The following is a 57,671-nucleotide window of genomic DNA, read 5'->3' on the forward strand; positions in this document are numbered from 1 at the left end:
AGTGCCGGGTCGTAGGGTGGTCGCGCTATGACGAAGCCCTCACTCCCCGAACTCCTGCACGCCGCCGTCACCGCCGTCGGCGGCACGGAGCGTCCCGGCCAGGTGACCATGGCCGAAGCCGTCGCCGAGGCGATCGACGACAACGCCCATCTGCTGGTCCAGGCCGGCACCGGCACCGGAAAGTCGCTGGGCTATCTGGTGCCCGCGCTCGCGCAGGGGGAGCGGGTGGTGGTGGCGACGGCCACCCTGGCCCTGCAGCGCCAGCTGGTGGAGCGGGACCTGCCGCGCACGGTGGAGTCGCTGCATCCGCTGCTGCGCCGCCGCCCGGAGTTCGCGATGCTCAAGGGCCGCTCCAACTACCTGTGCCTGCACCGGCTGCACGAGGGCGTGCCGCAGGACGAGGAGGAGGGCCTCTTCGACCAGTTCGAGGCGGCCGCGCCCACCAGCAAGCTGGGCCAGGACCTGCTGCGCCTGCGTGACTGGTCCGACGAGACGGAGACCGGCGACCGGGACGACCTCACGCCGGGCGTGTCCGACCGGGCCTGGTCCCAGGTGTCGGTGTCGTCGCGGGAGTGCCTGGGCGCCACGAAGTGCGCCTACGGCGCCGAGTGCTTCGCCGAGACGGCCCGCGAGCGCGCCAAGCTGGCCGAGGTCGTCGTCACCAACCACGCCCTGCTCGCGATCGACGCCATCGAGGGCGCGCCGGTGCTTCCGCCGCACGAGGTGCTGATCGTCGACGAGGCCCACGAGCTGGTCTCCCGGGTCACCGGAGTCGCCACGGGGGAGCTCACCCCAGGACAGGTCAACCGCGCGGTGCGGCGCGCCGCGAAGCTCGTCAACGAGAAGGCCGCCGACCAGCTCCAGACCGCCGCCGAAGGGTTCGAACGGCTGATGGAGCTGGCCCTTCCGGGCCGGCTGGAGGAGATCCCGGAGGACCTCGGCTACGCGCTCATGGCGCTGCGCGACGCCTGCCGCACCGTCATCTCCGCCATCGGCAGCACCCGCGACAAGTCCGTCCAGGACGAGGACGCGGTCCGCAAACAGGCGCTGGCCTCCGTGGAGAGCGTCCACGACGTGGCGGAGCGGATCACGAACGGCTCCGAGTGGGACGTCGTCTGGTACGAGCGGCACGACCGCTTCGGCGCGTCCCTGCGCGTCGCACCCATGTCCGTCTCGGGTCTGCTGCGGGAGAAGCTCTTCACCGACCGTTCCGTGATCCTGACGTCCGCGACGCTGAAGCTGGGCGGCGACTTCAACGGCGTGGGAGCGTCCCTGGGGCTCGGTCCCGAGGGCGCCGAAGGCGATGACCTCCCCCAGTGGAAGGGCGTCGACGTCGGTTCGCCGTTCGACTACCCCCGACAGGGCATCCTCTACGTCGCGAAGCATCTGGCGCGCCCGGCCCGTGACGGTGACCGCGGGGACATGCTGGACGAGCTCACCGAGCTGATCCAGGCGGCGGGAGGCCGCACCCTGGGGCTGTTCTCCTCGATGCGGGCGGCCCAGCTCGCCGCCGAGGAGCTGCGCTCCCGCATCCCGGAGTTCCCGATCCTCCTCCAGGGTGAGGAGACGCTCGGCGAACTGATCAAGAACTTCGCGGCCGACCCGAAGACCTGCCTCTTCGGCACGCTGTCGCTGTGGCAGGGGGTCGACGTACCGGGGCCGAGCTGTCAGCTCGTGGTCATGGACAAGATTCCCTTCCCGCGCCCGGACGACCCCTTGATGAGCGCCCGCCAGAAGGCCGTGGAGGAAGCCGGTGGCAACGGCTTCATGGCGGTCGCCGCCACCCACGCGGCGCTGCTGATGGCGCAGGGCGCCGGCCGTCTCGTACGCGCCTCGGGCGACCGGGGTGTGGTGGCCGTGCTGGACCAGCGGCTGGCCACTGCCCGGTACGGCAGCTATCTGAAGGCGTCGCTGCCCGACTTCTGGTACACCACGGACCGCAACCAGGTCAGGAAGTCGCTGGCCGCGATCGACGCGGCGGCGCAAGGGGCGGAGGCCGGGACGGCGGCGCAGTGAGGGAGGTGGCGTGCCGCGGCACGCCACCGGCCGGCGGCAGCAGCCGGGCCCGTCCGGACAGCACAGGACCCCGGAACCGGCGCAGGGGTCCCGGGGCCCGGTCAGGGGGCGGGGCGGCGCTCCGGGCCGGTCCCGCGCCGTGTTCAGACGCGCCGCAGAACGGCCACCACCTTGCCCAGAATGGTCGCGTCGTCACCCGGGATGGGCTCGTAGGCCGCGTTGTGCGGGAGCAGCCAGACATGGCCGTCCTCCCGCTTGAAGCGCTTGACGGTCGCCTCGCCGTCGAGCATGGCCGCGACGATGTCCCCGTTCTCGGCGACCGGCTGGCGGCGGACCGTCACCCAGTCGCCGTCACAGATCGCGGCCTCGATCATGGAGTCACCCACGACCTTCAGCACGAACAGCTCACCGTCACCGACGAGCTGCCGGGGCAGAGGGAAGACGTCCTCGACGGACTCCTCGGCGAGGATCGGGCCACCGGCGGCGATACGGCCGACCAGCGGTACGTAGGACGCGGCCGGCTTGCCGGCGGTGTCCGTGGGCTGCACGGAGGCGGCCTGGTCGGAGCCCCGCACCTCGTAGGCGCGCGGGCGGTGCGGGTCGCGGCGCAGGAAACCCTTGCGCTCCAGGGCCATCAGCTGGTGGGCCACGGAGGAGGTGCTGGAGAGACCGACCGCCTGGCCGATCTCGCGCATCGACGGCGGGTAGCCGCGACGCTGCACCGAGTCCCTGATGACCTCGATCACCCGGCGCTGGCGGTCGGTGAGTCCTGAGCTGTCCGCCCGGATGCCGGGAGGTCGGCCCGGCAGGGAGCGCTTGTGCCCCTCGGGATTCGTGGCTTCGTTCATCGCGTGCACCGGCTCGATCCGGCCCTGGGGGCGGTCCTGGGCAGTGATGGCGGCACTGTCTGCGGTGGTGGTCACGTCGGCCCCTCTCGATGGTCTCCCTGCAGCACAACGGTAGTTGCTTTCGAAAGGTTGCGCCAAACACACGTTCGAGTGAAAAATCGCGAATTGCTGTACATGATCTCTTGTCGAGGTGTATTGGTCGCCCCGCTTCCTGCCGGACAAACGGGCCAATCGTTGTACCCTTCACCGCCGGGGCGATGACCTCGCGGCGGTGGCCCTCAGTCTGCCATCGGGCGCCCCGTGGGGCGTGAAGCGGCCCCCGCTCTCTCCGGGAGTCGCACACCTCCTCCCCGCCTCCGGCGCGGCGGCCCCCTCGTCGCGCGGCGTCCGGCGTGTCCTGCCCGCCCCGACGTGCGCGACACGCGTGCATGGTGTGGATGTATGAGCCAATCCCCACATCTAGTGGTTGGATTGCAGCAGTAGCCCAGAAGTTGTGGTCCCCCGGGTCTTCGGGTCCTCCGCGATCGCCTATGCTGGTGCTGCTTCGTGAGGCCCGAGAGGCCTCGCGAGGCCATCGAGTCTGCTGTGAGGAGGGTTGGGAGTTCATGCACTGCCCCTTCTGCAGGCACCCCGACAGCCGTGTCGTCGACAGCCGTACGACCGACGACGGCACGTCGATCCGCAGGCGCCGCCAGTGTCCGGACTGCTCCCGTCGTTTCACGACCGTGGAGACGTGTTCGCTCATGGTGGTCAAGCGGTCCGGAGTCACCGAACCCTTCAGCCGCACCAAGGTCATCAACGGTGTGCGCAAGGCGTGCCAGGGGCGGCCCGTCACCGAGGACGCCCTCGCCCAGCTCGGGCAGCGTGTCGAGGAGGCGGTGCGGGCCACCGGAAGTGCCGAGCTGACCACCCACGACGTGGGACTGGCCATCCTCGGCCCGTTGCAGGAACTCGACCTCGTCGCCTACCTGCGGTTCGCGTCCGTCTACCGGGCGTTCGACTCGCTGGAGGACTTCGAGGCCGCGATCGCGGAACTCAGGCGGGCGGAGCGGCCCGCCGCGGGCGACGGGGACGGCGAGGGAGCCGCCCCGGGAGGCCGGGAAGACGACAGCGGGTCCGGCGGGACCGTCCAGGTCCCCGAACCCGCTCCCGCCGCCGACTGACCGGCGGGCCGGCTCCGCGCGGCAGACGCGGGGACCGGCCGGGCGGCGGCGATGAGAAGACCTGTTGCGGGCAGACGAGCATGCGCCCGCAGCACCAGACAGAACACCGTGCCACGGGAACAAACGGGGCACTTCAGGGCGTTTTTGCCCGTACAGGGAGGCGGCATGACAGAGACGGCGAGCGGTCCGGCACGGAGTTCCCGAGCCAAGAGCAACAAGGCCGGCAAGGGACTGCGTGTCGAGCGCATCCACACCACTCCCGGAGTCCACCCGTACGACGAGGTGGCCTGGGAGCGCCGTGACGTCGTCATGACCAACTGGCGCGACGGCTCGGTCAACTTCGAGCAGCGCGGCGTCGAGTTCCCCGACTTCTGGTCGGTGAACGCGGTCAACATCGTCACCAGCAAGTACTTCCGGGGCGCCGTGGGCACCCCGCAGCGCGAGACCGGCCTCAAGCAGCTGATCGACCGCATCGTGAAGACGTACCGGAAGGCCGGTGAGGACCACAAGTACTTCGCCTCGCCCGCCGACGCCGAGATCTTCGAGCACGAGCTGGCGTACGCCCTCCTGCACCAGATCTTCAGCTTCAACAGCCCCGTGTGGTTCAACGTGGGCACGCCCCAGCCGCAGCAGGTCTCCGCCTGCTTCATCCTGTCCGTCGACGACTCCATGGAGTCGATCCTCGACTGGTACAAGGAAGAGGGCATGATCTTCAAGGGCGGCTCCGGCGCCGGCCTGAACCTCTCCCGGATCCGCTCCTCCAAGGAGCTGCTGTCCTCCGGCGGCAACGCCTCCGGCCCGGTCTCCTTCATGCGCGGAGCCGACGCCTCCGCCGGAACGATCAAGTCCGGTGGCGCCACCCGCCGCGCGGCCAAGATGGTCGTCCTCGACGTGGACCACCCGGACATCGAGGACTTCATCGAGACCAAGGTCAAGGAAGAGGAGAAGATCCGCGTCCTGCGCGACGCGGGCTTCGACATGGACCTGGGCGGCGACGACATCGCCTCCGTCCAGTACCAGAACGCCAACAACTCGGTCCGCGTCAACGACGAGTTCATGCAGGCGGTCGAGCAGGGCGGCAAGTTCGGCCTGCGCGCCCGGATGACCGGCGAGGTCATCGAGGAGGTCGACGCCAAGGCGCTCTTCCGCAAGCTCGCCGAGGCCGCCTGGGCCTGCGCCGACCCGGGCATCCAGTACGACGGCGTCATCAACAACTGGCACACCTGCCCCGAGTCCGGCCGGATCACCGCGTCGAACCCGTGCAGCGAGTACATGCACCTGGACAACACGTCCTGCAACCTGGCCTCGCTGAACCTGATGAAGTTCCTCAAGGACGACGGCCAGGGCAACCAGTCGTTCGAGACCGAGCGCTTCCAGAAGGTCGTCGAGCTGGTCATCACCGCGATGGACATCTCGATCTGCTTCGCGGACTTCCCGACCCGGAAGATCGGCGAGAACACCCGCGCCTTCCGCCAGCTCGGCATCGGCTACGCCAACCTCGGCGCCCTGCTGATGGCGACCGGCCACGCCTACGACTCCGACGGCGGCCGCGCCCTCGCCGGCGCCATCACCTCCCTGATGACGGGCACGGCGTACCGCCGCTCCGCCGAACTCGCCGCGATCGTCGGCCCGTACGACGGCTACGCCCGCAACGCCGACGCCCACCAGCGCGTCATGAAGCAGCACGCCGACGCCAACGGCACGGCCGTGCGCATGGACGACCTGGACACCCCGGTGTGGGCCGCCGCCACCGAGGCCTGGCAGGACGTGGTCCGCGTCGGCGAGAAGAACGGCTTCCGCAACGCCCAGGCGTCCGTGCTCGCCCCGACCGGCACCATCGGTCTGGCGATGTCCTGCGACACCACCGGTGTCGAGCCCGACCTGGCGCTGGTGAAGTTCAAGAAGCTGGTCGGCGGCGGCTCGATGCAGATCGTCAACGGCACCGTCCCACAGGCCCTGCGCCGCCTGGGCTACCAGGAGGAGCAGATCGAGGCGATCGTCGCCCACATCGCCGAGAACGGCAATGTGATCGACGCCCCCGGTCTCAAGCAGGAGCACTACGAGGTGTTCGACTGCGCCATGGGCGAGCGCGCCATCTCCCCGATGGGCCACGTCCGCATGATGGCCGCGATCCAGCCCTGGATCTCCGGCGCCATCTCCAAGACGGTCAACATGCCGGAGACGGCGACCGTCGAGGAGGTCGAGGAGATCTACTTCGAGGCCTGGAAGCTCGGCGTCAAGGCGCTCGCCATCTACCGCGACAACTGCAAGGTCGGCCAGCCGCTCTCCGCGAAGACCAAGGAGAAGGAGAAGGCCGAGGTCACCGAGAAGGCCGAGGAGACGATCCGGGCCGCGGTCGAGAAGGTCGTCGAGTACCGTCCGGTCCGCAAGCGCCTCCCGAAGGGCCGCCCCGGCATCACCACCTCCTTCACGGTCGGCGGCGCCGAGGGCTACATGACCGCCAACTCCTACCCGGACGACGGTCTCGGCGAGGTCTTCCTGAAGATGTCGAAGCAGGGTTCCACGCTCGCGGGCATGATGGACGCCTTCTCCATCGCCGTCTCGGTGGGCCTCCAGTACGGCGTGCCGCTGGAGACGTACGTCTCGAAGTTCACCAACATGCGCTTCGAGCCGGCCGGCATGACGGACGACCCGGACGTGCGGATGGCGCAGTCGATCGTCGACTACATCTTCCGCCGTCTGGCGCTGGACTTCCTGCCCTTCGAGACGCGCTCCGCGCTCGGCATCCACTCCGCCGAGGAGCGTCAGCGTCACCTGGAGACCGGTTCGTACGAGCCGTCCGACGACGAGCTCGACGTCGAGGGCCTGGCCCAGTCGGCGCCGCGCGCCCAGGAGCTGAAGGCGGTGGCCACGCCGAAGGCCGAGGCCGAGGCGGCCAAGCCGGCCCCGAAGCAGGCCCACACCAGCGCCGAGCTGGTCGAGATGCAGCTGGGCATCCAGGCGGACGCCCCGCTGTGCTTCTCCTGCGGTACGAAGATGCAGCGCGCCGGTTCCTGCTACATCTGCGAGGGCTGCGGCTCGACCAGCGGTTGCAGCTGACGCGGCCGGCACACCCGGGCGCTGCCCGGGTGTGAGGAACGGCTGAGGGCGGTGGTGCCGGTGTTCCGGCGCCACCGCCCTCGGTGTTCTCGCGGGTCAGGCCCGGCGCGACGTCCCCATCGCACGGGTGAAGTCCGCCGGATCGCCCTCGAACCCCTGGACACCGGGGCGGAACTCCCAGGCTCCCGACCCGTCCCGGACGAACTCCGCGACCGTCGCCGCCGTGGCCCCGAGGACACCGCCGAAGTCGTCCTCGGCCAGCACGGTGTAGCCCTCGCGGACGCGCAGACCGGGGTTGCCCACCCCGGAGAACGTCCGCCGCCCCTGGTGCTGTTGTATGACGACGCCGACCACCACGCGCGCGTACCGCTGGTCGAGCCGGTCCAGCTCCAGCGTCATGACCTCGTCGTAGCCGAAGCCCTGGCCGTCCTTGCTGTCCCGGTTGAGCGTGATGGTGCCGTCGGGGGAACGACTGTCGAAGTGCACCACGTAGGCGGGGGCGTCGTGCGTCTCGCCCGCCGGGTAGGGCGCGGCGACGAGATCCAGGTCGGTGGAGGGCTGCCCCGACGGACTCGGGTCCCACCTCAGCGCGATCTCGACCTTGCGGATGCCCTTGTTGAGGCCGTTCACCAGTCTTCCCCTTCCCCGTGACCGTCCTGCCCGCTCACCCCGATTGCCGGGCGTTCCCGGCGGGTTGTCCATCCTGCCACGCGTGTGGCGGCGGACGGCGGTAAGCAGTCACTCCGAGGGTGACCGGCGCCACGCTCCCTGGCCTTACGATGGCGCGGTGCTGGTCAAGTGGATTCGCTGCACCGTGGTGGACCGCCGCGGGTTCGAGCGGGGGCAGCGGAAGTGGGCGGGGCTTCTGGGGGAGCCGGGGTTTCGCGGGCAGGGCGGAGGCTGGAGCCGGGGGCGGCCGGACGTGGCGCACATCTTCTCCTTCTGGGAGAGCCGTGCCTTCTACGACTCGTTCATGGCCCGTTCCCACGACCGGCTCGCCTCGGCCCAGTCGGGCACGTTCAAGGACGCCCAGGTCAGGCTCTTCGACCACCGCTTCGACGTGAAGACCGGCTTCGAACCGCGTTTCACGGACGCCGACCTGCTCAGGGTGGCGCTGTGCCGCGTGCACGAGGAGCGGTCGGAGCACTTCGTGCTGATGCAGGAGAAGGTCTGGAACCCGGCCATGGCCGGCTCGCCCGGCATGGTCCGGGGGTTGTTCGGAGAGGCGCCCGGGCACGAGTTCCTGGTGCTGTCGATGTGGCGGTCGGCCGCCGAGCACGGCAAGTACCGCACCGAGCGGGTGGAGCGCCTCGCCCTGCGGGCGCAGACGGAGGCCGACGTCGCGGCCCTCGCGGGGGACATCGTGGAGATGGAGTCGGCCTGGACGGTCTGATCTCCGGACGCGGAACGGTGCGTACCGGTGTGACGCGGGGTGTGGGACATGTGTGACCTACGCCGTATGGGGCCCGCACGGGTGCTCGTCCGGCCGTCACCCGATCTAGGGTTTTGGCATGGCACGACCACGGCGCATCGTCCTTGTCCGACACGGCGAATCAACGGGCAATGTTGATGACTCCGTCTATGAGCGCGAACCCGATCACGCCCTGGCCCTGACCGGACGGGGCAGGCTGCAGGCGGAGGAGACGGGTGAGCGGTTGCGGGAACTCTTCGGCCGTGAGCGCGTCAGCGTCTACGTCTCCCCCTACCGCCGCACGCACCAGACGCTGAGCGCCTTCCGGCTCGACCCGGGTCGGATACGCGTGCGGGAGGAGCCGAGGCTGCGCGAGCAGGACTGGGGCAACTGGCAGGACCGTGAGGACGTGCGTCTGCAGAAGGCCTACCGGGACGCCTACGGGCACTTCTTCTACCGGTTCGCCCAGGGGGAGTCCGGAGCCGACGTCTACGACCGGGTCGGCGGCTTCCTGGAGAGCCTGTTCCGCAGCTTCGAGGCCCCCGACCACCCCCCGAACGTCCTGATCGTCACCCACGGTCTGGCCATGCGGCTGTTCTGCATGCGGTGGTTCCACTGGACCGTGGCGGAGTTCGAGTCGCTGTCGAACCCGGGGAACGCCGAGATGCGCGTGCTCGTTCTGGGGGAGAACGGCAAGTACACCCTCGACCGGCCCTTCGGGCGCTGGCGGGATCCGGAACCCTACGGGATCACCGGATAGACAGAGGGTCACCGGATAGAGTGGCAGGGCGATGACCGCTGATTCCTCTCCCGCCGGGCGCCTGGACCGCGCCCTGGCCAGCCTGCGCGGCGTCTCCGTGGGGGACGCGCTCGGCTCCCAGTTCTTCGTGCCGGTGAACTATCCGCTGCTCAAGCGTCGCGAACTGCCCCCGGCACCCTGGCAGTGGACGGACGACACGGAGATGGCGTGCTCCGTCGTCTCCGTCCTGGCCACGCACCACCGGATCAACCAGGACGCCCTCGCACGGTCCTTCGCCACGCATCACGACTTCGACCGGGGCTACGGGCCCGCGGTCAACCGACTGCTGCGGCTGGTCCGCGAGGGTGGCGACTGGCGGGAACTCGCCGCCGCGCTCTTCAACGGGCAGGGGTCGTGGGGCAACGGCGCCGCGATGCGGATCGCGCCGTTGGGCGCCTGGTACGCGGACGACCCGGAACAGGCCACCCATCAGGCCGAGATCTCCGCCTACCCCACGCACCAGCACCGTGAGGCCGTGGTCGGTGCCATGGCCGTCGCGGCGGCGGCCGCGCTGGTCGCCGCGCCCGGCGGGCCGCCCGGCTCGGAAGCCCTCCTCGACGGGGTGATCGCGCTGGTGCCCGCAAGGAGCGCGGTCGGCGCCGGGCTGCGCCGGGCCCGGGACATGCTCGACTACGCGGACGCGGCCACTGTCGCGGCCGTGCTCGGCTGCGGACGGCGTACGACGGCGCATGACACCGTGCCCTTCGCGCTCTGGTCGGCGGCCCGGTCCCTGGGTGACTACGAGCGGGCGTTCTGGACGACCGCCCAGGTGGGCGGGGACGTCGACACGACCTGTGCGATCGTGGGCGGCGTGGTCGCCGCCGAGGAGGCGGGGGCACCGCCCGCCGAGTGGGCCGACCGGGTCGAGTCCCTGCCGGACTGGATGCGGACCGCGGTCTGAGGACGAGGGCTGAACGCTGCCCCGTCCGGGGCGGGGTTCAGAACTCTCCGTGCGCGCCGGGAACTCTCCGTGACCGGTCGTCCGTTGTCGAGACATCCGCTGCGTGAGGCATGGGGCCTGACACGTGTGGATGAGTCCGTCGTGCGGGAACGGGGGAGGAGCCGTGGTGCTGATCGTGAAGGCGTTGCTCGGGGTTCTGCTCGCCCTGATGGGGGCGGGCCGGCCAGGCCCTCGCCCGCCGGGTCCGAAGACATCGGCCGGCGAGCCGCCGGGCCGGACCCGTGATGTTCCCTTCTCGGCCCATGCCCGGTCCGGCCGAGCCGGACAGCGCCTTCAGGCCGCTCTTGCGGACCCGGATGACGAACCACGCGGTGACCAGGGGGAGTACGGGCATCGCGGCAGCCGGGACGAAGGCGGTGGAGATGCCCTCGGTGAGCACCTCGTGGCCCCAGGGGTCGGGCAGTTGCTGCGTCTGGGCGAACTCCGTCTGCTGCGCCGTCCCTTCCGCGAGGAGGCCCGGGATCCGCATCTCCGCCTCGTCCCTGCCGGCCGTGCCGAACACCGTCGTCAGGAGGGCCGGTCCGGAGACCGCGGTGAGCGTCACGAAGTTCAGTCCCGTGCCGAAGCCGAAGATCGGCATGGGGCCGAGGATGCCGCCGCCATACGAGCTGTCGGAGCTGATCGGCGTCTGCCGGGCCGAGCCCGACCGCGGCGAAGATGCCGAGCGGCAGCAGGCCACCGAAGGGCAGGGTGCAGGCGCTGATCACCCAGGCGAGGCCGGTGGTGCCGAACTCGAGAGCGTTCTGGATGTGCGGCCCGCCGGAACGGCCTGACGATGGAGGACGTCCAAGGAGGATCCGGTCGCGGACGCGCTGCGGGCCGGACTGCCGCAGTTCGGCGAGGCGCCGGACCTGGGCGGCGTGCGCGAGGATCTGTCGGACCTGTGCCTGAGGTGCGCGACGCGGTGTTCTCCCAGCCGGGATGCGCTCTGCGATCGGTGATTCACGAATGTGACACGATCCGGGGCGAGCGCTTCCATGCCGTCGTCTTCGAAGGGGTCGTGGGGCCCACCGTCAAGATGCTGCGCGCCGTGATCGAGCGTGGAACAGGGCGGAGAGAGGTGCGTGCCGACGCGGTGAACGGATATGTCCTCGACGTCGTCCAGGTGAGGACGGTGTATCGCTCGAAGGTGTGCGGAAGCGAATGGCCGGACGTCGATCCGGAGGAGATGATCGACCGGTTGATGGTCCCGCTGCCGCGGTCGGCCGGCTCCTGACCGCGGTTTCCCCGAGCCGTCGGCGCCGCTCGGGGGCCGGGGTGTCGCGGGCCGCCGCGGGCGGCGTACGCTAGGGGCGCCATGCCGTACGAACCACCTACTCACACCGTCGAGCGCTCTCTGCGCGCCACGACCGGGGCGAAGATCGTTGCAGGTGTCGACGAGGTGGGGCGCGGCGCGTGGGCCGGTCCTGTCACCGTCTGCGCGGCGGTCACCGGACTGCGCCGGCCCCCGGGGGGCCTCACCGACTCCAAGCTCCTCACCGTCAGGCGGCGCACCGAGCTCGCCGAGACGCTGCGGAGCTGGGTGACCTCGTACGCCCTGGGACACGCCTCCCCCGAGGAGATCGACGCCCTGGGGATGACGGCCGCGCTGCGGCTGGCGGCGGTGCGTGCGCTGGAGGGGCTGCCGGTCCGGCCGGACGCGGTGATCCTCGACGGCAAGCACGACTATCTCGGCACGCCCTGGAAGGTCCGTACGGTCATCAAGGGCGACCAGTCGTGCGTGGCCGTCGCGGCGGCCTCGGTGATCGCCAAGGTTCAGCGCGACAAAATGATGGCCGAACTGGGCATCGACCATGCAGACTTCGGTTTTGCGGACAACGCCGGGTATCCGTCGCCCGTGCACAAGGCCGCACTGGAGGTCCGGGGGCCCACCCCGTACCACCGGTTGTCGTGGGCGTATCTTGATGCGCTGCCCCAGTGGCGGCACCTCAAGAAGGTCCGCAGCGTGACGGAAGGGCGCGTTCCGGAAATCGAGGGTCAGCTCGGCTTCGACTTCTGACGAACCGCTCGCACTCATGTGCCACCCGGCGGCGCGAGCCGTACCAACGTTTGATAAAAATCAACCCATGCCTCTCATTCCCGAGGAGCCTCAGATTCACGAGAGTGCCCAGGGTCCCCGCACCGCGCCGACCCCCCGCCCCGTACCCGGTCCCCGCCCCGCGGCTCCGTCGCGTCCCGGTCGTCCCGGCCCGCCGAGGCCCGCGCCGCCGGTGCAGCGCGCGTCGCGCGACGCGGCCAAGCCCGTTCCCCCGGGCCCGCCCGCGCCCGCGGCGGCCACCCCGCAGCTCCAGTTGATCCCGGCCTCGGCCCAGGGGGCGCTCGACGCCGCCGAAGAGGCCGTGGACCTGCTGCTGGACTCGGGCCGCGCCCCCGGCGACGTGCTGGTGATCACCACCGGTGACCCGCACCCGTGGGCCACCCACGAACTGTCCTTCGGCGAAGCCTCCTACTGGGCCCAGCACGACGCCGGTGACGACGTCTTCTACACGGACGCCAAGGCCGCCGAGCGCGCCGGTGCGCGCCCCGTCGTCGTGGTCGCCGTCAACGGAGGCCCGGAATCCGCGGCCGCCTCCGCCCTGTCGGTGGCGCACGCCCGGGCCGGCACCCTGCTGATCGTCTGCGGCGACCCGCAGCGCATCAACTCGGTGCTGGGCGCGGGCGTCTGAGCCGTCACCAAGGCGTCCGGCCCGGACACCGAGGGGGACACGGACGCCGCGGTCGCGGCGTCCGCACGACTCGGGGACTCGGCGTGCCCGGGACCGGAGGGGCGACGCTCTCGCGTCTTCGCCGCCTCGGCACCGGGCCGGGTCCGGTCTCGTGCGGGCGCACCGTGCCGTGGTGCGGACCGCCCCGCACCACCACGTGAGGCCCCCGGATGTCCGGGCGGCGTCCCGTGATGTCAGCGTGCCGCCGCGCGGCGCAGAACCTCCGACGCGGCGCCACCGGTGCGCGGTATCCGGGGCGGTGCCGCGGACGTGGCGAACGGTTCCGGCGCCGAGCCGGCGCTGGGGTGGCGGCCGCCACGCCCCTCACCGAGGACCTGCCACCCGTCACGGGTCAGCGTGATGTACGCACCGCAGCGCAGCCCGTGCAGGGTGCAGGCGTCCCGCAGCCCCCACATCCACGCACCGTCCTCCTCCGTCCAGCGCGCGTCGCCGTCACGGCAGTAGAGCAGCACGGCGGTGCGCACCGGGGTGCGGCGGCGCAGGTCGTGCGGGATCACCCGGCGCAACTGGGACAGCAGCACATTGCGGAGCAGCCAGCCGTCCGCGGAGGCGGTACGCCGGGTGAACGACGCGCTCGCCCGCACCCGTTCGTCCGGATCTAGCACGGCGACGACCGCGGTCGCCGGACCGGGATGGTGCCGGGCGTGCAGTCCGCTGACGACCTCCCGCGGACTGCCCAGCAGCGGGATTCCCGCGGCGGCCCACTCCGCGGGCTCGAGCACACGATTGGCGGAAGCGGCGGACGTCGACAGCGATGCCGCCGAGGACGGAGCGAATCCGAAGGTCACGGTTCTCCCTTCGGCTACGCCCGGACTGCGGGCGGGGTCGGATTCGGGGGAGCGCGCACGCAACAGAGCCCTACCTGATCGGCGGGCGAGCCGTGCGGGTGCGTCCTTCAATTCTTCCTGTCGAACTTGGATGCGGCAACGAGCAATTGACGCAGCGGCCCGGTATCGGATGTTCCACGGCTAATATCCCCACCCGCCGGGTGGTCCGAACCATCAGCCCTGTACGGCCAGCACCAGCGGCAGCACACCCTGTGCACCGGCCCGCCGGAGCAGGCGTGCCGCGACCGCGAGGGTCCAGCCCGTCTCCGTGTAGTCGTCCACGAGGAGAACCGGGCCCGGCGCCCCGTCCAGCGCGGCGGCGAGCCCGGCCGGCACGGTCAGTGCCCCGTCGAGGGCCTTGAGGCGCTGGGCGCTGTTGCTCCGGGAGGCGGAGTGCGCCTCGCCCGTGTACTCCACCGATCCCAGCAGCGGCAGCCGCCCGATCTCCGCGATGCGCGCCCCGAGCGAGTGGATCAGCCGGGGCCGGCTGCGGGAGGCGAGGGTGACCACCCCCACCGGCCGCGGCTGGGGGTCCGCCGCTCCCGCAGCCCAGCCGCCGGGGCCCTTGGCCCAGTCGGCCAGCACACCCACCACGGCCCGGGCGACATCGTCCGGCACCGGTCCGTCCGGTGCCTGCGGCGCGAACATCGGACGCAGCCGGTTGCCCCAGCCGATGTCCGACAGACGCCCCAACGCCATGCCCCGAGCGGCCTGTTCCCCCGCCGGGATGCGCCCCTTGAGGTCCATGCCGATCGCCGGAAGCCCGGTGGGCCACATCCGCCGGGGCTCCACCTCGACGCCCGCCCGGCCGAGATCCACACGGGCCGCCTCGAGGGCGGTCGAGGATGCCTCGGGGGTGTACCGCGGGCCCGCGCAGTTGTCGCAGCGTCCGCAGGGCTTGGCGCCCTCGTCGTCCAACTGGTGCTGCAGGAACTCCATCCGGCAGTCCGTGCTCGCCGCGTACTCGCGCATCGCCTGCTGTTCGGCCTTGCGCTGGCGCGCCACCCACGCGTACCGCTCGGCGTCGTACGTCCACGGCCGCCCGGTCGCGATCCAGCCGCCCTTGACCCGCTTCACCGCCCCGTCCACGTCGAGCACCTTGAGCATGGTCTCCAGCCGGGAGCGGCGCAGCTCCACCAGCGGCTCGAGGGCCGGCAGCGACACGGGCCGGTCGGAGCGCGCGAGGACGTCGAGCGTACGGCGCACCAGGTCCTCCGAGGGGAAGGCGAGCGACGCGAAGTACTCCCAGATCGCCTCGTCCTCCTTCCCCGGCAGCAGCAGCACCTCGGCGTGCCGCACACCGCGCCCGGCGCGGCCGACCTGCTGGTAGTAGGAGATGGGGGAGGACGGCGAGCCGAGATGCACCACGAAGCCCAGATCGGGCTTGTCGAATCCCATGCCGAGCGCGGAGGTGGCGACCAGGGCCTTCACCTTGTTGGCGAGCAGATCCTCCTCGGCCTGCTGCCGGTCGGCGTTCTCCGTCCTGCCGGTGTACGGGGCGACGGTGTGCCCGCGCTGCCGCAGGAAGGCGGTGACCTCCTCGGCGGCGGCCACGGTGAGCGTGTAGACGATCCCCGAGCCCGGGAGCTCGTCCAGGTGGTCGGCGAGCCAGGCCATCCGGTGCGCGGCGTCCGGCAGGCGCAGCACGCTCAGGCTCAGGCTCTCCCGGTCCAGCGGGCCCCGCAGCACCAGCGCGTCCGACGAGCCCCCCGTACCCAGCTGTTCCGCGACATCGGCGGTGACACGGGCGTTGGCGGTGGCGGTGGTGGCGAGGACGGGCACGCCGTCCGGGAGGTCGGCGAGCATGGTGCGCAGTCGGCGGTAGTCCGGGCGGAAGTCGTGTCCCCAGTCGGAGATGCAGTGCGCCTCGTCGACCACCAGGAGCCCGGTCGCGGCGGAGAGCCTGGGCAGCACCTGGTCGCGGAAGTCCGGGTTGTTCAGCCGCTCCGGACTCACCAGCAGCACGTCGACGTCGCCCGCGGCGATCTCCGTCTGGACGGACTCCCACTCCTCGCTGTTGGAGGAGTTGATGGTCCGGGCGCGGATTCCGGCTCTGGCCGCGGCCTCCACCTGGTTGCGCATGAGCGCCAGCAACGGGGAGACGATCACGGTGGGGCCGCTGCCCCGTGCCCGCAGCAGCGAGGTGGCCACGAAGTAGACCGCGGACTTGCCCCAGCCCGTGCGCTGCACGACCAGGGCCCGGCGCTTGTCGGCGACCAGCGCCTCGATCGCCCGCCACTGGTCCTCGCGCAGCCGGGCCCCGCCCGAGGCGTCCCCGACGAGGCGGGCGAGAACCGCGTCGGCGGCCGTGCGGAGATCCGCGTTGCTCGTGTGCTCCATGGGTCCATACAACAGGACGCCACTGACATGCGGGCGGGAGCATGGGAGCTGCCCCGTGGTCCTGAGGGAGGTGACATGTTCCTGGCCGGAGTTATCCACAGGGAAAACCGGAAGGCCGTAATCCGCGAGATCGTCTTCGCATGACGAAACACGGCGAAACCACTGGATCCCCCGAAAACGGTGACATCCCCGGGCGTGACACCGGTCCCCGGACGCCCGGCGGCGACGAAGACCGCGCACCGGGTCCGCAGGACATCACCTGCACCGCGTACGACAGCCATGGCGACGGACAGCAGGTCACGCTGCGCTCCCCGGCCGAACTCGCCGACGCCCTGCCCTACCTGCTCGGCTACCGCCCCGAGGACAGCATCGTGCTGGTCGCCCTGCACGACAAGGACGGACGGGGCCGGTTCGGCGGCCGCGCCCGGCTCGGCATCCCCGCCAACCCCGACGACTGGCCCGCCGCCGCCCGGCAGCTGGCCCACGGCCTGGTGACGGGCAGCGAGCGCCGGGGCGCCCGGCCCGAGCAGATGGTCGTCTTCCTCTGCCACGAACCGGGCCGGGGCGAATCCGGCCGGCAGGTCAAGGAGCGGCTGGGTCCGCTCGCCCACACCCTGCGCCTGGAGTGCGGCGCCCTGGACATCCCGGTGGTGGAGGCCCTGTGCGTCTCGGACGGCCGCTTCTGGTCGTACTGCTGCGACGACGAGGGCTGCTGCCCGTCCGAGGGGACGCCGATGGGCCTGCCCGGCACCTCGGTGCTGGCCGCCGCCGCCACCTACGCCGGGCTCCAGATCCGCGGCACCCTGCGCGAACTGCGCGCCAGGCTCCAGCCGTGGGAGCACTCCGCCGCCCGGGAACAGGAGGCCGCCCTGGACGCCGCCGGCCTGGCGCTGATCCCCAGGATCCTCGACGCGGAGGGCCGGCACCAGGTCGCCGGGGAGACACTGGGGCTGGCCGAGCGGCTCCTGGGCCGTCTCGCCGACGCCCCGCCCGTGCCCGGCATGTTCCCGGCGGACCTGCGGGACGACGAACTGCTCGGGAACGACGAGGCCGCGGCGCTGATCCTCGGCCTGCAGGACCGCACGACCCGCGACCGCGCGGCCGAGTGGATGGAGGGCGACGAGGCGGGCCCGGCCCTCCGCCTGTGGCGCGCCCTGGCCCGCCGCTGCGTCGGAGCGTACGGCGAGCACGCCGCGGCACCCCTCACCCTCGCCGGGTGGGTCGCCTGGTCCACCGGTGACGAACTGGAGGCCCGGGAGGCACTCGCCATGGCCCTGGGAGCCGACCCCGACTACCTCTTCGCCCGGCTTCTGCACCAGGCGTGCAACGAGGGACTGGACCCGGAGTCGATCCGCCGCTGCCTGCGGTCCGGTCGCGGGGACCGGGGGCGGGCGACGCCGGACGAGCCGACGGCCGCGGCCGCGGAGCCGCCGGTTGCCGAACCAGCGGTTCCGGGCCCCGAAGAGGCTCCCCTGCCGCGCCGGCGCCGCACCCGTGCGCCCGGCACCGGCGGCGTTCTCCCTCGCCGGGCCCGCACGGAGGGCGGCCGACCGGGACGACGGGTTCCGCATTCGCGTACGTCAGCGGCGAGCGCCCGCCCCGGGGCGGGCGGCACGGACGAGAGCGGAACACGTCCCGGCGGCGCGCGCCCCGGCGCGGGGCGTCGCCGCGGTACCTCACAGCCGGGCGCGCAGACCGGTCACCGGGGCGGCGACCGGGAGGAGTGAGTGAGCTGCGGCTTTGCGCTCGTCGAGTAGGAACAGGCCTCGAGGAGGCGTGGTGGGTGGCGGGGGTGCTGTCCGTGCTGCGCCATCGGGCCGGAATCCGTCCTCCCGGGACTCGCTCCGGAGAGCCGACGGCTGTCCGGAGCGGGCGGGGAGGCCGCCCGGCCCGGCGTCGGCGGGGTGCTTCCCCGAGCCTCGGCTCCGCTCAGGCGGGGATCCTCACCGCCCTGGGGGTGCCTCCCAGAGCGTTCAGGCACTGGGGAGGCACGACTTGTCCGCGGTGTGGGTGGGTGTGGGCGTGACCCGGAGACGGGCGGTTCCGTTCACCTGAGTGGCGGAACGCCTGGACGGGGCGTGACGTCGTGTTCCACTTCCACCGGCCCGACCGAATTCCACCGGCCTGACCGAAGCCTGTCGGCGGCGGGCCCGCCCGAGCCACACCGAGCACGGAGAAAGCCTTCCCATGCACCAGCCGGCTCCGCCCGCCCCCTTCGCCGACCGTGCCGGAGCCCTGGCCGGCACGCGGACGCCACTGCCACGACAGCGGGATCACCACCCCGCCCGTCGGCGGCCCGCCGAACTGCCGCCCGCGCACACCACCATGATCTGCGTCGCCCTGCCCGGCCTCGCCATCTCGACGGAACAGGGGCAGCAGACCGGCAGCGGGCTGGAGGGGTTCTACCGCGCGGGACGGCGTCTCCTCTCCCGGTGCCAGGTCCGCGTGGCCGGGCGGGAGCCGCTCGCGGTCCAGGCGCGGATGGTGGCCGCCGACCTGGCCCGTTTCGTGGGGACGCTGCGGGTGTCCCCGCGAGGCGGCGGCCCGGACCCGGACGTGCTCGTGGAGCGGACACGCTGCGCGGACGGCACGGAACGGATCACGCTGCGCAGCGCGGCCCCGCGTCCGTTGCGCCTGCCCGTCGAGGTGGCCCTCGGCACGGATCTCGCCGACCTCGGGGCGATCGCCGCCGGCCGCGCGGGGCCCGAACTGCCGGCCGATGTCCACGCCTGTGGCCTGCGCTGGTCCCGTGCCGGCGCACGCGCGTCGGTCACGGCCGAACCGCCGCCCGCCGAGGCGCTGGCCTCCGCCGGACTGCTGCGCTGGGAGTTCGACCTGCCCCCGGGCGGCAGCGCGAGCATCGAGTTGCGCGTACGGCAGGACGGAGCGGCGCCTCTTCGTTCCGCGGGCCGTACGGCCACGAGCCCTCTCGCTCCGGCGCGTGCCACGGGGGACGACCCGCGGGTCCCCGCCCTGCTGCGGACGAGCGTCGACGACCTCCGGGCCCTTCTGCTGCGTGACCCGGAGCACCCCGCCGACCTCCACCTCGCGGCCGGCGCCCCCTGGCGCTGCGGGCTCGCCCCGGCCGAGGCCCTCGCCGCCGCCCGGATGGTCCTGCCGCTCGGCACCGGGCTCGCCGCGGGCACCCTGCGCATCCTCGCCCGCACCCAGCTCCCCGGGCCGGGGCCGAAGGCCGGCATGATCCCCGGCCCGCGCCGCGACGCCGGGCCCCATCTGCCTCCCGGCTGCACGGGAACGGAGGCCACACTGCTCTTCCCCGTGCTCCTGGCCGAGGCCCGCCGCTGGGGGCTCCCCGAACGCGAGACCGAGGAGCTGCTTCCGGCCGCCGAACGCTGTCTGACCTGGCTGCGGAACACGGTGGGCGACGGCGCCTACCTGCCCGACCCGCAACCCGGCGGACCCGTCCGCTGCGAGACACAGGCCCAGGCCCACCGGGCGGCCCTGCTCGGCGCCGACCTGCTCGACGCGTACGGCAGACCGGGCGGCGCCGGACTGCGGCAGTGGGCGCGGACCCTGCGCGGGGCCTTCCACGACGACTTCTGGATCGACGGCCCGCGCGGAGACCGGCCGGCGGCGGCCCGCGCCCCGGACGGCCGCCCCGTCCCGCACCTGGGCGCACCGGTCGCGCACCTCCTCGACACCGGACTGCTGGGCGGGGGCGAACTCGCGCCCGGCCTCCTCGACAAGGGGCGGACCGAGCGGCTGGCGCGGCTGCTGGGCGGCCCCGACCTGGACTCGGGCTGGGGCCTGCGCGGCATGGGTGTGAAGGAGGCGGGTTACAACCCGTTCGGACACCGCTCCGGCGCCGTGCGGGTCCGCGAGACGGCGCTCGCCGTCGCGGGGCTCGCGGCCGCCGGCTACGAGAGGGAGGCGGCGGCCCTGCTGCGGGGCGTGCTCGGGGCGGCGGAGGCGTTCGGCCACCGGCTGCCCGAGATGTACGCGGGGGAGCAGCGGACCGAGGGGAGCGCCCCGCTCCCGCACCCGGCGGCCTGCCGCCCGGCGGCCACGGCGGCGGCCGCCGGAGTCCTGCTGCTGACCACGCTCGCGGGGATCCGCCCCGACGCCCCGGCCCGGACGGTCGCGCTGCGACCGGTGCGCGGCGCCCCGCTGGGTGAGACGGTCCTGACGGGACTGCGCGTGGCGGGCGCCCCCTTCGCCGTACGGATCAGCCGGCTCGGTCTCGCCATGGTCGAGGAAGCGGCCGCCGGACTCCAGTTGGGGGCCTGACCCGGTGGGGCACGTCCTCGCCGGGCGGCAGGGAGGGCGGAACGGCGGACCTGCCGGAACGAAGTGGACCGGTTGGTGTCACGGTCGGCGAAGGGAGTGTTTATCGTCAGGCAGACGACTATGATCATCGCATGCCCTACGACCCGTCAGCCTTTCCTCCCTTCGCCGTCACCGTGGACCTGGTCGTGCTGACCGTGCGCCGCCATGCCCTGTGCGCGCTGGCGGTACGCCGGGGCGAGGCGCCGTTCCAGGGGCGCTGGGCGCTCCCCGGCGGCTTCGTGCGGGACGACGAGGACCTGGCACAGGCGGCGGCCCGGGAACTGGCCGAGGAGACGGGGCTGAGGGTGCACGACCCCGCCGCCCCCGCCCAGGACAACGGCGCTCACCTGGAACAGCTCGCCACGTACGGCGATCCCGGGCGCGACCCCCGGATGCGGGTCGTCAGCGTCGCCCACCTCGCCCTCGCCCCCGACCTGCCCGCACCCCGGGCGGGCGGTGACGCCAGCAACGCACGCTGGGCGCCCGTGGAGGAACTGCTGCAGCAGGGCGGTCACGGCCGGGACGGCGAGCCGGTGGCGCCACTCGCCTTCGACCACGCCCGGATCCTGTCGGACGGGGTGGAACGCGCCCGCTCCAAGATCGAGTACTCGTCGCTGGCGACGGCCTTCTGCCCGCCCGAGTTCACCGTCGGCGAGCTGCGCCGGGTCTACGAGGCGGTCTGGGGCGTGGCGCTCGACCCGCGCAACTTCCACCGCAAGGTGACGGGCACGCCGGGTTTCCTGGTCCCCACCGGTGGCACGACCACCCGGCAGGGCGGTCGCCCCGCCCAGCTCTTCCGGGCCGGCGGTGCCACCCTGCTCAATCCCCCGATGCTGCGCCCCGAGGTCTGACGCGGTACGACCGGAGGCGGCCAACGGGCCCGGCGGGGCAGCGCCCTTCCCCTTTGCCGACCGGCCGTGAGATGCCCGGAAAATCCGATATGGCGCGCTATCTTGCATCGGGTGATCCAGGCCACCGGACTGACCAGCAGCCCCCGCAAAGAGCTTCCGCCCGCCGTCGACGACGTCTCCTTCGAGGCGCACGCGGGCCGCGTCACCGCGTTGCTCGGAGCACCGGGCGCCGGCAAGACGACGGCGCTCCGGCTCATGCTCGAACTCCAACGCGGCCGTGGCATCACCTACTTCAGGGGGCGCCCGCTGCACCGCATCCCCCATCCCGCCCACGAAGTCGGCGTGCTGCTCGGCGATGTGCCGGGCCACCCCGCCCGCACCGTCCGCGGGCACCTGCGCATGCTGTGCGCCGCCGCGGGCGTCCCGGTCCGCCGGGCCGACGAAGTCCTCGAGGCGGCGGGGATCGTGGGCCTGCGCGACGAACGCCTGGGCACCCTGTCGCGCGGCATGGACCGCCGCCTGGGACTGGCCTGCGCACTGCTGCCGGACCCGCACACACTCGTGCTCGACGAGCCCGCGCGCGGTCTCTCCGCCGCCGAGAACCGCTGGCTGTACGGCACACTCCGGGCGTACGCGGCCCAGGGCGGCACGGTGCTGTGCACGACGGCCGACCCGAAGGAGGCCGCGCGGATCGCGGACCACGTGGTCACCCTGGAACGGGGAAGGCTCGTCGCCGACCAGGAGGTGGCGGACTTCTCGCGGACCCGGCTGCGCCCCCGCGTCGCCGTCCGCAGCCCGCACGCCGCCCGTCTCTCCGCCCTGCTCGCGCAGGAGGCCCGAGCCACCCGGCGGTCCGTGGAGGCCGTGCACGAGGGCGGCAACCGCCTCTGCGTCTACGGCAGTACCTGCGCGGACGTCGGCGAGGTCGCGTTCCGGCACGGCATCGTCGTACACCAACTTGCGGACGAGATCGGGGACATGGGGCCCGGCGCCGGGATGGGCGAACCGGCGCCGGGTGAGCAGGAGGTCCCGGCCGGCACCGCCGTCCGGGACGCCGGGGACCCCGTCCCCGCGGACGACACGGCACACGATCCGGACCACCGCCCCGGCGCCCCGGACGGCGAAGGCTCCCCCGCGTCCGTGTCCCCGCCCCGGCGGGAGCCGGAGGAAGCCGTCGCCGAGGACGCCCGCCCGGCCCCCAGGGCCCGCTCGCGCCGGGCCGCCCGCACCCGCGACGCCGCTGCCGGGCTTCCCCCCTCCGTCTCCGTCCGCCCTGCCCCCAGGCCCCTTCGCCCGCTGCGCTACGAGATCCGCCGCGCCACGGGTGTCGGCACGGGGTTCCTCGTCGGGGCGGCCGTGCTCGTCGTGTCCGCGCTCACCGCCGTACTGCTGGCGCGGGCCGGGCACACCCCGCAGCCGCGCCTGCTGGCCGCGTGGCCGAGGGAGCTGCCGCTGCCGCCCGCGGCGCTCGGCGCGGGACTGCTCGGCGCGCTGGCCTTCGGCGACGAGTTCCGCCACCCCGCGCTGGCGGCGGACCGCGGCACCGTGCCCCGGCGGCTGGGGCTGCTGACCGCCAAACTCCTCGTGGCCTCGGCCACCGCGCTGGTGCTGGCCGTCCTGACCGTCGGGTGTGACGCCGAGCTGCTCTACCTCGTCTACGGACGGGAGGCCGTCGAGGTTCCCGCCGACTGGCTGCCGCTGAGTGCGGGTTGGCTCGGCCTGGTGGCCGGGTGCGCCTGCGCCGGCGTGCTGGCCGCGGGCGTGTTCCGGTCCACCACCGCCGGTCTCGCCGTCGTCGTCGCCGTCCCCCTTCTCGTCGTGCCGCTCGTGCACAAGGCGACGGAGGGGCCGGCGGCGCGCACCCCGGTCCCGCTCGCGTCGCGGCTACGGGACGGTGTGCCGCTCCGGTGGCCCTTCGGGGGCGAACGCCATCTGGACGCGGTCCTGCGCCTGGTCGCCCAACCCGTCGGCGGCGCGCTGACGTTGTCGCTGGCGGCGCTGCTGTGCGCGTACGTGCTCACCGGTCTGCGGAGCAGAGTCCGATAACGACCACCCACGAACGCATCGGCCCGTCTCTGCCCACAACTCCCCACGGAAAGCCCATTTCTTTCCGATAAGGCGTCAATTGCGACGGGGTGAGCGATCACCCTTTCGTGTGCTTTTCACCAAAGACCTCAAGGGAGTTGGTAGCGGAGCCGACAAAGGATGCGTGAGTACCCTTGCGCACACCATGATGACCGCCGCCCGCTCCGCAGACTCCGGCCTCGCGAGCCCGGGCGGACTCGACCGCTACCCCTACGCCGAGACGCCCGCCGTCGACCGCGTCGGGGCCCCTGCCTGGGACGGCGCGGACCCGGAGCTGGGCCGTGTGGGCCGACGGGCCGCGGGCAGCCGCGGTCGCGGGCTGCACGGCCAACTCGTCCAGCAGTTGGGTCAGATGATCGTTTCCGGGGACCTGGGCGCCGACCGCCCGCTGGTGCCGGAGGAGATCGGCCAGCGCTTCGAGGTCTCCCGCACCGTCGTCCGCGAGTCGCTCCGCGTCCTGGAGGCCAAGGGCCTGGTCAGCGCCCGGCCGAACGTCGGCACGCGCGTGCGCCCGGTCAGCGACTGGAACCTCCTCGACCCGGACATCATCGAGTGGCGGGCCTTCGGGCCGCAGCGCGACGACCAGCGCCGTGAGCTCAGCGAGCTGCGCTGGACGATCGAGCCGCTCGCCGCCTGCCTGGCGGCCGGCCACGGACGGGAGGACGTCCAGCAGCGGCTGACCGACATGGTCGAGATCATGGGCCACGCCATGGGACAGGGCGACGCCCTGACCTTCGCCCGCGCCGACGCGGAGTTCCACTCCCTGCTCATCCAGATCGCCGGCAACCGGATGCTGGAGCACCTCTCCGGGATCGTGTCCGCCGCGCTGCAGGTCTCGGGCGGCCCGGCCACGGGCTGTGAGCGGCCGAACGAGACGTCCCTGGCGCAGCACGGCCGGATCGTCGACGCCCTCGCCGGCGGCGACGGCGCGGCGGCCGAGGCGGCCATGCGGCAACTGCTCACGGTCCACCCAGAGGTGGAACGCGTGGTGCCCGCCCCGCGCGAGCACTGACCGCGTTCCGCGGACGGCGCGGTCCGGCATGCCATCCCCCTCCTGTGGCAGTGCCCCACCGATGAGCCGTCCCCCGTCGGACCCCGCGGGATCGTCGACGATCCCGCGGGGTCCGATGCCCAGAACGGCGTGGCAGACTCGGAGAGGTGACCTCCTCGCCCCTGAGTGAACGCTTTCGTAGTTGTTTGACCGATTCTGTGCGCTTACGGGGTGTGACTCGGGCCACGCGGATTGGGCGTAACGCTCCTGGGAAGAACGCGATGACCTAAGAGGTGACAGCCGCGGAGGGAATACGGACGCCGTTCATGGCGCTGTGCATCTTCCCTGGCCCCCGCCCGCGCCGTCGGCCCATCCCCAAGCCGGCGGTCGGCTCCTGTCCACTGTGGACGGGGCCGGAAGCCGTTTTCCAACGTTCCGAGAGGTTGTTCGTGTCGGCCAGCACATCCCGTACGCTCCCGCCGGAGATCGTCGAGTCCGTCTCTGTCATGGCGCTCATTGAGCGGGGAAAGGCTGAGGGGCAGATCGCCGGCGATGACGTGCGTCGGGCCTTCGAAGCTGACCAGATTCCGGCCACTCAGTGGAAGAACGTACTGCGCAGCCTCAACCAGATCCTCGAGGAAGAGGGTGTGACGCTGATGGTCAGTGCCGCAGAGCCCAAGCGCACCCGCAAGAGCGTCGCAGCGAAGAGTCCCGCCAAGCGCACCGCCACCAAGACGGTCGCCGCCAAGACGGTGACCACCCGGAAGGCCACCGCCACCGCGACTCCGGCGGCGCCCGCCGCCGACCCCGCCGCCGAGGAGGAGGCACCCGCCAAGAAGGCGGCTGCCAAGAAGACGACCGCGAAGAAGGCGGCCGTCAAGAAGACCACGGCCAAGAAGACGGCCGCCAAGAAGACCACGGCCAAGAAGGACGACGCCGAGCTGGGCGACGAGGAGGTCCTCGAGGACACCAAGGCCGCGGAGGAGCCCGAGGGCACCGAGAACGCCGGCTTCGTGCTCTCCGACGAGGACGAGGACGACGCGCCCGCCCAGCAGGTCGCCGCCGCCGGTGCCACCGCCGACCCGGTCAAGGACTACCTCAAGCAGATCGGCAAGGTCCCCCTGCTCAACGCCGAGCAGGAGGTCGAGCTCGCCAAGCGCATCGAGGCGGGCCTGTTCGCCGAGGACAAGCTGGCCAACTCCGACAAGCTGGCGCCCAAGCTCAAGCGCGAGCTGGAGATCATCGCCGAGGACGGCCGCCGCGCCAAGAACCACCTGCTGGAGGCCAACCTCCGTCTGGTGGTCTCCCTGGCCAAGCGCTACACCGGCCGCGGCATGCTCTTCCTGGACCTCATCCAGGAGGGCAACCTCGGTCTGATCCGCGCGGTGGAGAAGTTCGACTACACCAAGGGTTACAAGTTCTCCACGTACGCCACCTGGTGGATCCGCCAGGCGATCACCCGCGCGATGGCCGACCAGGCGCGCACCATCCGTATCCCGGTGCACATGGTCGAGGTCATCAACAAGCTCGCGCGCGTCCAGCGCCAGATGCTCCAGGACCTGGGCCGCGAGCCCACCCCGGAGGAGCTGGCCAAGGAACTCGACATGACCCCCGAGAAGGTCATCGAGGTCCAGAAGTACGGCCGCGAGCCCATCTCCCTGCACACCCCGCTGGGCGAGGACGGCGACAGCGAGTTCGGTGACCTCATCGAGGACTCCGAGGCGGTCGTCCCGGCCGACGCGGTCAGCTTCACGCTGCTGCAGGAGCAGCTCCACTCCGTCCTGGACACCCTGTCCGAGCGCGAGGCGGGCGTCGTCTCCATGCGCTTCGGTCTCACCGACGGTCAGCCGAAGACCCTCGACGAGATCGGCAAGGTGTACGGCGTCACGCGCGAGCGCATCCGCCAGATCGAGTCCAAGACCATGTCGAAGCTGCGCCACCCGTCGCGCTCCCAGGTGCTGCGCGACTACCTCGACTAGGTCCGCCCGCCACGGCGCACCCTCGTGCGCCGGTTCGCGTCAGGCCCGGTTTCCCGTCCCGGGAAGCCGGGCCTTCGCGTTGTCGCGCGGGTGCGGGCTCGGACGGGGTCCATCACTGTGGGTGTCTCAGGACCACCCCAGTGTGAGGAGCGTGCATGCGACGTCGTCTTGCCCGGGCCCTGGCCCGGCCGCTGGCCCTCGCGGCCGCCGCGACCGTCATACCGCTGGCCTCGGCCGTTCCGGCGGCCGCCGACAGCATCGTCGTCGGCGGCTTCCCCGTCGATGTCTCGGAGGGGCCGTGGACAGTGGCGCTGTCCAGCCGCGACCGGTTCGGAGGTACGCGAGCGGGACAGTTCTGCGGGGGTGTGGCGGTCGGCCGGACCACCGTGCTCACCGCGGCTCACTGCATGGACGAGGAGGTGCTGGGGGCGCCCCCGGGGCGCCTGGGCGACCTCAGGGTGATCACGGGGCGTACGGAACTGCTCTCGGACCGCGGTCGGGAGATCGCCGTGCGCGGCACCTGGGTGAACCCGGACTACGACGGCGTCACCAACTCCGGCGACTACGCCGTGCTCAGACTGGCCGAGCCGCTGCCCTCGAGCTCGGTGATAACCATGGCCGGGGCCGGTGATCCCGCGTACCGGGCGGGTACCGAGGCCACCGTCTACGGGTGGGGGGACACCACGGGGTCAGGGGCCTATGCCGGCAGTCTGCACGCGGCACGCGTGCGGGTGCAGCCCGACGCGCTGTGCGAGAAGGCGTATCCGGGCGGTTCCGAGGGCACCTACCGCGCCGAGACGATGCTGTGCGCGGGAGAGGTGCAAGGGGGCCGGGACGCCTGTCAGGGGGACAGCGGAGGGCCGCTGGTGGCCCAGGGACGGCTGATAGGCCTCGTCTCCTGGGGGACGGGGTGCGGCTGGGCGGGCAATCCCGGGGTGTACACGCGCGTCTCCGACATCCTGCGGGCCCTTGGGTGGCCGCAGGGCTGAGAGGAGCCGCCGGAAGGGCGCAGGGGCCGCTGAGCGGCTCCTGGCGGGTGCGGGCACGAGACGGGCGGCCGCCTCCGGAGTGGAGCCGGCCGCCCGCTCACCGGCCTGTGCCGGGCTGCTCGTCGTCGGACGCGAAGTGTCGGCGCTCTCTGTCAGCGCTCTTCGTCGGGAGCGGTCGCCGGAGGGGCGGTCAGCCGCTCCGTCTCGTCCTGTATCTCAGCGGCGATCTTCTTGAGTTCCGGCTCGAACTTGCGGCCGTGGTGGGCGCAGAAGAGCAGTTCTCCGCCGCTCAGCAGGACGACGCGCAGGTATGCCTGGGCGCCGCAGCGGTCGCAGCGATCGGCGGCCGTCAGCGGGCTCGCGGGGGTCAGAACAGTAGTCACGTCGCCTCTTCTCTAGCTCGACGAGCTGTCGTACCAGGGTCAACATCCAACCAGCCCCAAAACGTTCCCGCTCGTGGCTTCTCCTCGAAAAAATTTTCCGAGGTGGGTGGCTGTTGCCGGTTGGCGGCGAATGTGCCGTAGTGCGTGTCTGATGTGTCGTACGGATTCGCGTTCGTATCGGTGGTCGGCCCTCCCGGCTGGCTTGCCGGTTGTTCATGAGGACGTGCCCGGAGCCTAAATGGTTCATGCCTGGAAGGGAACGTGATGTGTGCTTCACTCCATCGAGGGATCGAACACACATGCGACCCTGGACTAGGGTGGGCTGAAGCGAGGGTGGCGTTACAACGGCTCTACCAGGCCTCGGTACCCTCTCACCGGTGACTGAAGCCGCGCCCTTACCCAAGAGGGCCGCATCTGAAATTCAGCGAGGAGCGAACCGCGTGACCGCCGAGACGTCCGTGCCGTCCACAGCGCTGCTGGCAGGAGCAGACCGGGACGGTTCCAACTACACCGCGCGGCACCTGCTCGTCCTCGAGGGGCTCGAGGCCGTGCGGAAGCGCCCCGGTATGTACATCGGATCGACCGACAGCCGCGGTCTGATGCACTGCCTCTGGGAGATCATCGACAACTCCGTCGACGAGGCCCTCGGAGGCTACTGCGACCACATCGAGGTCGTCCTCCACGACGACGGCTCGGTGGAGGTCCGCGACAACGGCCGCGGCATCCCGGTCGACGTCGAACCCAAGACCGGCCTCTCCGGCGTCGAGGTCGTCATGACCAAGCTGCACGCCGGCGGCAAGTTCGGCGGCGGCTCGTACGCCGCCTCCGGCGGTCTGCACGGCGTCGGCGCCTCCGTCGTCAACGCGCTCTCCGCGCGGCTGGACGTCGAGGTGGACCGTGGCGGGCACACCCATGCGATCAGCTTCCGGCGCGGTGTCCCCGGAGCCTTCGCCGCCGTGGGCCCGGACGCGAAGTTCGAGGCCGGGAGCGGACTGCGCAAGGCCAAGAAGATCCCCAAGACCCGCAGCGGCACGCGCGTGCGCTACTGGGCCGACCGCCAGATCTTCCTCAAGGACGCCAAGCTCGCCCTGGACACGCTGCACCAGCGCGCCCGCCAGACCGCGTTCCTGGTGCCGGGGCTGACCATCGTCGTCCGCGACGAGTTCGGGCTCGGCGAGGGCGGCAGCAAGGGCGAGGAGTCGTTCCGCTTCGACGGCGGCATCAGCGAGTTCTGCGAGTTCCTGGCCTCCGACCGACCCGTCTGCGACACCCTCCGCTTCACCGGACAGGGAACCTTCAAGGAGACCGTCCCGGTCCTCGACGAGCACGGCCAGATGACGCCCACCGAGGTCACCCGCGAGCTCGGCGTCGACGTCGCGATGCGCTGGGGCACCGGCTACGACACCACGCTCAAGTCGTTCGTCAACATCATCGCCACCCCCAAGGGCGGCACCCATGTCGCCGGCTTCGAGCAGGCCGTCGCCAAGACGATGAACGAGGTGCTGCGCGCCAAGAAGATGCTGCGCGTGGCCGAGGACGACATCGTCAAGGACGACGCCCTCGAGGGCCTCACCGCGGTGGTCACGGTCCGCCTGGCCGAGCCGCAGTTCGAGGGCCAGACCAAGGAGGTCCTCGGCACCTCGGCGGCCCGCCGCATCGTGAACAACGTGATCTCCAAGGAACTCAAGGCGTTCCTGACCTCCACCAAGCGTGACGACGCCCAGCAGGCCCGCGTCGTCATGGAGAAGGCCGTCGCCGCGGCCCGGACCCGCATCGCGGCCCGTCAGCACAAGGACGCGCAGCGCCGCAAGACGGCCCTGGAGTCCTCCTCGCTGCCCGCCAAGCTCGCCGACTGCCGCAGCGACGACGTCGACCGCAGCGAGCTGTTCATCGTCGAGGGCGACTCCGCGCTCGGCACGGCCAAGCTCGCCCGGAACTCCGAGTTCCAGGCGCTCCTGCCGATCCGCGGCAAGATCCTCAACGTCCAGAAGTCGTCCGTGACGGACATGCTGAAGAACGCCGAGTGCGGCGCGATCATCCAGGTCATAGGGGCGGGATCGGGGCGCACCTTCGACATCGACACGGCCCGCTACGGCAAGATCATCATGATGACCGACGCCGATGTCGACGGCTCCCACATCCGCACCCTGCTGCTGACCCTGTTCCACCGCTACATGCGGCCCATGGTCGAGTCCGGCCGGGTGTTCGCCGCGGTGCCGCCGCTGCACCGCATCGAGCTGATCCAGCCCAAGAAGGGCCAGGAGAAGTACGTCTACACGTACTCGGACCGGGAACTGCGCGACAAGCTCATGGAGTTCCAGAGCAAGAACATCCGCTACAAGGACTCGATCCAGCGCTACAAGGGCCTCGGCGAGATGGACGCCGACCAGCTGGCCGAGACCACCATGGACCCGCGTCACCGCACCCTGCGCCGGATCAACCTCACCGACCTGGAGGCCGCCGAGCAGGTCTTCGACCTCCTCATGGGCAACGACGTCGCCCCGCGCAAGGAGTTCATCTCCAGCTCCGCGGCGACCCTGGACCGCTCGCGCATCGACGCGTAGGGCCCGTCCGGCGGATCGGGCCGGAGGAAACCGGCGGCGCCTCGCGGCCCGGGTGAGCGTGGGGAGTCGGCAACCGACGGCAACGCCCCTGGGGGCACCCCCCGTGCCCTTTCGGGCCGTGAGGGAGGGTGTGCCGGGCCCCGCGTCTCCGGCACGATCCGCCGGACAGGCCCCGGCGGGCACGCGGGACGCGCGCACGGACCAGTCACCTGATGGGGTGAAGCAGAACGGGAAGAAGAGTCGGGGATCTTCCCGTTCTGTCCATCCTTGGGCATGCAGCGAAGCAACTCGGGGGACGTGAGGTACGACGATCCCTGGTACGACGCCCTGGCCTCGGGCTGGGGCGAGTCGGCCGGCCCGGCGGAGGCGGCGGTGCCGGCCCGCCGCGCGGACGGGGCCGACGTCTACCTCGAAGTACAGCGCAGCGCGGCCTTCCAGGAGGTGCGCAGCCGGTACCGGCGGTTCGTGGTCCCGGCGGTCGCCGCCTTCCTCACCTGGTACGTGGCGTACGTCGTGACCGCCACGACCGCACCGGGACTGATGGCACGGCCCGTAGCGGGCGCCGTGAACCTGGGCATGGTCGCCGGGCTCGGCCAGTTCCTGACCACCTTCCTGCTCACCTGGGCCTACGTCCGCCACGCGCGGCTGCGCCGGGACCGGGCGGCGCTGGAACTGCGCTGGGACGCCCAGGAGCTGGCGCGCGGGAGAGGCGGCGCGGCATGACGGGCGAGCACCGGCTTCCGGCACTGCTGCTGTTCGGCGCGTTCGTCGCGGTGACCCTGGCCATCACGACCTGGGTGAGCCGCCACCGGCAGGGCTCGGCGGAGGAGTTCTACGCGGGCGGCCGGCTCTTCTCCCCCATGGAAAATGGTTTTGCCATCGCGGGCGACTACATGTCGGCCGCGTCCTTCCTCGGCATCTCCGGGCTCATCGCGCTCGTCGGCTACGACGGGATGCTCTACTCGGTGGGTTTCCTGGTGGCCTGGCTGGTGGTCCTGTTCCTGGTCGCGGAACTGGTGCGCAACTGCGGGCGGTTCACGCTCGCCGACGTGGTCGCCGCACGCATGCGGGAGCGGCCGGTGCGCATCGCGGCGGGAACTTCCTCGGTCACCGTGTCCGTTCTGTATCTGGTGGCGCAGATGGTGGGCGCGGGCAGCCTGGTCGCGCTGCTGCTCGGCGGCCCGGGCGAGGCGGCCCGGACCTGGACCGTCGTAGGCGTCGGCGTGCTCATGGTCATCTACGTGTCGTTGGGAGGGATGCGGGCCACCACCTGGATCCAGATCGTCAAGGCGGTCCTGCTGCTCGGCGGCACCGTCGCGCTGACCGTCCTCGTCCTGCTGCGGTTCCACGGCGACTTCAACCGGCTGCTCCTCACCGCCGCCGAACGCAGCGGTCACGGCGAGGCGTTCCTGGCACCCGGGCTCGCCTACGGCGGGGACTGGACCGCGCGGTTCGACTTCATCAGCCTGGGCCTCGCGCTGGTGCTCGGCACGGCCGGGCTGCCGCACATCCTGTCCCGCTTCTACACCGTCCCCACCGCGCGGGCGGCACGGCGGTCGGTCGTCTGGGCGATCGGGCTCATCGGCGGTTTCTACCTGATGACGATCGTGCTCGGCTTCGGCGCCGCCGCTCTCGTCGGACCGGACACCGTGCGCGCCTCGAACGCGTCCGGGAACACGGCGGTGCCCCTGCTCGCCCTCGACCTGGGCGGCGGCGCCGGCTCCACCGGCGGAACGATCCTGTTCGCGATCGTCGCCGCGGTCGCCTTCGCCACGATCCTCGCCGTGGTCGCCGGGATCACGCTCGCCTCCTCGGCGTCCGTCGCGCACGACCTGTACGCCTCCCTGCGCCGCCGGCGCGGGAAGCCGCGCAGCGAGGTGGCCGTCGCCCGCGTCGCCTCGGTCGGCATCGGCCTGGTCGCGATCGGCCTCGGTCTGCTGGCCCGCGACCTCAACGTCGCGTTCCTGGTGGGCCTCGCCTTCGCCGTGGCCGCGTCCGCGAACCTGCCCGTGCTGCTCTACTCGCTGTTCTGGCGCGGCTTCACCACACGCGGTGCCGTGTGGGCCGTGTACGGAGGGCTGATCCCGGCCGTGGTGCTGGTGCTGCTGTCCCCCGTGGTGTCGGGCAGTCCCGCGTCGCTCTTCCCGGGCGCCGACTTCCAGCTCTTCCCGCTGCAGAACCCCGGCCTGGTCTCCATCCCGCTGGGCTTCCTCGCGGGCTGGCTCGGCACGTTCACCTCGCCCGAGGTGCCCGACGAGGCCAAGCACGCGGAGACCGAGGTGCGCTCACTGACCGGCGCGGGGGCCGCGTAGGGCGCCCGGCGGAGACGGACGGCGCCCGCCGTCCGCGGGAGTACCCTCCCCGCCCCATGGGGGCCTCGTTCAGGCGCGGGTCGCCCACTCATAACGGTGTTCCGGGCGGCCCGCGTCACCGTATTTCAGGGTCAGCACGGCCCGCCCCGTACGCTCCAGGAGCTTCAGATAGCGCTGGGCGGTCTGGCGGCTCACCCCCGTGCGTTCGGCGATCTCCTGGGCCGACAGCGGGCCGCCCGCGTTCATCAGGGACTGCCGTACGAGTTCCGCGGTGGTGGGGGAGTGCCCCTTCGGCAACTGCGGCTCGGAGGAGGCCGACAGCGCGCCGAAGATGCGGTCCACCTCCGCCTGTTCCGCCTCACCCCCGCCGTCGAGGGTGCGGCGCAGCTCCGCGTACGCCTCCAGCTTGGCGCGCAGCCCGGCGAAGGCGAACGGCTTGACCAGGTACTGCAGGGCGCCCTGGCGCATCGCCGCCTGCACCGTGGACACGTCACGGGCCGCCGTCACCATGATCACGTCGGTCTGGTGCCCGCGCCGGCGCATCTCCTGCACCACCTCGAGCCCCGTCTCGTCGGGCAGATAGTGGTCCAGGAGCACGAGATCCAGCCGGGGCAGCGACTCCAGCCGGCCGAGCGCCTCGGCCGCGCTGTGCGCCTGACCGGCGACATGGAAGCCGGGCACCTTCTCGACGTACGCGGCGTTGACCCGCGCGACCCGCACGTCGTCGTCCACGACCAGGACCTCGATCATTCCGACTCCTCCTCGACGGTCCCCGGGACGGGCGCCCCGGTGAGCGCGGGTTCCGCGCCCGGCTCGGCCAGGGCCTCGGGCAGCACGACGGTGAACTCCGCGCCCCCGCCGGGCGCCTCGCCCACGTCCGCGCTGCCCCCCTGCCGCTCGGCGAGCCGGCGCACCAGCGGCAGCCCGATGCCCCGCTCGCGGTGGGCCGGCGGTTCCTTGGTGGACCAGCCCTCGGTGAAGATCAACTCACGGTGCTCCGGCGGAATTCCGGGCCCGGTGTCGCGCACCACGAGCACCGCCGTACGGCCCTCGGCGCGCAGTTCGACCTCCACGCGCGCGTGCGGAGTGCCGGCGACGGCGTCCAGGGCGTTGTCCACCAGATTTCCGACGACGGTGACGAGCCCCTGGGGGTCGATCAGCCGGTCCGGCAGCCGGGTCCCGTCCGACACCCACAGCGCCACCCCGCGCTCGGCCGCGACCGTCGCCTTGCCCACCAGCAGCGCCGCGAGCAGCGGATCCCGGATCTTCTCGGTGACCTGCTCCGACGTGGCCCGGTGATCACCGACGACCTCGCCGACGAACTCCACCGCGTCGTCGTACATCTCCAGCTCCAGCAGCCCCAGCAGGGTGTGCATGCGGTTGGCGTGCTCGTGGTCCTGGGCGCGCAGCGCGTCGATCAGTCCCCGCGTGGAGTCCAGTTCCCGGCCGAGCCGGTCCAGCTCCGTGCGGTCGCGCAGGGTGGCCACGGCGCCGCCGTCGTCCGTCGGCATCCGGTTGGCGACCAGCACCCGCCGGCCGCGGACGGTGAGCAGATCGGTACCGGTCACCCGCCCGGCCAGCACATCGGCGGTGCGTCCCGCGCCGAGCGCCAGGTCGGGGGAGTGGCCGACGGCCTCCTCACCGATCCCCAGCAGGCGCTGCGCCTCGTCGTTCAGCAGGCGGACGCGGCCGGTGCGGTCCAGGGCGACGACGCCCTCCCGGATGCCGTGCAGCATCGCCTCACGCTCCGCGAGCAGCGCCGCGATGTCCGAGAAGGCCAGGTCGCGGGTCTGCCGCTGCACCCGCCGGGAGATCAGCCAGGCCGCGAGCGCGCCCACGGCCAGGGCGCCGCCGGCGTACGCGAACAGCCCGGGGATGGCGTGGATCAGCCGGGCCCGGACGCTGTCGTAGGCGATACCGACGGAGACCGCCCCGACGATCTCCCCGTCCTCGTCCCGCAGCGGGACCTTGCCCCGCGCGGAGCGCCCCAGCGTGCCGTCGTCGATCTCCATGACGTCATGTCCGGCCAGCGCCTCACCGGGGTCGGTCGACACCAGCCCGCCGATCCGCTCCGGATCGGTGTGCGACCAGCGCACGCCCCGCACATCCAGCACCACGATGTACTCGGCACCGGTGGCCTTCCGGATCCGTTCCGCCTCCCGCTGCACCGGCCCGTCCGGGGACGGCGCCGTGCCTCGCAGGTCCCGCGCCAGCTGCGGCTGCTGGGCGGTGGTCTGCGCGATCGCGAGCGCGCGGCGCATCGCCTGGTCGTCCAGCTGGTCGCCGAGCGGCGCGAGGAACAGCCCGGTGGCCAGCACCGCGACTCCCGCGGCGATCGCCAGCTGCATCAGCAGGACCTGCGAGAACACCCGCCGCGGCAGGCCGAGGCGCAGGCGGCGTGCGGGGGGAGTGGAGCTCATACCCATGACGGTACGTGGACGGGCGCGGGGTGCCGCGGGGGTGTGGCGGGGATCTCCCGGGCCCGTGCTTCCGCGAGCGGGAGCGGTCAGCCCGCCAACGCCGCCAGGGTCACCTCGCGGACGCCCACGACGTCCATCCGCGCGGGCGAGCCGAGCACCGACCCGCAGCTCTCCGGACGGGGCGGCAGGGACGCGCCCCGGGCGACCTCCACCAGCCACCGGCGCCCGTCCCGGTGGGCGACGGTCACTTCCCAGCGGGGCGCCGCACCGTCCGTCCGTACGACGCTCAGGGCCTCGGCGGCGTACTCGCCCACCGCGCGCCGGACGGCCAGCTCGGCCGCCTGCCCCGGCCGCTCCCAGGCGGAGCCTCCCCGGCACCCCTCGACGACGATCCGGCCCTCCCGCACGCCGTGCAGCACCTCCTTGACGGCGTGCGCCTCGGCCCGCCCGTACGCGTAGCCGTACGGCAGCACGAGCAGCGTGGGGGAGAAGCGGTGACCGCCCAGGTGGGTGACCTCCCAGACACCCTCGACCCCGGAGGCGGCGAGTTCGGCCGCCAGGGGCCGTCCGAGGAGGGCGCAGCAGCGGTCGCGTTTGCCGTTGGTGCAGACGAGGGCGAGGGGGTCGCCCTCGTGGGGCCGTCCGCCGAGCGCGGTCGCGAAGGACTCCGGCTCGCCCCTGCCGAGCGCGGCGAAGTCGAGGTCGAGCAGGCGTTCGGGGTCCGCGGTGGTGGTGGCGTACAGCCACACGTTTCCGGGAACGGTGTGGGCCACGTACACCCGGCGCGTGCCCGGCGTCCGGCGGTCCGCGTGCCGTCCGGGCCGCCGTATGAGCGCGATCCGCACCCCGGTGTCCTGCGCGGCGGCCTCCAGGGCGCGGCCCAGCGCGGGGTCGAGATGGCTGGAGGTGAGCGCCTTGGCACCCCAGGGGCCGGGCTGCTCCAGCAGCAGCCAGGTCCGCGCGGTGGCCGCGGTTCCCGCGACCGGCTCATCGAACTCACGGGAGACGTTCGAGCACGTGCTACTCACAAAGGTGAGCCTAACCTGACTTGTTCGCGAGTGGCTTGTCGGCCCGCCCGTACGTCGTGGGCCGACCGCGTCCACGGGTGCGCACGGCCCGATGGTGACAATTGCCTTGAACAAGGCTGATCATCGATTCTTCGCTTACTTGTCACTCTTGCGGAGGATTCTTCGGAGCGGGAGTGCCCTCACGCCCCCGAGTGATAGGAATGCCGCACGCGTTGCGTCTTTTGAGGTGTGAGCGGGTCCGACCGTCTGCGAGCCTCCTCCGGTCGGGAGGCAGACCTGCGACGATGCCATCGCGCGTCGCGTGGTAGCGGGCGCAGGCGCTCGCGTCTTGAGAAGCAGAGGAAATTGAACAGTGAGTCAGATCGTCCGCCGTCTCGGTGTCGCTCCGCGCTATCGAGGCAGTACTGGTGGTGGAACATGCCCCGATATCTTCGAGCTGGCTGACGGGAGCTTCGCCGTCATCGGCACGGATGCCACCGATTCGCTCGATTCCCAACTGCCCGAGGACGCCGCACGTGCCGACTATGAACGCATCGTCGTGATCACCAGGGAGACCCTGATCAAGGCGAAAGCGGACATCCCGGACGCCTAGTCACGCATCGAGTGGTGGGTCCCCGACCACCCACCACTCGTCGGTGTCGGCCTCGTCCAGCTGCAGCAGCAGATCGTCGATCAGCAGGCCGAGCTCTGCTTCTTCCGTCCCCGTCAGGCTCGCACGCTGTTGCCGGGTCGCGTACCAGTACTCCCTGACGATCGGGTTCTGGAACATGCCCCGGGCGTGTTTGAAGAACTCGTCCCTGGTGAGGTTGCCGATGCGGTAGTAGCAGAGCAGGTTCGTGTACAGGGCGTTGGCGAAGAGGTACTGGCGGCGCTTCTGGACGGTGACCGGCGCCTCGAAGATGTCCAGGACTTCGGTGAGTTCGGGGTTGTCCATCGCCTTGCTCAGCAGCTCCCAGTGCTGGCGCTGCTGCATGGCCAGGTTGGTCTGCTGCTGCGTGACCGCCCGCTTCTCCAGGTGTTCCAGACGCTCGCCGATCGCATCCAGGGCGTGTCGCTGCGCCGCCGCGGCGGCGACGGCGCCTGCCGCGATGCCCAGGACGGCCGCGACCGCGGTGCGGAGCCCCCGTATCCCACTACTCTGTGTGGCCATGTCAAATACCCCCGATCAGGCCGCCGTCCGCCGGTCGTCGGGTTGCGGGTCGACTGTAGGGAACCGGCGAGCGGTGGGCGGCGCTTGCCGCCTTCCAGGGTGCCGAGCGGCTCTGATCGGCGGGAAGGCGGCCAGGCGGCGCACGGAGGGAAGCGAGGGTCGCACAAACCGGCGCCTTGCCCAACGTCTGCCCCGTGGACGCTGCTAACAATCGTTCACTTCGCCGTCGTTCCGGGTACTCGTATCCTGGACCGTCAGTCGGTCTTCCGTGCGCACGCCGTGAGCGAGCCGGTGTGCGCACAGGTGTGAGAGGGGTCGCGTGTCGGAGCGGAGCAGCGGGCGGCAGATTCCGGTGGTCGTCCTGGCCGGATTTCTCGGCTCGGGGAAGACCACCCTGCTCAACCACCTTCTCCACCGCAGCGGCGGCAGCCGCATCGGTGCCGTCGTCAACGACTTCGGAGCCATCGAGATCGACGCGATGGCCGTCGCCGGGGCGCTCGGTGACTCGACCGTGTCGCTGGGCAACGGGTGTCTGTGCTGTGCCGTGGACGGCAGCGAACTCGACGTGTACCTCGAGCGGCTGGCCCGCCCCTCCGCCGGGATCGACGTCATCGTCATCGAGGCCAGCGGCCTCGCCGAACCGCAGGAACTCGTGCGGATGGTGCTCGCCAGCGAGCATCCGGACCTCGTGTACGGCGGACTCGTCGAGGTCGTGGACGCCGCCGAGTTCGACGACACCCGGGCCAGGCACCCGGAGATCGACCGGCACCTCGCCCTGGCGGACCTCGTGGTCGTCAACAAGGTGGACCGGGTCACCGACGCCTCGCGCGTACTGACCCTGGTCCGGTCCCTCGTCGACCGCGCGGCCGTCGTCCCCGCCACGCACGGCCGTGTCGACCCCGAGTTCCTCTTCGACTGCAGGCCGAGCGAGGAGCGCGTCGGGCAGCTGTCGTTCGACGATCTGCATCACGCCGACCACGCCGACCACGCCGAGCACCTGCACGCCGCGTACGACAGCGTCTCCTTCGTCTCCGGGCGCTCGATGGACCCACGGCGGCTGATCCGGTTCCTGGACAGCCGGCCCGAGGGGCTCTACCGGATCAAGGGGTACGTCGACTTCGGTCCGTACGACGTCGGCAACCGGTACGCCGTACACGCCGTGGGACCGTTCCTGCGGTTCTACCCCGAGCCCTGGCCCGCCGGCGGGGAGCGGCTCACGCAGCTCGTCCTCATCGGCTCGGGCATCGACGCCACCGCCCTCGGCGAGGAACTGGAGGCGTGCGCGAACGACGGCGCCCCACACGCCGACGACCGCGGCATGTGGGGCGTTCTCCGCTATGTGCAGGGGGCGGCGGAGGACCCGGCCGCCTAGACCGGGCCCGCCACCACCGACACCGTCTTCGGCAGGGAGACGCCCGAGCCGTCACGGCGCGGGTCGGGTTCCGGGAGGGCCACCGCCGTGCCGTTCTTCTGCGCGGCACGGGCCGGGAGCGGGCCCGCCCAGGCCAGGGCCAGGCAGTCCTCGCCCTTCAGGAACCGCTGGCAGCGCACGCCGCCGGTGGCCCGGCCCTTGCGCGGGTACTGGTCGAACGGGGTCAGCTTGGCCGTCGTCTGGACCGAGTCGTCCAGCGTGCCCCGCGAACCCGCGACCGTGAACACCACCGCGTCCGCGGCCGGGTCGACCGCCGTGAAGGAGATGACCTTCGCCCCCTCGGCGAGCTTGATGCCCGCCATGCCGCCCGCGGGACGGCCCTGCGGCCGGACCTGCGCGGCCGGGTAGCGCAGCAGCTGCGCGTCGTCGCTGATGAAGACCAGGTCCTCCTCGCCGGTGCGCAGCTCGATCGCACCGACGATCCGGTCGCCCTCCTTGAGCGTGATGACCTCCAGCTCCTCCTTGCTGGAGGGGTAGTCGGGCACCACGCGCTTGACGACTCCCTGTTCCGTGCCGAGCGCCAGGCCCGGCGACGACTCGTCGAGCGTGGTCAGGCACACCACCTGCTCGTCGTCCTCCAGGGACACGAACTCGGCCAGGGGCGCCCCGCCCGAGAGGTTCGGCGTCGGCATCGCCTGCGGGAGCTGCGGCAGGTCGATCACGTTCAGCCGGAGCAGCCGGCCGGACGAGGTGACGACGCCGATCTCACCGCGGGCCGTCGCCGGCACCGCCGAGACGATCACGTCGTGCTTGACCCGCTTGCCGTCGTCGGCGAGCGGCTCGTTGTCCGCCGTACGGGCGAGCAGGCCCGTGGAGGACAGCAGCACCCGGCACGGGTCGTCCGCCACCTGCAGCGGTACGGCGGCGGCCGGGGCGCCGGCCGACTCCAGCAGCAGCGTACGGCGGTCGTTGCCGAACTTCTTCGCCACCGCGGCCAGTTCCGCGGAGACCAGCTTGCGCAGCTCCGCGTCCGAGTCCAGGATCCGGGTCAGCTCCTCGATCTCCGCGTTCAGCCGGTCCTGCTCGGCCTCCAGCTCGATCCGGTCGTACTTGGTGAGGCGGCGCAGCGGCGTGTCCAGGATGTACTGGGTCTGGATGTCGCTGAGGGAGAACCGCTCCATCAGGCGCTGCTTGGCCTGCGCGGAGTTCTCGCTGGAGCGGATGAGACGGATGACCTCGTCGATGTCCACCAGGGCCGTGAGCAGGCCCTCGACCAGGTGGAGGCGGTCGCGCCGCTTGCCGCGGCGGAACTCCGAACGCCGGCGTACGACGTTGAAACGGTGGTCGAGGTAGACCTCCAGGAGTTCCTTGAGGCCCAGGGTGAGCGGCTGGCCGTCCACCAGCGCCACGTTGTTGATGCCGAAGGACTCCTCCATCGGCGTCAGCTTGTAGAGCTGCTCCAGGACCGCTTCCGGCACGAAGCCGTTCTTGATCTCGATGACCAGCCGCAGACCGTGCTCGCGGTCGGTGAGGTCCTTGACGTCGGCGATGCCCTGGAGCTTCTTCGAGCCGACCAGGTCCTTGATCTTGCCGATCACCTTCTCCGGGCCGACCGTGAAGGGCAGCTCGGTGACGACGAGGCCCTTGCGGCGGGCCGTCACGTCCTCCACGGTGACCGTCGCGCGGATCTTGAACGTGCCGCGGCCCGACTCGTACGCGTCCCGGACGCCGGACAGGCCGACGATCCGGCCGCCGGTGGGCAGGTCGGGGCCCGGGACGTGCTTCATCAGGGCGTCGAGATCGGCGTTCGGATACCTGATCAGGTGCCGCGCGGCCGCGACGACCTCGCGCAGGTTGTGCGGCGGCATGTTGGTGGCCATGCCGACGGCGATGCCCGACGCGCCGTTCACCAGGAGGTTCGGGAAGGCGGCGGGCAGCGCCACCGGTTCCTGCTCCTGCCCGTCGTAGTTGGGCGCGAAGTCGACCGTGTCCTCGTCGATGGACTCGGTCATCAGGCTGGTGGCCTCGGCCATCCGGCACTCGGTGTACCGCATGGCGGCGGGCGGGTCGTCGTTGCCCAGCGAGCCGAAGTTGCCGTGGCCGTCGACCAGGGGGACGCGCATCGAGAACGGCTGGGCCATGCGGACCAGGGCGTCGTAGATCGACGCGTCGCCGTGGGGGTGCAGCTTGCCCATGACCTCGCCGACGACGCGGGCGCACTTCACGTAGCCGCGCTCGGGCCGCAGGCCCATCTCGTTCATCTGGTAGACGATGCGGCGGTGCACCGGCTTGAGACCGTCGCGCGCGTCCGGCAGGGCGCGGGAGTAGATGACCGAGTACGCGTACTCGAGGAAGGAGCCCTGCATCTCGTCGACGACGTCGATGTCGAGGATCTTCTCCTCGTACGAGTCGTCGGGCGGCGGGGTCTTCGTGCTGCGGCGGGCCATCGCTGCCGGCTCCTTGCTGAAGCGTTTTGGACGGGATCTGACGCGGACCATTGTGGACCGTGGCACTGACAGACGGGACCAGGGTCCCGGGTCCGGGCGGTTGATGGGGGCGGGGGAGCAGGGTACGCGGTGCGTGTGATCGGCTTTTTGCGGGGCTCCTGGTGATCGGGGTGAAGCGGGTCGGGGGCGGGTCGCGCGAGCCGGTGCCGGTGCCGGTGTCGGCGGGGTGCCTCCCCACTCTCGGCTTCTCTCCCACTCTCAGCTCCGCTCGAGCGGGAGGTCCCCTCATCGCCCGCCCGTGCGGTGGGGTCGGGCGGGTGCCCGGTGTCGTGGCTGGCCGGGGGTGGGGTTGCGCGGCCCGGCGCTTGCGGGGTGCCGTCGCGCCCACCCGTGCCGCCCCAGCGGCACGACTGCCCGCGGCGGACGCGGCATGCGGTGGCACGACTGCGCGCGGTGGGCGCGGCATGTGGTGGCACGACTGCGCGTGGTGGGCGCGGCATGCGGTGGCACGACTGCCCGCGGCGGACGCGGCATGTGGTGGCACGGCTGCGCGTGGTGGGCGCGGCATGCGGTGGCCGGCTGCCCCGCGGATCGCGGAAGCGCTGCCCGCGGCTGACGCGGCTCGTGGCGGCGGCTGCTTGTGGAAAAGCGGCGTGTGGTGGCGAACGCCTGCGGAGAGCGGAGGTGCTGTCCGCGGATCGTGGGGGTGGCGGTCCGCGGATCGCGGCTCGCGGGAACGGTGGCGCGGGTGCCCGCGTGTCGCCCGGCATTCTCGCTCTCGGCGTATCCCGGTCGCGTCGGGAACTTCGTCGGGGGTCCGCGCGCTTGCATACAGTGGCAGGACCGGCAGAAACGGCGGTTTCGACGACCGCCTCCGCGATCGAAGGGACGTACATGCCCATGGGTCACACGGCCACAGCCCAGGCAGGCTCCGGCGGCCTGACAGCGACCGAGCACCGCCTGGCCAACGGCCTGCGCGTGGTGCTCTCCGAGGACCACCTGACCCCGGTCGCCGCGGTGTGCCTCTGGTACGACGTGGGTTCGCGTCACGAGGTCAAGGGACGTACGGGTCTGGCTCACCTTTTCGAGCACCTGATGTTCCAGGGCTCCGCCCAGGTGAAGGGCAACGGTCACTTCGAGCTGGTCCAGGGCGCCGGCGGCTCCCTCAACGGCACCACCAGCTTCGAGCGCACCAACTACTTCGAGACCATGCCCGCCCACCAGCTGGAGCTCGCCCTCTGGCTGGAGGCCGACCGCATGGGCTCCCTGCTGACCGCCCTGGACGACGAGTCCATGGAGAACCAGCGCGACGTCGTCAAGAACGAGCGCCGCCAGCGCTACGACAACGTCCCCTACGGCACCGCCTTCGAGAAGCTGACCGCCCTCGCCTACCCGGAGGGCCACCCGTACCACCACACGCCCATCGGCTCGATGGCGGACCTGGACGCGGCCACCCTGGAGGACGCCCGCCAGTTCTTCCGCACGTACTACGCGCCGAACAACGCCGTGCTCTCCGTCGTCGGCGACATCGACCCGGAGCGGACGCTCGCCTGGATCGAGAAGTACTTCGGCTCCATCCCGGGCCACGACGGCAAGCCCGCCCCGCGCGACGGCGCGCTGCCCGACGTCATCGGCGGGCAGCTCCGCGAGATCGTCGAGGAGGAGGTCCCCGCGCGTGCGCTGATGGCCGCCTACCGCCTGCCGGAGGACGGCACGCGCGCGTGCGACGCCGCCGACCTGGCGCTCACCGTCCTCGGCGGCGGCGAGTCCTCGCGGCTCTACAACCGGCTGGTACGGCGCGACCGCACGGCCGTGGCCGCCGGCTTCGGCCTGCTGCGGCTGGCCGGGGCCCCCTCCCTGGGCTGGCTGGACGTGAAGACGTCCGGCGACGTGGAGGTGCCGGTCATCGAGGCCGCCATCGACGAGGAGCTCGCCCGGTTCGCCGAGCAGGGCCCCACGGCGGAGGAGATGGAACGCGCGCAGGCCCAGCTGGAGCGCGAGTGGCTGGACCGGCTCGGCACGGTCGCCGGCCGCGCCGACGAACTGTGCCGGTACGCGGTCCTGTTCGGCGACCCGCAGCTCGCCCTGACCGCCGTGCAGCGCGTCCTGGAGGTGACGGCGGAGGAGGTGCAGGAGGTCGCCAAGGCCCGTCTGCGCCCCGACAACCGCGCGGTGCTCGTCTACGAGCCCGTCGCCCCGGAGGCCGAGGACGCCGAGGACACCGAGGAAGCCGCCGCAGCCGCCGGCACCGACGAGAACGAGGAGGCGGCGAAGTGACCGAGCTCGCCACGATGGACTTCCACCCGCAGCCGCAGGCGGGCGACGCCAAGCCCTGGGCCTTCCCGGCCCCCGAGCGCGGCACGCTCGACAACGGCCTGACCGTGCTGCGCTGCCACCGCCCCGGCCAGCAGGTCGTCGCCGTCGAGGTGCTCCTCGACGCGCCCCTGGAGGCCGAGCCGGCCGGTCTCGACGGTGTCGCCACGATCATGGCGCGGGCCTTCTCCGAGGGCACCGACAAGCACTCCGCCGAGGAGTTCGCCGCCGAGCTGGAGCGCTGCGGCGCCACCCTGGACGCGCACGCCGACCACCCCGGCGTCCGCCTCAGCCTGGAGGTCCCGGCCTCCCGGCTCACCAAGGGGCTCGGGCTGCTCGCCGACGCGCTCAGGGCGCCCGCGTTCGCCGACAGCGAGGTCGAGCGGCTGGTCCGCAACCGCCTCGACGAGATCCCGCACGAACTGGCCAACCCCTCCCGCCGCGCCGCCAAGGAGCTCTCCAAGGAGCTGTTCCCGGCGAGTGCCCGTATGTCGCGTCCGCGCCAGGGCACCGAGGAGACGGTCGCCGGCATCGACTCCGCGGCCGTACGCGCCTTCTACGAGAAGCACGTCCGCCCCGCCACGGCGACCGCCGTGGTCGTCGGCGACCTCACCGGCGTCGACCTGGACGCGCTGCTCGGCGACACCCTGGGCGCCTGGACCGGTTCCTCGGCGCAGCCGCGGCCCGTTCCGCCGGTGGTCGCCGACGACACCGGCCGCGTCGTGATCGTGGACCGCCCCGGCGCCGTCCAGACGCAGCTGCTGATCGGCCGTATCGGCGCGGACCGGCACGACCGCGTGTGGCCCGCGCAGGTCCTCGGCACGTACTGCCTCGGCGGCACCCTCACCTCCCGCCTGGACCGCGTGCTGCGCGAGGAGAAGGGCTACACCTACGGCGTACGGGCGTTCGGTCAGGTCCTCAGGTCCGCCCCGGACGGCACCGGCGCGGCGATGCTGGCCATCAGCGGCTCCGTCGACACCCCGAACACCGGCCCCGCCCTCGAGGACCTGTGGACGGTGCTGCGCACGCTCGCCGCCGACGGGCTCACCGACGACGAACGCGATGTCGCCGTGCAGAACCTCGTGGGCGTGGCGCCGCTCAAGTACGAGACCGCCGCGGCCGTCGCGAGCACCCTGGCCGACCAGGTCGAGCAGCACCTGCCCGACCACTACCAGGCCGACCTGTACCGGCAGTTGGCCGCGACCGGCACCGTGGAGGCCACCGCGGCCGTCGTGAACGCCTTCCCGGTGGACCGTCTGGTGACCGTCCTCGTCGGTGACGCGGCGCAGATCAAGGCACCCGTCGAGGCACTCGGCATCGGTGAAGTCACCGTCGTGACGGCCGAGTAGCGAGCGGCGAGGACGCACGCGCGCGTGGGGCCCTGGTGACACGAAGGTCACCAGGGCCCGCTTATGCCCGAATCGGGGCGGAAGTTGCCTGTCTGGCCTGTGGGATGCGCTACAAAAACCGGGATTCGTTTGAGGATCGGGAGACGGCCCGCTTAGCGTCGTCCGGGCTGTTCGTCGGGCAGTGCGCCGCATCCGCGGCACCGGACAGTCATCGCCGAGTCCCCCTACGGCGCGAGCCAGGGGAGCCGGGGACCCACCGCAGTCCCTGGGGTGAATCGGACGCCCGCGCGTGTCGCGAGGGGGTCCGTAGGAGACCTTCCTGCTCCGAACCCGTCAGCTAACCCGGTAGGCGAGAGGGAAGGAAAGGACCAGCCTGTACATGGCGTTCACCCGCGCCCCGGGCAAGCACCGTCGTCCCAGCCGGACGCAGCGCGGCACCGCCCGCGCGGCGGGCGTCGCGGCGCTCACCACCACCGGCGTCGTCGGCTCCCTCGCGGCCCCCGCGCTCGCCGCCGAGCCCGCCGCCGCACAGACCGGCCTCACGCCCGTCGTCACCCTCGGCGACGCGGTCGCCGACCGGATCGACGCCCAGGCGGCCGCCCAGCACGAGGCCGCCCGGGAGGCGGCCGAGGCCGCCGCGCGCAAGGCCGCGGAGGAGGCCGCGCGGGAGAAGGCCGCCAAGGAGGCCGAGGAGGCCCGCGCGGAGAAGGAGCGCGCCGCGCGGGAGGCCGAGCGCGAGCGCCTCAACACCTTCGTCTCCCCGATCTCCGGCTCGTACGTCTCGACCGGCTACCAGGCCGGCAGCTCGCTGTGGTCCTCCGGCAGCCACACCGGTGTCGACTTCCACGCCGCGAGCGGCACCCCCGTCCGGTCGGTCGGCGTCGGCACCGTCGTCGAGGCCGGCTGGGGCGGCTCGTACGGCAACCAGGTCGTCATCAAGATGCACGACGGCACGTACACCCAGTACGCCCACCTGGCGTCCATCGGCGTCTCGGTGGGCCAGCAGGTCGCCGCCGGGCAGCAGATCGGCCTCTCCGGCGCCACCGGCAACGTCACGGGCGCGCATCTGCACTTCGAGGCCCGCGCGGGCGCCGATTACGGCTCCGACCTCGACCCCGTCGCCTACCTCCGCGCGCACGGCGTGAACCTCTGACCCGTTCGCTTCCCGATGCCCCGGCTCCCCGAGCCGGGGCATCGGTGTTTCCGGGCATCGCCTGTCCGGGCATGGCCTGTCCAAAAAATATGTATGGATTCCGGTCCGCCGTCGTGAATTCCCGCAGATTGCAATAGAGTCGCGGAACACACGTCAATCTTCGACGTTTCACGGGGATTAAGCCGGAGGTTCGTCATGCGTATTCCCGCGCACTCGGTGTGCACGGCGATCCGGGACGACATCGTAGCGGGTGTCCACGAGCGCGGCGGGCGGCTCACCGAGGAAGTCCTCGCCCGCCGTTACGGCGTCTCCCGCGTCCCCGTCCGGGAGGCGCTGCGCACGCTGGAGGCCGAGGGGTTCGTGGTGACCCGGCGGCACGCGGGCGCGTGCGTCGCGGAACCCACCGAGCAGGAGGCCGCCGACCTGCTGGAGATGCGCATGCTCCTCGAGCCGCTCGGCGCCTCCCGCGTGGCCCAGCGCCGTACCGAGGCCCATCTGAAGGTGCTGCGCGGCCTGGTCCGGCTGGGGCAGGAACGCGCACGCCAGGGCAACAGCGACGACCTGCGCTCCCTGAGCGGCTGGTTCCACGAGACGCTCGCCCAGGCCACCGGCAGCCCGGCACTGACCTCGACGCTGACCCAGCTGCGGCACAAGATCGCCTGGATGTACGCCGCGGAGGGGCCGTCCGACCCCGTCGAGTACTGGGCGGAGCACGGCGCGATCGTGGACGCCGTGGCGCGCGGCGACGGCGACCGCGCGCGGTCCGTCACGGCGCTGCACACCGAGCGCGCGAGCGCCGGGCACCGCCTGCGTTTCGCCTCCGGCGCCGGCCGCGCGGACCGTGTGAGGAACTCGCAACATGCCGTAAACATGCCGAGCATTCGACATTAACACGGGTGCCGTATACAAAGAGGGAGCATTTATCGGGGGTTATTCATGCTGCCCGCGAAAAGGAAAAGCGAGAGGCCCGCCCGATAACTCGGGCGGGCCTCTCGCTGCTGCGGTCGGATGTCTGCGAACGACGATCGCCGCAACCATCGATTGAGGAACCCTCACGGCGCGCAACCAGATCCGCGAGAGCGGTGCCGGTTTAGGCGCAAAGGGGCGCCTCAGACGGTCTCGGGGAGTTCCTCGAGACCCTCGGAGACCAGCTTCGCCAGACGGTCCAGGGCGGCGTCCGCGCCCTCGGCGTCGGAGGCGAGGACGATCTCCTCGCCGCCCTGGGCCCCCAGGCTCAGGACGGCCAGCATGGAGGCCGCGTTGACGGGGTCGCCCCCGGCCTTGGCGATCGTCACCGGGACGCCTGCGGCCGTGGCGGCTCGGACGAAGATGGAGGCGGGGCGGGCGTGGAGACCCTCGGCCCAGCCGACGTTGACGCGGCGCTCAGCCATGTGTTGCTGCCCTTCGCTGTTCAGGGTTGTCTAGACCAGTTTCCCATATCGTGAAGCATGCCCGGAGCGTGCCGGGAGCGCGCCCGAAGTGGCGTCCGCTCCCGCTCCCGGTGACAGCCGGTCCGCGGCCTCGGCCCGGCTGTCGTCCACCACAGACTGCCTCGCGCCGTTGTCGTACGCGAGCCGTACTCTGGGGGCCATGCAGACCTCGTCGGACCGGCACGAGTATCCCGCTCACTGGGAGGCCGACGTGGTGCTGCGCGACGGCGGCACCGCGCGCATCCGCCCCATCACCGTCGATGACGCCGAGCGCCTGGTCAGCTTCTACGAGCAGGTGTCGGACGAGTCGAAGTACTACCGCTTCTTCGCGCCCTACCCGCGTCTGTCCGCCAAGGACGTCCACCGCTTCACGCACCACGACTTCGTGGACCGGGTGGGACTCGCGGCCACCGTCGGCGGCGAGTTCATCGCCACCGTACGCTACGACCGGATCGGCGCCGACGGCACGCCCGCGTCCGCGCCGGCCGACGAGGCCGAGGTCGCCTTCCTCGTCCAGGACGCCCACCAGGGCCGGGGCGTCGCCTCCGCCCTCCTCGAACACATCGGTGCCGTCGCGCGGGAGCGCGGCATCCGCCGGTTCGCGGCCGAGGTGCTGCCCGCCAACACCAAGATGATCAAGGTGTTCACCGACGCCGGGTACACCCAGAAGCGCAGCTTCGAGGACGGTGTCGTCCGCCTGGAGTTCGGCCTCGAACCCACCGACCGCTCCATGGCCGTGCAGCGCGCGCGGGAGCAGCGCGCCGAGGCGCGCTCGGTGCAGCGGCTGCTCGCCCCCGGCTCGGTGGCCGTCGTCGGCGCCGGCCGCACACCCGGCGGCGTGGGCCGCAGTGTCCTCGACAACCTCCGGGACACCGGGTTCACCGGCCGGCTGTACGCCGTGAACAAGGCCTTGGGGGAGGGGGAGAAGGAACTCGCCGGGGTGGCCGCGTTCCGCTCGGTGCGGGACATCGAGGGGCCCGTCGACCTCGCGGTCGTCGCGGTGCCCGCCGAGCGGGTCCCCGAGATCGTCACCGAGTGCGGCGAGCACGGGGTGCAGGGGCTCGTCGTCGTCTCCGCCGGCTACGCCGAGTCGGGCCCCGACGGCCGCGAACGCCAGCGCGCCCTCGTACGGCAGGCGCGCTCGTACGGCATGCGGATCATCGGCCCGAACGCCTTCGGCGTCATCAACACCTCGCCCGACGTGCGACTGAACGCCTCGCTCGCCCCGGAGACGCCCCGCCCCGGCCGGATCGGCCTGTTCGCCCAGTCCGGCGCCATCGGCGTCGCCCTGCTGTCCCGCCTGCACCGGCGCGGCGGCGGTGTCACGGGCGTCACCGGCGTGTCCACCTTCGTGTCGTCCGGCAACCGGGCCGACGTCTCCGGCAACGACGTCCTGCAGTACTGGTACGAGGACCCCGACACCGACGTCGTCCTGATGTACCTGGAGTCCATCGGCAACCCCCGCAAGTTCACCCGCCTCGCCCGGCGCACCGCGGCGGCGAAGCCGCTGGTCGTGGTCCAGGGCGCACGCCATGGAGCCGGGCCCCGGGGGCACGCCGTACGGGCGACCCGGCTGCCCCACGCGACGGTGTCCGCGCTGCTGCGGCAGGCCGGGGTGATCCGCGTGGACACCATCACCGAACTGGTCGACGCGGGCCTGCTGCTCGCCCGCCAGCCCTTGCCGGCCGGGCCCCGGGTGGCGATCCTCGGCAACTCCGAGTCCCTGGGCCTGCTCACCTACGACGCCTGCCTCGCCGAGGGCCTGCGTCCGCATCCCCCGCTTGACCTCACCACCGCCGCCTCGGCGTCGGACTTCCACGCGGCGCTCTCCCGCGCGCTGGCCGACGACACGAGCGACGCGGTCGTCGTGACCGCGATCCCGGCGGTGGGGGAGGGCTCGGTCGGCGACGCGGCCCTGGCCCAGGCCCTGCGCTCGGCCGCCGCCGCGACCCCGTCCAAACCCGTCCTGGTGGTCCACGTGGAACTCGGCGGCCTCGCGGAAGCGTTGTCGGCCGCCACGAGCACGGCCCCGCAGACACCACAGCCACGAGCGGACACACCCCCCGCCCCGACGCCCCGGCCGGACACGGCCGGCACCGCACCGCAGGCCGCGGTGGGCACCTCCGCGAGCGGGGCTCCCCGCGCGGACGGGCCCGCCGCACCACGGACGGGAGCGGCCGGCGGTCCCGGGGCGGCCGGGGGCACGCCCCCGCGGGCCGCCGACGGTACCGCGCCGGGGGCGGCGTCCCAGCCGGGCGTGGATATGGCGTCGCAGGACGCGGCGGACGGTGCCGCGCCACAGGCCCCCGGGCGTGCGGCCTCCGGGGCGGGCGTGGGCGCGCCCTCACCGGACGCGGCCGGTACGGCGCCGGGGGCGGCCTCCGGGGCGGCGTCCCGGTCGGGCGTGGGTACGGCGCCGTCGGCCGCGGCCGGTACCGCGCCGGGGACGGCGGAGGGTGCGGTGCCCCCGGCCGGGGCCCGTCCCGCGGCTGGTTCCCGGACCGTGCCGCCCGCCGGCGGTCGTGCGCCGGACCAGGTGTCCGCCGGGGCCCCGCCCCCCGAGGGCGCCCGCCTCATCCCCGCCTACCCCGCCGCCGAGCGTGCCGTCCGGGCGCTCGCCCAGGCCGTCACGTACGGCCAGTGGCGGCGGGACGCCGCCGACCCCGGCAAGGTGCCGGAGTACGACGACATCGACGAGCGGGGTGCCGCCGCCCTCATCGACGGGCTCCTCTCGCGCGGGCAGGGCCTCACCCTCGGCACCGCCGAGACCTGCGACCTGCTCGGCACCTACGGCATCCACGTCCACCGCGCCCTCCCCGCCCCGGACCCCGGCGCCGCCGCCGAGGCCGCGCGCACCCTCGGCTACCCCGTGGCCCTCAAGGCGACCGCCCCCCACCTGAGGCACCGCGCCGACCTGGGCGGCGTCCGCCTGGACCTGGCCGACGAAGAGCAACTGCGCCGGGCGTACACCGAGTTGACGGAGCTGTTCGGCGCCCCGGAGGAGCTGCGCCCCGTGGTGCAGCGGATGGCCCCGCGCGGTGTCGACACCGTCGTGCGCGCGGTCATCGACCCCGCCGCCGGAGCCGTGCTGTCCTTCGGCCTCGCCGGAGCCCCCTCCCAGCTGCTCGGGGACATGGCGCACCGGCTGATCCCGGTCACCGACCGGGACGCGACCTCGCTGGTGCGGTCGATCCGGACCGCCCCGCTCCTGTTCGGCTGGCGCGGTTCGGCACCGGTCGACACCCCGGCGCTGGAGGAGCTGATGCTGCGGGTGTCGCGGCTGGTCGACGATCATCCGGAGGTCGTCGCGGTCACCCTGGAGCCGGTGGTCGTCGCCCCGCGCGGCGTGAGCGTCCTCGGCGCGTCCGTACGCCTGGCCCCGCCGCCCGCCCGTGACGACCTCGGCCCGCGGACCCTCCCCGCGTACTGACCGGTGCCTCGCAGTCGGCGCTCCCCCGTAGGATGGGCGTCATGGCCAAGACCAGTACGACGACCCAGGGGCTGCGGGCGGCGATCGAGCGCAGCGGCTACTACCCGGCCCTCGTGGCCGAGGCGGTGGAGGCCGCCGTGGGCGGCGAGCCCATCCGGTCGTACCTGGTCCATCAGGAGACGACGTTCGACCAGAACGAGGTGCGGCGGCATGTCACCGTGCTCGTCCTCACCGGCAACCGCTTCATCGTCAGCCACACCGACGAGCAGGCCGCGGACAACACCTCCCCGACGCCGTACGCCACCACGTCCACGGAGTCGGTCAAGCTCGGCCGGATCTCGTCGATCGTGGTCAGCCGTGTGGTCGCCAATCCGGAGTCGTACAAGCCGGGCACGCTGCCGCGCGAGATCGTGCTCACCATCGGCTGGGGCGCCGTCTCCCGCATCGACCTGGAGCCGGCCGCCTGCGGCGACCCCAACTGCGAGGCCGACCACGGCTACACGGGCAGCTCCACGGCCGACGACCTGAGCCTGCGCGTCAGCGAGGCCGGCGACGGCCCGGAGACGGTACGCCAGGCCCTCACCTTCGCGCAGGCCCTGTCCGAGGCGACCGCGGACACCGCCCGCTGATGGTGCAGCCCGCGGTCTGGGACACCCATCCGGAGCCCCTCCCCATCGCCTCCGCCCCCGTGCCCGAGTACGGCACCGGCTCGCTCGCCGACCTGCTGCCCACGCTCGCCGCGGGCCTCGGCGTCCCCGGCGCGACCGCCGGGATCGGGGAGCTCGCCCCCGCCGACCGGAACTGCGTGTTCCTGATCGACGGGCTGGGCTGGGAGCAGCTGAGGGCGCACCCCGAGGAAGCCCCCTTCATGACGTCCCTGCTCGCCGCCTCGCGCGGCGGCACCGGTCGTCCGATCACCGCCGGGTACCCGGCCACGACCGCCACCTCCCTGGCCTCCGTCGGCACCGGCCTGCCGCCGGGCGCGCACGGCCTGCCCGGCTACACCGTGCGCAACCCGGACACCGGCGAGCTGATGAACCAGCTCCGCTGGCAGCCCTGGGCCCCGCCCGGCCCCTGGCAGCCGTACCCCACCGTCTTCGAGCTGGCCCACCGCGCGGGCGTGCACGCCGCGCAGGTCACCTCCCCGGCCTTCGCGAACACCCCGCTGACCAAGGTCGCGCTCAGCGGCGGCAGCTTCCACGGGCGGCTGTCCGGCGAGGAGCGCATGGACGTCGCGGCCGAGCAGCTGGCCGCCGCCGACCGCTCCCTGGTCTACACGTACTACGCCGAGGTCGACGGCGCCGGCCACCGCTACGGTCTCGACTCCGACACCTGGCGCGGCCAGCTCATGTACGTCGACCGCCTGGTCCAGCGCCTGGCCGAACAGCTCCCTGCGCGCAGCGCGCTCTACGTCACCGCCGACCACGGCATGGTCGACATCCCCTTCGACGAGGACCACCGCATCGACTTCGACGAGGACTGGGAACTGAAGGCCGGTGTCGCCCTGCTCGGCGGCGAGGGCCGCGCCCGGCACGTCTACGCCGTACCGGGTGCCGCCGGCGACGTGCTGGCCTGCTGGCGCGAGGTGCTCGGCGAGCAGTTCTGGGTGGCCTCGCGCGACGAGGCGATCGAGGCGGGCTGGTTCGGTCCGGCGGTCGACGAGCGCGTGTACCACCGGATCGGCGACGTGGTCGCCGCCGCGCGGGACGACGTCCTGCTGATCGCCTCCGAGCGGGAGCCCAGGGAGTCGGCGATGGTCGGCAACCACGGTTCGATGACCCCTGCCGAGCAGCTGGTCCCCCTGCTCGAAGTACGCTCCTGAGTCTCCGCCCGCACTCCCTGACCGACCCCTTGCCGAAAGGTGCCCGACCTCCCATGCCCGAGCTGGTGTTCTTCTCCGGAACGATGGACTGCGGGAAGTCGACGCTGGCCCTCCAGATCGAGCACAACCGTTCGGCACGCGGCCTGACCGGCATGATCTTCACCCGCAACGACCGGGCCGGCGAGGGCAAGCTGTCCTCCCGCCTCGGCCTGGTCACCGACGCGGTGGAGGTCGGCGACGGCGCGGACCTGTACGCGTACCTCGTCGACCACCTCTCCCAGGGCCGCCGCGCGGACTACGTGATCGCGGACGAGGCGCAGTTCCTGGCCCCGGAGCAGATCGACCAGCTCGCACGGGTCGTGGACGACCTGGAGCTCGACGTCTACGCCTTCGGCATCACCACCGACTTCCGCTCCAAGCTGTTCCCCGGCTCCCAGCGGCTGGTGGAGCTGGCCGACCGGGTCGAGGTGCTCCAGGTGGAGGCCCTGTGCTGGTGCGGCGCCCGCGCCACGCACAACGCGCGCACGGTCGGCGGGGTCATGGTCGTCGAGGGCGCCCAGGTGGTCGTCGGCGACGTCACCGGCTCCGCGGACGAGGTCGGCTACGAGGTCCTGTGCCGCCGTCACCACCGCCGCCGCATGACGGCCGCGACGGCCCGCGCGGCGGCACTGTCGCCCGACGTGCTGCCGGTCACGTCGGGCTGACCGGGCGGCCGCGGGGCACCGCGGGTTCGCGTTCCTGGTCGGCATCCGGTCCGGCCCCGACCCGGACACCGGGGCCGGGCCCGTGGTCGCGCCGGCTCCGGGACGCTGACGCCTGCCGTGTCGGACCGTGGACGGGCCCGTCGCCGTACGACGCTCCGCTGCCGGTCAGGAGGACATCGCGCCGACGCGCTCGGCGTCCGCCCGCGCCTGGCGGAGCCGCCGACCGAGGAGACCGGCAACACGGTCCACGAGCGGTTCGCCGGCCATCGGACCAGTGTCACGAGCGCGTTCGGGAGGGCGTCGTCCCAGGGGCGAGGCCTTGAGCCGGTCGCGTTGTCAGTGCCCCCTGTCATCATCCCGCCATGCTGTACGACACGTTGGTGGCCGAATCCCGTAGGAACGACTCGCTCGACGACGTGAGGTCCGCCGCGCTCGACCGCGTCCGCTGGCTCGTCGACCTCCTGGAGCGTCAGCGGACCGAGTTCCGGATGTCCTTGGGACGCGAGTACGAGCGATTCGCGGCGGCGGGCGCGGCGACCCGGGCCGAGATCGACGGGCGGCTCGCGGCCTGCGCGGACGAGGAGGGCAGGGCCGCGGTCCTGTGCCTGACGCTGGCCGCCTGCTTCGGCGACACGATGTGGGATTACGGCGCCGAGATCGGGTCCCTCACCGCGCGGGTGCGGGGCTGGACGCCCGACGAGGTCGCGGTGATGCTGCTCCGCGCCACCGAGCACGACATGGGCTGGTGGTTCGCCGATTCGCTGGGGTCGGCGCTGGACGCCGCCGACCGGCTCGACGCCGACGGCCGCCGCGCGGTCATGCCCTGGCTGCGGCACGCACACCAGGAGCTCATGGACACCACGGTCGGGGCGAGCACGTGCGCGTCGCTCGCCCAGCGCCTGCGAGCACTGCTCGCGAGCGTGGACCAGGCACACATCCCCGAGGGACTGATCCCCGCCGACGCTCCCTGGGCAGCTCCGCTGGGCGACCGGGCGAAGACCGCACCGACGCCGGAACTGGCATGTTTCGTACGGCACCTGGCCGACCTGTCGGGACCGCGCCCCACACAGAAGTGGCGGCGGACGTGCCTCGAACTCGCGGACGCGGCGTCGGCGCGGGACCTCGTGGCCGACGTCCTACGGGCCCTGGCCGAGGACGATCCGCTGTGCAGCAGGGAGAACGGTGAGTACGCCGACTGGGCCCACGGCGATCACCACTACCACTACGTCGCCCACCAGAACGACGGGGACCTGGCGCGCGGCGTCCTCTGGGCGGCCGCGCTGACCGGCGACCCGGCCGCGGTGCGGCACCTCGGCGCGCTCGCGCTGCGGACCGGCGGTACCGGGACCGGCGTGGTGACGGACCTCAAGCTGGCGGGCGCGGCGGTCAACGCGCTGGCCGAGACCGGCGATCCGGCCTCGCTGGAGGTCCTGTGGCGGCTGCGGTCCCGGATCAGGCACCGGGCGCTGCGCAAGCAGCTCGACACCGCGCTGGTGACGGCGGCGGGGAAGCAGGGCATCACGGCGGAACAGCTCATCGAGCGCAGCGTGCCGGACCACGGCCTGGCGCCGGACGGTTCGCTGGAACGGGAGTGGGACGGACACCGGGTAAGGGTGGCGATCGAGGACGCGAGGAGCGTGCGGCTCACCTTCACACGCCCCGACGGCGGGACGTCCCGCACGGCACCGGCGGCCGTGAAGGACGGCTTCCCGGACGCTCTCAAGGAGTTGAAGGCCCTGGTCAGGGAGGTGCGGGGGACGCTGTCGGGTGAGCGGGCCCGCGTCGAGGCGCTGATGTCGGCCGGGCGCGAGTGGCCGTACGACGAGTGGTGCCGCTACTACCGCGACCATCCGGTCACCGGAACTCTCGTCCGCGGCCTGATCTGGGAGTTCCGGGACGCGGACGGCGAGTGGCGTGCGGTGGCACCGGCGGCCGAGCCGCCCGGCGCGCCCGAACGCGTGCGGTTGTGGCATCCGATCCGGGCGTCGACGCGCGACATCAGGGCGTGGCGGGAGCGGCTCGTCACCGAGCGGCTGCGGCAGCCGTTCAAGCAGGCCTTCCGGGAGATCTACCTGCTCACCCCGGCGGAGGAGGAGACCGGCGGCTACTCCAACCGGTTCGCCGCCCACATCGTCCACTACCGGCAGCTCTACGCGCTGTTCAAGGAACGCGGCTGGCAGGCCAACTTCCTCGGCCGGCACGAAGGCGGTTACGACGGCGAGGCGCGGGCGGAGTTCGGCGACGGCGCGTGGCGGGCCTGCTTCCACCACGAGCCCGCCACCGACGACGGTGGTTACGCGCCCGAACACGCCGCGACGGACCAGGTCCGCTTCGAACGCCGGGACGGCCGGCGCTGGCGGGAGGCTCAGCTGTCCGAGGTGCCCCCGCTGGTGTTCAGCGAGGCGATGCGGGACGTCGACCTCTTCGTCGGCGTGACCTCGATCGCCGCCGATCCCGACTGGACCGACCGGGGCGAGGACCGCTACACCGGGTACTGGCGGACGGCCACGTTCGGTGCGTTGACGGCGAGCGCGGAGGTCCGCCGGGAGGCGCTGGAGCGGATCGTGCCGCGGCTGAGGATCGCCGGCCGGTGCACGCTCGACGGCCGTTTCCTGATCGTCCGCGGGGACCTGGGCACGTACAAGATCCACCTGGGCTCGGCCAACATCCTGATGGAACCGCACGACGCCTACCTGTGCGTCGTCCCGTCACGCGGCAAGGGCGGCGGGAAGGTCTTCCTGCCGTTCGAGGACGAACGGCTCTCCCTGATCCTCAGCAAGGCGTTCCTGCTCGCCGCCGACACCAAGATCACCGACAAGTCCATCCGCAGGCAGATCGAGCGAGGTGCCTGATGGCCACCGTGACGTTCCGGGACGAGACCGCTTCATCGAGCTCGTCGCCCTCGTGGGCGGCTGAGGGACCGGTGGCGCCCCGTGCGCGGACGGCGCGCAGAAGACCTCATTCAAACAAGTGATCGACATCGCGGCCGATCCCGCTATGATCTTCCACGGCAAGGCCGTAGCGCAGAGGTCGTCGCGCCCTAGCATCAAGCTGGAGGACGTCGGTTCGAATCCGACCGGCCTTGCCGCCCTTGTCGTGGAGGAACGTCGATTGGCGTCGGTCCGTCCTGGGCGGGCGGAGGGCGATGCCGCCCTCGGCGAGCCGGGCACCGGCGATGGACCGGTGGAGTGGTGATGACGCAGCCGACACCCGTGCGCTGCCCGGCGATCGAGCACCCGGACATCCCGATCAGTGACCCTGTCGGCCTGGACCCGCTGCTGGCCCGGCTGAGGTCGGACCGGGCGGTGGAGGGCGACGAGACGTTCCCGCTCGGCACCGTGCGCGCGGACGGCCGTGTCGATCTGTGCAAGCAGGGCCTCGGAGCGGCCGGCGCCGCCCGGCTGATGCCCGTCGCCGCCGCGTCGCCGCACGCCCGGCACGTCCTGCTCGGCACCAACGCCATCGGCGACGAAGGGGCGTCGACGGTCGCCCGCGCGCTCGTCGACGGCCACGGCCTGCACACGCTCTACCTCGGCTGCAACCGCATCGGCCCGGAAGGCGCCGCCGCGCTCGCCGGCGTGCTCTCCGCGGACGACACCGTCCGCGCCCTGTGGCTCAAGCGCAACCCGGTGGGCGACGACGGCGCCGTGGCGCTCGCCGCGACGCTCCGCCGCAACACCGCGCTGCGCACCCTCGACCTGGTCAACACCGGTGTCACCACCGAGGGCCTGCGCGCCCTGCTCGACGCCCTCACCGGCCGCCCGCGCCCGGTGGAACGCCTCTTCCTCGGGGGGAACGGCCTGACCGCCGACGCCGCCGGCCTGCTGGCGGCGCTGATCCGGGAGGCGGGCGTGCGCGAGCTGTACCTGCCCGCCAACCACCTCGGCGACGAAGGCGCCGCCGTCCTCGCGGCAGCCGCCGCCGACGCCGGACGGCCGGTACGCCTGGGCCTGGGCGGCAACGGCATCGGCCCCGCCGGCGCTCGCGCCCTCGCCGACGCCCTGGGCGCCATCGAGACGCTCGACCTGGGACGGCCGATGTCCGAGCGGAGCCTCGGCGCCCCCGCCAACGCCACCGGTGACGAAGGCGCCCGCGCCCTGGCCGCCGCCCTCGCGGGCAGCCCGCTGCGCAGGCTGGAGCTGTGCCACACCGGGCTCACCGGGCGCGGCGCGAAGTCCCTGCTGGCGGCCGTGCCGGACGACTCACCGCTGGAGTACGTCGGTCTGGGACCGGGACTGCCCCGGAAGGTGAAGCGCTCCTTCACCCAGCGCCTGCGGCCCATGGCCGGGGCCCACCCCGACCTGCGCGCGATAGGAAGTGTCTACCGGTGAGCCGCCGCCCCGAACTCCCCTGCTTCCCACCGGAGGAGGCGGCGAGTTGGCGACGCATCCGCCGCTACGCCGTGCCCCGGAGGATGATCGAGCGCGCCACCGAACGCCGTACCGCCGGTGACTGGCGGGG

44 protein-coding genes, 2 pseudogenes and 1 riboswitch (1 of these 47 only partly in view) are annotated in these 57,671 nt (G+C 72.4%); of the genes and pseudogenes, 34 read left to right on the forward strand and 12 right to left on the reverse strand.

Features of this window, described 5'->3' with window-relative positions; translation table 11 throughout:
- The first annotated feature begins 27 nt into the window (after positions 1-27).
- Positions 28-2,016 carry an ATP-dependent DNA helicase gene (locus ACZ62B_RS17925; protein ID WP_344567063.1) on the forward strand — a complete coding sequence of 663 codons (1,989 nt, stop codon included), beginning with the start codon at positions 28-30 and terminating at the stop codon, positions 2,014-2,016.
- 143 nt (positions 2,017-2,159) lie between these two features.
- Here ACZ62B_RS17925 and lexA read toward each other — a convergent pair whose 3' ends face one another.
- Complete coding sequence (lexA, locus tag ACZ62B_RS17930; protein WP_030227721.1) at positions 2,160-2,939, reverse strand: transcriptional repressor LexA; 780 nt, start codon at positions 2,937-2,939, stop codon at positions 2,160-2,162.
- Between the two features lie 530 nt (positions 2,940-3,469).
- On the opposite strand from lexA, the gene nrdR reads away from it, so the two are divergent.
- Both nrdR and ACZ62B_RS17940 read left to right on the forward strand, forming a co-directional pair.
- Positions 3,470-4,027 (forward strand): transcriptional regulator NrdR, encoded by a 558-nt coding sequence (gene nrdR / locus ACZ62B_RS17935; RefSeq protein WP_073930644.1) that lies wholly within the window; start codon positions 3,470-3,472, stop codon positions 4,025-4,027.
- A 165-nt stretch (positions 4,028-4,192) separates the two neighbouring features.
- Positions 4,193-7,087, forward strand: coding sequence for a vitamin B12-dependent ribonucleotide reductase (locus ACZ62B_RS17940; protein WP_344567060.1), 2,895 nt, complete (start codon positions 4,193-4,195; stop codon positions 7,085-7,087).
- A gap of 96 nt (positions 7,088-7,183) precedes the next feature.
- Here ACZ62B_RS17940 and ACZ62B_RS17945 read toward each other — a convergent pair whose 3' ends face one another.
- Entirely contained in the window at positions 7,184-7,717 is a 534-nt protein-coding gene (locus tag ACZ62B_RS17945) for a TerD family protein (protein ID WP_469691047.1), read from the reverse strand.
- A 157-nt stretch (positions 7,718-7,874) separates the two neighbouring features.
- Here ACZ62B_RS17945 and ACZ62B_RS17950 point away from each other — a divergent pair, with 157 nt between their 5' ends.
- From ACZ62B_RS17950 to ACZ62B_RS17960, 3 genes are all read left to right on the forward strand, one after another.
- On the forward strand, positions 7,875-8,480 hold the full coding sequence (locus ACZ62B_RS17950; protein ID WP_073930647.1) for a YdbC family protein: 606 nt from the start codon (positions 7,875-7,877) through the stop codon (positions 8,478-8,480).
- Between the two features lie 118 nt (positions 8,481-8,598).
- Positions 8,599-9,258 carry a histidine phosphatase family protein gene (locus tag ACZ62B_RS17955; RefSeq protein WP_073930648.1) on the forward strand — a complete coding sequence of 220 codons (660 nt, stop codon included), beginning with the start codon at positions 8,599-8,601 and terminating at the stop codon, positions 9,256-9,258.
- A 31-nt stretch (positions 9,259-9,289) separates the two neighbouring features.
- Positions 9,290-10,198: an ADP-ribosylglycohydrolase family protein gene (locus tag ACZ62B_RS17960; RefSeq protein WP_469691051.1), complete on the forward strand. Its 909-nt coding sequence runs from the start codon at positions 9,290-9,292 to the stop codon at positions 10,196-10,198.
- Between the two features lie 298 nt (positions 10,199-10,496).
- Here ACZ62B_RS17960 and ACZ62B_RS17965 read toward each other — a convergent pair.
- A pseudogene (locus ACZ62B_RS17965) lies at positions 10,497-10,904 on the reverse strand (MFS transporter); the annotation flags it as partial.
- Here ACZ62B_RS17965 and ACZ62B_RS17970 point away from each other — a divergent pair.
- The 4 genes and pseudogenes from ACZ62B_RS17970 (at position 10,816) to ACZ62B_RS17985 (ending at position 12,924) form a co-directional block, all read left to right on the forward strand.
- A complete protein-coding gene (locus ACZ62B_RS17970; protein ID WP_468881033.1) occupies positions 10,816-11,031 on the forward strand; it encodes a hypothetical protein in 216 nt (71 codons plus the stop codon). The pseudogene ACZ62B_RS17965 and the gene ACZ62B_RS17970 overlap by 89 nt on opposite strands.
- A 9-nt stretch (positions 11,032-11,040) precedes the next feature.
- Positions 11,041-11,474, forward strand: a pseudogene (locus tag ACZ62B_RS17975) (TetR-like C-terminal domain-containing protein); the annotation flags it as partial.
- A gap of 81 nt (positions 11,475-11,555) precedes the next feature.
- Entirely contained in the window at positions 11,556-12,257 is a 702-nt protein-coding gene (locus tag ACZ62B_RS17980; protein ID WP_468723097.1) for a ribonuclease HII, read from the forward strand.
- 67 nt (positions 12,258-12,324) lie between these two features.
- Positions 12,325-12,924 carry a hypothetical protein gene (locus ACZ62B_RS17985; protein ID WP_344567051.1) on the forward strand — a complete coding sequence of 200 codons (600 nt, stop codon included), beginning with the start codon at positions 12,325-12,327 and terminating at the stop codon, positions 12,922-12,924.
- A gap of 233 nt (positions 12,925-13,157) precedes the next feature.
- Here the strand turns inward: ACZ62B_RS17985 and ACZ62B_RS17990 are convergent, their stop codons facing one another.
- Both ACZ62B_RS17990 and ACZ62B_RS17995 read right to left on the reverse strand, forming a co-directional pair.
- Positions 13,158-13,772, reverse strand: coding sequence for a hypothetical protein (locus ACZ62B_RS17990; protein ID WP_073930654.1), 615 nt, complete (start codon positions 13,770-13,772; stop codon positions 13,158-13,160).
- A 213-nt stretch (positions 13,773-13,985) separates the two neighbouring features.
- Positions 13,986-16,151 (reverse strand): RecQ family ATP-dependent DNA helicase, encoded by a 2,166-nt coding sequence (locus tag ACZ62B_RS17995; protein WP_468886751.1) that lies wholly within the window; start codon positions 16,149-16,151, stop codon positions 13,986-13,988.
- Between the two features lie 140 nt (positions 16,152-16,291).
- Between ACZ62B_RS17995 and ACZ62B_RS18000 the strand changes: the two genes are divergently transcribed.
- From ACZ62B_RS18000 to ACZ62B_RS18030, 7 genes are all read left to right on the forward strand, one after another.
- The gene (locus ACZ62B_RS18000) at positions 16,292-17,878 is read left to right on the forward strand and encodes a DUF4192 domain-containing protein (RefSeq protein ID WP_468723100.1); all 1,587 of its coding nucleotides are present in this window, start codon (positions 16,292-16,294) and stop codon (positions 17,876-17,878) included.
- A 460-nt stretch (positions 17,879-18,338) separates the two neighbouring features.
- Positions 18,339-20,399 (forward strand): glycogen debranching N-terminal domain-containing protein, encoded by a 2,061-nt coding sequence (locus ACZ62B_RS18005; RefSeq protein WP_468886748.1) that lies wholly within the window; start codon positions 18,339-18,341, stop codon positions 20,397-20,399.
- A gap of 131 nt (positions 20,400-20,530) precedes the next feature.
- Positions 20,531-21,289 carry an NUDIX hydrolase gene (locus tag ACZ62B_RS18010; protein WP_344567044.1) on the forward strand — a complete coding sequence of 253 codons (759 nt, stop codon included), beginning with the start codon at positions 20,531-20,533 and terminating at the stop codon, positions 21,287-21,289.
- 111 nt (positions 21,290-21,400) lie between these two features.
- Positions 21,401-23,335: an ABC transporter ATP-binding protein gene (locus ACZ62B_RS18015; protein WP_469691055.1), complete on the forward strand. Its 1,935-nt coding sequence runs from the start codon at positions 21,401-21,403 to the stop codon at positions 23,333-23,335.
- 163 nt (positions 23,336-23,498) lie between these two features.
- Positions 23,499-24,386, forward strand: a complete 888-nt coding sequence (locus tag ACZ62B_RS18020; RefSeq protein ID WP_073930659.1) for a FadR/GntR family transcriptional regulator — start codon at positions 23,499-23,501, stop codon at positions 24,384-24,386.
- A 428-nt stretch (positions 24,387-24,814) separates the two neighbouring features.
- Positions 24,815-26,344: an RNA polymerase sigma factor gene (locus ACZ62B_RS18025; RefSeq protein ID WP_344567039.1), complete on the forward strand. Its 1,530-nt coding sequence runs from the start codon at positions 24,815-24,817 to the stop codon at positions 26,342-26,344.
- Positions 26,345-26,499: 155 nt separating this feature from the next.
- Positions 26,500-27,333, forward strand: coding sequence for a S1 family peptidase (locus ACZ62B_RS18030; protein ID WP_344567035.1), 834 nt, complete (start codon positions 26,500-26,502; stop codon positions 27,331-27,333).
- 152 nt (positions 27,334-27,485) lie between these two features.
- On the opposite strand, the gene ACZ62B_RS18035 is transcribed toward ACZ62B_RS18030, so the two are convergent.
- Positions 27,486-27,716 (reverse strand): DUF7455 domain-containing protein, encoded by a 231-nt coding sequence (locus ACZ62B_RS18035; protein WP_159536152.1) that lies wholly within the window; start codon positions 27,714-27,716, stop codon positions 27,486-27,488.
- Positions 27,717-28,156: 440 nt separating this feature from the next.
- Between ACZ62B_RS18035 and ACZ62B_RS18040 the strand changes: the two genes are divergently transcribed.
- The 3 genes from ACZ62B_RS18040 to ACZ62B_RS18050 all read left to right on the forward strand — a co-directional run bounded on the left by ACZ62B_RS18040 (position 28,157) and on the right by ACZ62B_RS18050 (position 32,592).
- Positions 28,157-30,280 carry a DNA gyrase/topoisomerase IV subunit B gene (locus ACZ62B_RS18040; RefSeq protein WP_344567030.1) on the forward strand — a complete coding sequence of 708 codons (2,124 nt, stop codon included), beginning with the start codon at positions 28,157-28,159 and terminating at the stop codon, positions 30,278-30,280.
- Positions 30,281-30,553: 273 nt separating this feature from the next.
- Positions 30,554-31,003 carry a DUF485 domain-containing protein gene (locus ACZ62B_RS18045; protein WP_344567028.1) on the forward strand — a complete coding sequence of 150 codons (450 nt, stop codon included), beginning with the start codon at positions 30,554-30,556 and terminating at the stop codon, positions 31,001-31,003.
- Entirely contained in the window at positions 31,000-32,592 is a 1,593-nt protein-coding gene (locus tag ACZ62B_RS18050; RefSeq protein ID WP_344567024.1) for a solute symporter family protein, read from the forward strand. Before ACZ62B_RS18045 ends, ACZ62B_RS18050 begins: the two co-directional genes overlap by 4 nt.
- Positions 32,593-32,661: 69 nt before the next feature.
- Here ACZ62B_RS18050 and ACZ62B_RS18055 read toward each other — a convergent pair whose 3' ends face one another.
- The 3 genes from ACZ62B_RS18055 to ACZ62B_RS18065 all read right to left on the reverse strand — a co-directional run bounded on the left by ACZ62B_RS18055 (position 32,662) and on the right by ACZ62B_RS18065 (position 36,040).
- A complete protein-coding gene (locus tag ACZ62B_RS18055; RefSeq protein WP_344567022.1) occupies positions 32,662-33,342 on the reverse strand; it encodes a response regulator in 681 nt (226 codons plus the stop codon).
- Positions 33,339-35,012: an ATP-binding protein gene (locus ACZ62B_RS18060; RefSeq protein WP_469691058.1), complete on the reverse strand. Its 1,674-nt coding sequence runs from the start codon at positions 35,010-35,012 to the stop codon at positions 33,339-33,341. The genes ACZ62B_RS18055 and ACZ62B_RS18060 overlap by 4 nt, the downstream gene beginning before the upstream one ends.
- Before the next feature lie 86 nt (positions 35,013-35,098).
- Positions 35,099-36,040, reverse strand: coding sequence for a sucrase ferredoxin (locus tag ACZ62B_RS18065; RefSeq protein ID WP_344567018.1), 942 nt, complete (start codon positions 36,038-36,040; stop codon positions 35,099-35,101).
- A 352-nt stretch (positions 36,041-36,392) separates the two neighbouring features.
- Here ACZ62B_RS18065 and ACZ62B_RS18070 point away from each other — a divergent pair, with 352 nt between their 5' ends.
- Complete coding sequence (locus tag ACZ62B_RS18070; RefSeq protein ID WP_344567016.1) at positions 36,393-36,632, forward strand: hypothetical protein; 240 nt, start codon at positions 36,393-36,395, stop codon at positions 36,630-36,632.
- Here ACZ62B_RS18070 and ACZ62B_RS18075 read toward each other — a convergent pair whose 3' ends face one another.
- Entirely contained in the window at positions 36,633-37,190 is a 558-nt protein-coding gene (locus tag ACZ62B_RS18075; RefSeq protein ID WP_344567014.1) for a DUF6082 family protein, read from the reverse strand. It lies immediately after the preceding gene.
- Between the two features lie 319 nt (positions 37,191-37,509).
- On the opposite strand from ACZ62B_RS18075, the gene ACZ62B_RS18080 reads away from it, so the two are divergent.
- Complete coding sequence (locus tag ACZ62B_RS18080) at positions 37,510-38,562, forward strand: CobW family GTP-binding protein (protein WP_469691062.1); 1,053 nt, start codon at positions 37,510-37,512, stop codon at positions 38,560-38,562.
- Here the strand turns inward: ACZ62B_RS18080 and ACZ62B_RS18085 are convergent.
- Positions 38,559-41,009 carry a DNA gyrase/topoisomerase IV subunit A gene (locus ACZ62B_RS18085; protein WP_468723121.1) on the reverse strand — a complete coding sequence of 817 codons (2,451 nt, stop codon included), beginning with the start codon at positions 41,007-41,009 and terminating at the stop codon, positions 38,559-38,561. The genes ACZ62B_RS18080 and ACZ62B_RS18085 overlap by 4 nt on opposite strands.
- A gap of 894 nt (positions 41,010-41,903) precedes the next feature.
- On the opposite strand from ACZ62B_RS18085, the gene ACZ62B_RS18090 reads away from it, so the two are divergent.
- The 4 genes from ACZ62B_RS18090 (at position 41,904) to ACZ62B_RS18105 (ending at position 46,715) form a co-directional block, all read left to right on the forward strand.
- Positions 41,904-43,286, forward strand: a complete 1,383-nt coding sequence (locus ACZ62B_RS18090) for a M16 family metallopeptidase (protein ID WP_344567008.1) — start codon at positions 41,904-41,906, stop codon at positions 43,284-43,286.
- A complete protein-coding gene (locus tag ACZ62B_RS18095) occupies positions 43,283-44,671 on the forward strand; it encodes a M16 family metallopeptidase (RefSeq protein ID WP_344567007.1) in 1,389 nt (462 codons plus the stop codon). The genes ACZ62B_RS18090 and ACZ62B_RS18095 overlap by 4 nt, the downstream gene beginning before the upstream one ends.
- 202 nt (positions 44,672-44,873) lie before the next feature.
- Positions 44,874-45,038: riboswitch (cyclic di-AMP (ydaO/yuaA leader) on the forward strand.
- A 12-nt stretch (positions 45,039-45,050) separates the two neighbouring features.
- Entirely contained in the window at positions 45,051-45,824 is a 774-nt protein-coding gene (locus tag ACZ62B_RS18100; RefSeq protein ID WP_468880908.1) for a M23 family metallopeptidase, read from the forward strand.
- 195 nt (positions 45,825-46,019) lie between these two features.
- Positions 46,020-46,715: a GntR family transcriptional regulator gene (locus ACZ62B_RS18105; RefSeq protein ID WP_469691066.1), complete on the forward strand. Its 696-nt coding sequence runs from the start codon at positions 46,020-46,022 to the stop codon at positions 46,713-46,715.
- Positions 46,716-46,933: 218 nt separating this feature from the next.
- Here ACZ62B_RS18105 and ACZ62B_RS18110 read toward each other — a convergent pair whose 3' ends face one another.
- Positions 46,934-47,215, reverse strand: coding sequence for an HPr family phosphocarrier protein (locus tag ACZ62B_RS18110; protein WP_030826211.1), 282 nt, complete (start codon positions 47,213-47,215; stop codon positions 46,934-46,936).
- A gap of 199 nt (positions 47,216-47,414) precedes the next feature.
- On the opposite strand from ACZ62B_RS18110, the gene ACZ62B_RS18115 reads away from it, so the two are divergent.
- From ACZ62B_RS18115 to ACZ62B_RS18150, 8 genes are all read left to right on the forward strand, one after another.
- Positions 47,415-50,684, forward strand: coding sequence for a bifunctional acetate--CoA ligase family protein/GNAT family N-acetyltransferase (locus ACZ62B_RS18115; RefSeq protein ID WP_469691068.1), 3,270 nt, complete (start codon positions 47,415-47,417; stop codon positions 50,682-50,684).
- Between the two features lie 41 nt (positions 50,685-50,725).
- Positions 50,726-51,313, forward strand: coding sequence for a DUF5998 family protein (locus tag ACZ62B_RS18120; RefSeq protein WP_344566999.1), 588 nt, complete (start codon positions 50,726-50,728; stop codon positions 51,311-51,313).
- Entirely contained in the window at positions 51,313-52,506 is a 1,194-nt protein-coding gene (locus ACZ62B_RS18125) for an alkaline phosphatase family protein (protein ID WP_344566998.1), read from the forward strand. The genes ACZ62B_RS18120 and ACZ62B_RS18125 overlap by 1 nt, the downstream gene beginning before the upstream one ends.
- A gap of 53 nt (positions 52,507-52,559) precedes the next feature.
- Complete coding sequence (locus tag ACZ62B_RS18130; protein WP_344566996.1) at positions 52,560-53,210, forward strand: thymidine kinase; 651 nt, start codon at positions 52,560-52,562, stop codon at positions 53,208-53,210.
- 362 nt (positions 53,211-53,572) lie between these two features.
- Positions 53,573-56,062: a DUF4132 domain-containing protein gene (locus ACZ62B_RS18135; RefSeq protein WP_344566995.1), complete on the forward strand. Its 2,490-nt coding sequence runs from the start codon at positions 53,573-53,575 to the stop codon at positions 56,060-56,062.
- A 118-nt stretch (positions 56,063-56,180) separates the two neighbouring features.
- On the forward strand, positions 56,181-56,405 hold the full coding sequence (locus ACZ62B_RS18140; RefSeq protein WP_344566993.1) for a hypothetical protein: 225 nt from the start codon (positions 56,181-56,183) through the stop codon (positions 56,403-56,405).
- Entirely contained in the window at positions 56,405-57,541 is a 1,137-nt protein-coding gene (locus ACZ62B_RS18145) for a leucine-rich repeat domain-containing protein (RefSeq protein ID WP_344566991.1), read from the forward strand. The genes ACZ62B_RS18140 and ACZ62B_RS18145 overlap by 1 nt, the downstream gene beginning before the upstream one ends.
- On the forward strand, positions 57,538-57,671 hold the 5' portion of the coding sequence (locus ACZ62B_RS18150; protein ID WP_469691072.1) for an ankyrin repeat domain-containing protein. Its footprint extends 1,693 nt past the window's final position; 134 of the gene's 1,827 nt are visible here — the first part of the coding sequence; its start codon is at positions 57,538-57,540; its stop codon lies beyond the right edge, outside the window. The genes ACZ62B_RS18145 and ACZ62B_RS18150 overlap by 4 nt, the downstream gene beginning before the upstream one ends.

It is taken from the genome of Streptomyces sp. NPDC053426 (assembly GCF_055585405.1).

Bases quoted from the DNA above. Each gene is read 5' to 3' on its own strand.
- ACZ62B_RS18085 (WP_468723121.1), bottom strand. From the start codon at position 41,009: ATGGCCCGCCGCAGCACGAAGACCCCGCCGCCCGACGACTCGTACGAG.
- ACZ62B_RS18125 (WP_344566998.1), top strand. From the start codon at position 51,313: ATGGTGCAGCCCGCGGTCTGGGACACCCATCCGGAGCCCCTCCCCATC.
- ACZ62B_RS17980 (WP_468723097.1), top strand. From the start codon at position 11,556: ATGCCGTACGAACCACCTACTCACACCGTCGAGCGCTCTCTGCGCGCC.
- ACZ62B_RS18115 (WP_469691068.1), top strand. From the start codon at position 47,415: ATGCAGACCTCGTCGGACCGGCACGAGTATCCCGCTCACTGGGAGGCC.
- ACZ62B_RS18060 (WP_469691058.1), bottom strand. From the start codon at position 35,012: ATGAGCTCCACTCCCCCCGCACGCCGCCTGCGCCTCGGCCTGCCGCGG.
- ACZ62B_RS18090 (WP_344567008.1), top strand. From the start codon at position 41,904: ATGCCCATGGGTCACACGGCCACAGCCCAGGCAGGCTCCGGCGGCCTG.
- ACZ62B_RS18045 (WP_344567028.1), top strand. From the start codon at position 30,554: ATGCAGCGAAGCAACTCGGGGGACGTGAGGTACGACGATCCCTGGTAC.
- ACZ62B_RS18120 (WP_344566999.1), top strand. From the start codon at position 50,726: ATGGCCAAGACCAGTACGACGACCCAGGGGCTGCGGGCGGCGATCGAG.
- ACZ62B_RS18130 (WP_344566996.1), top strand. From the start codon at position 52,560: ATGCCCGAGCTGGTGTTCTTCTCCGGAACGATGGACTGCGGGAAGTCG.
- ACZ62B_RS17985 (WP_344567051.1), top strand. From the start codon at position 12,325: ATGCCTCTCATTCCCGAGGAGCCTCAGATTCACGAGAGTGCCCAGGGT.
- ACZ62B_RS18010 (WP_344567044.1), top strand. From the start codon at position 20,531: ATGCCCTACGACCCGTCAGCCTTTCCTCCCTTCGCCGTCACCGTGGAC.
- ACZ62B_RS18050 (WP_344567024.1), top strand. From the start codon at position 31,000: ATGACGGGCGAGCACCGGCTTCCGGCACTGCTGCTGTTCGGCGCGTTC.
- ACZ62B_RS18100 (WP_468880908.1), top strand. From the start codon at position 45,051: ATGGCGTTCACCCGCGCCCCGGGCAAGCACCGTCGTCCCAGCCGGACG.
- ACZ62B_RS18110 (WP_030826211.1), bottom strand. From the start codon at position 47,215: ATGGCTGAGCGCCGCGTCAACGTCGGCTGGGCCGAGGGTCTCCACGCC.
- ACZ62B_RS18075 (WP_344567014.1), bottom strand. From the start codon at position 37,190: ATGGCCACACAGAGTAGTGGGATACGGGGGCTCCGCACCGCGGTCGCG.
- ACZ62B_RS18105 (WP_469691066.1), top strand. From the start codon at position 46,020: ATGCGTATTCCCGCGCACTCGGTGTGCACGGCGATCCGGGACGACATC.
- ACZ62B_RS17995 (WP_468886751.1), bottom strand. From the start codon at position 16,151: ATGGAGCACACGAGCAACGCGGATCTCCGCACGGCCGCCGACGCGGTT.
- ACZ62B_RS17925 (WP_344567063.1), top strand. From the start codon at position 28: ATGACGAAGCCCTCACTCCCCGAACTCCTGCACGCCGCCGTCACCGCC.
- ACZ62B_RS18005 (WP_468886748.1), top strand. From the start codon at position 18,339: ATGCACCAGCCGGCTCCGCCCGCCCCCTTCGCCGACCGTGCCGGAGCC.
- ACZ62B_RS18055 (WP_344567022.1), bottom strand. From the start codon at position 33,342: ATGATCGAGGTCCTGGTCGTGGACGACGACGTGCGGGTCGCGCGGGTC.
- ACZ62B_RS18030 (WP_344567035.1), top strand. From the start codon at position 26,500: ATGCGACGTCGTCTTGCCCGGGCCCTGGCCCGGCCGCTGGCCCTCGCG.
- ACZ62B_RS18000 (WP_468723100.1), top strand. From the start codon at position 16,292: ATGACGAAACACGGCGAAACCACTGGATCCCCCGAAAACGGTGACATC.
- nrdR (WP_073930644.1), top strand. From the start codon at position 3,470: ATGCACTGCCCCTTCTGCAGGCACCCCGACAGCCGTGTCGTCGACAGC.
- ACZ62B_RS17955 (WP_073930648.1), top strand. From the start codon at position 8,599: ATGGCACGACCACGGCGCATCGTCCTTGTCCGACACGGCGAATCAACG.
- ACZ62B_RS18135 (WP_344566995.1), top strand. From the start codon at position 53,573: ATGCTGTACGACACGTTGGTGGCCGAATCCCGTAGGAACGACTCGCTC.
- ACZ62B_RS17940 (WP_344567060.1), top strand. From the start codon at position 4,193: ATGACAGAGACGGCGAGCGGTCCGGCACGGAGTTCCCGAGCCAAGAGC.
- ACZ62B_RS18145 (WP_344566991.1), top strand. From the start codon at position 56,405: ATGACGCAGCCGACACCCGTGCGCTGCCCGGCGATCGAGCACCCGGAC.
- ACZ62B_RS17960 (WP_469691051.1), top strand. From the start codon at position 9,290: ATGACCGCTGATTCCTCTCCCGCCGGGCGCCTGGACCGCGCCCTGGCC.